Here is a 57,671-nt window from a genome sequence, read left to right on the forward strand (position 1 = left end):
CGGGACAGTTTTAGTTTTAGCAATAACCAGAGCTTGGCCCGTTTTGTCCGCTCCATCTTTATTACCACCTTTACCATCGAAGGGGTGGGGGCCTTGCTCCTCATGACCCGCTTTATCCCTCGCTTTGGCTGGGGGCATGGGATCTTTAACTCCATCTTTGTTGCGGTCTCGGCCTTTTGTAATGCAGGCTTTGATAATTTTGGAGGCGATAGTATGATGAGCTTCCAGACCGATTGGTTGGTCAATCTGACCTTGTCTGCCCTTATTATTACTGGGGGCTTGGGCTTCATGGTCTGGTTTGACCTAGCCACCAAGGCCCGCAATCAATCGGGACGGCGAACTCTTCGCTTCCATACCAAGGTGGTTCTCTGGTTAACAGCTGCGATCCTTCTCTTTGGGACAGTAACCAGTCTCTTGACCGAGTTTAATAATCCAGCAACGATTGGGTCCCTTCCATTAGGAGAGAAGATCTTGGTCAGCTTCTTCCAAACTGTCAGTATGCGGACAGCTGGTTTTGCATCCTTAGATTATACAGCAGTCCGGCCAGTGACGCTCTTCGTCTATCTCTTGCAGATGTTTTTAGGTGGAGCACCGGGTGGGACAGCAGGGGGCATGAAGATCACCACCTTCCTGGTCCTCTTGCTCCTGGCTCGGAAGGAACTATTGGGGCTACCACATACCAATTTAGGAAAACGTACCATTTCACCAGACATTGTTCAACGTTCCTTTGGGACGGCGGTGATTTTCCAGTTGACCTTCTTAGTGGGTCTATTAGGAATCTGTTTGGTGACGCCGGATGGCCAACGCTTTATTTATTTGGTCTTTGAGGTGGTATCCGCTCTAGCGACAGTAGGCGTGACAGCCAATGTGACCTCGACCTTAAATGGGGCGGGACTAGCCATTATTATGGTCCTCATGTTTATCGGACGGATTGGTCCTTTGACCCTTATGGTCAGTTTGAACAATTACCAAGCCAAGAAAGCAGATACCTTGCAGTATGCCAAGGCAGACATCATTATCGGATAGGAGAAACTCATGGCGAATCGAACCATTGGAATTTTAGGATTGGGAATTTTTGGACAGAGTGTCCTGAAAACCTTACAGGATCAGGATGTGGATATTATTGCAATTGACGATCACGCAGATGTGATCAACCAATATGAATCCATGATTACGACTGGAATTGTTGGAGACATTACAGAAATGGACCTCTTGGATGCGGCTGATATCGGTACCTGTGACACAGTCGTGATCGCGACGGGTGAAAACCTGGAGTCCAGTGTGCTGGCGGTCATGCACTGTAAGGCCCTTGGAGTCGAGCACGTCATTGCCAAGGTTAAAAATGAAGTGACCAAGGAAGTCCTTGAGAGGATTGGGGCTGATTTGGTCATCCTACCAGAGGTAGAAGCGGGCATGTCTCTAGCTAAGATGATCCTCTTCCAACATGGGATTGAAGTTTTCCAGTTGGATGAAGCAGTAGTGGTGGTCGAGTTTACGGTTCCAGCTAGCTGGGTAGGAAAAAGCATCCGAGACTTGGAAATCAGAGACCAATTTCAACTCAATATTATTGGCTATCGAGATGCGGAAGACCAGCCTTTGCGAAGTCAGATTGGTCCCGACTTTATCTGGCCAGAAGGGGTGCGCGTGATGGCGGTGACAGACAACCAGTATCTGGATAGAATCCAAGACCTCTTAGAGGAAACAAACTGAGAGAGAGTGGGACAGAAATCGGGAATTCGTTAGAATTCGATTTCGTCGTCCCACCTCCGCATAGTTGAGTAGGGCTGTAAAAGCTGATGAAATCAGCGTAGTAGAGCCCACTCAACCACTGCGTCTTGCTCAACAGTACAAAAACAATTAAGAGGCTAGGACTTTTGTCCCAGCCTCAGAATGTTGATAACCTATTTTTTAACTAAAATAGGTGAAATGATTCTGCAGAAATATGATTTTTAATTTTTACTCCGCAGATGCCCTCTGTATCTTAATTTAGTCATGGAACTTCCTGAATTGCTGAAATCATCCACTGGATAATTTCACCTAACGTCCGTCCTCAAGGTCGTCAAGAATCTCTTGCCATTTTTCCTCGTGCATGTCTTGGCAGATATGTTTGGATCGAGTCTCATGTATCTCTTGATCCATTGGGGAAGTTGATCTTATAATATTTTAGGAAAGGTTCTGTCAGGTGTTGACAGGCCTTTTTTTGAGTGCTATAGTAAAATCGTAAGCGCTTACACGGTGAGGTGAAGCAGATAAAAAGCGGGCAGTCAGATGCTCCATAAAAAGAGGAGGAAAGACAAATGGCAGGATCAGTGATACAGGGAGAGAACTACCGAATCTCCGTATTAACGGAATCTTTGGTGCGCTTGGAATATTCAGAGGGTGGTGTTTTTGAAGATGGTCAGACGCAAGTTGTGCAAAATCGTGATTTTGGACCTGTTGCCTGTGAGGTCGTAGAGACAGAAGAGGTCCTCGATCTGCATACGGAGCATCTCCACCTTCATTTTGAAAAGGGACCTTTTACACCGGATCGGCTTTTTATCGAGCTCAAGGGTCAGTATGCAGTCTATGGTAGCCGGTGGCACTATGGTGATCAGCCTGAGACCTTGAAAGGGACCAGTCGGACGCTTGACGAGGTCGATGGAGCTATGGAGTTGGAAGATGGGATCTTGAGCAAGGCCGGTTATGCTCTTTTAGACGATTCCAGCTCCTACTTGTATGATGTCGAAAGCGGATTTAGAGCACGGCCATGTCCAGAAGTGGATCTGTATTTCTTCGGTTATGGGCGCGATTATCTAGGGGCCTTGAAAGATTTTTACCATCTGACGGGACAACCCCCTCTCTTGCCACGTTATGCTCTGGGAAACTGGTGGAGTCGGTATTGGCCTTATACCAGTCAGGAGTACACAGATTTAATGGATCGTTTCAAGGCTGAAGGGGTGCCTTTGGCTGTCAGTGTGATCGATATGGACTGGCACAAGACAGCGATTCCTGCTCGCTTTGGAAGTGGTTGGACGGGCTATAGTTGGAACCGGGACTTGATTCCTGATCCAGCTGCCTTCTTACATGGTCTTCATGAGCGTGGTTTAAAGGTGACCTTAAATGTCCATCCAGCAGATGGCATTCGTGCCTTCGAGGATGCTTACCCCATGGTCGCAAAACGCTTGGGATTAGATGCGGAAAAAGAAGAAGCGGCTAGCTTTGACTTTTACAGTCCAGCCTTTCGCGAAGCTTATTTCGAAGATGTCCATCATCCCTTGGAAGATCAAGGAGTCGACTTTTGGTGGATTGATTGGCAACAGGGAAGTCATGGCAAGATGGATCCCCTTTGGTTGTTAAATCATTATCATTATCTAGACAATTGTCGTACAGGTCAAGCTGGTCTTATTTTATCGCGTTATGGAGGTCCTGGCAGCCACCGGTATCCGATCGGTTTTTCAGGGGATACCATTGTGACTTGGGAATCCCTAGCCTTTCAACCCTATTTTACCAGCACAGCTTCAAATATCGGTTATACGTGGTGGAGTCACGATATTGGTGGCCATATGCGGGGTTACTATGATGAAGACTTGGCTCTTCGCTGGTTGCAATTTGGGGTCTTTAGCCCGATCAATCGTCTCCATAGTTCTTGTAATGCTTTTAACAGCAAGGAACCGTGGTTTTACTCGTCTGAGACCTGTCGCTGGATGAAGCGATATTTACGCCTGCGTCACAGCTTACTACCTTATCTTTACACCATGAATGTGGCGACGCATGAACAAGGACTGCCTTTGGTTCAGCCCCTCTATTACCACTATCCAAACGAAGAAGATGCTTATGAGGGTAAAAATCAATATTTCTTTGGTAGTGAACTCATGGTGGCCCCAATTTCAGAGGCTCTGGATCCTGTCTATCATAGTGCTTCTGTGAGTGTTTGGTTCCCAGACGGAGTTTGGTATGATTTCTTCCATGATTGGAAGTACGAAGGAAAAGGCAAGCTTACAGTCTTTAGAGCTAGCCAGGATATTCCGGTCTTTGCGCGTGCAGGAGCCGTCATCCCTATGGATGCACACCCGCAGACAGGGGTAGAGCTCCCAGAAATGCTGGACTGGCATCTTTTCCCAGGTGACAATCGTTCCTTCGTGCTCCTTGAAGGAGAAGGAGATAACAGGGTTGAAACCCGCCTAACTGTCAATTGGGATGAAAGAAAGATTAGGTTGGATTTAACAGGTGATCGAACGCTGCTTCCTGAAAAGAGACAGCACCGGTTCTTCCTCCATACCTTTGAGACAGCCCCTATCTTAGTGGACAATCACAGTCAGGAGATTGCGATGGGTGAGCTGCAATCGCGTCCTACTGCAAAAGAAGATCGGATGTTTGAGCTCTTGAAATCTGCCAACCTGGCCTACGATAGAAAGAATGAATTATTTGCGGCTTGTTCAACAGCCAAGAATTGGAAACAGTTGATGAAGGTCATTACGCCTTTAGAGGAAGGTTTGCGCCAACGTCTCTTTGAAGTGATTTATTCAAGTGAAGAGAATGAAGACTTGTAAATTCTTGCAATTTCATCCCTATTTTTGTATGATGAAAGTGATTTCACAATCATAAAGGAGAAGAAAAAATGGAACAAAAATGGTGGCATAATGCCGTAATTTACCAAGTTTATCCAAAGAGTTTCAAGGATAGTAATGGCGATGGCATCGGGGATCTCAAGGGGATCACGAGCAAGCTAGACTACTTGGAAAAATTAGGGATTACAGCGATCTGGCTCTCACCAGTCTACAAGAGTCCCATGGATGATAACGGCTATGACATCTCGGATTACGAGGATATTGCCTCCATCTTTGGGACTATGGAAGATATGGAAGAATTGATCGCAGAAGGCCATAAACGCAAGATCAAAATCATCATGGACTTGGTGGTCAACCATACCTCTGATGAGCATGCTTGGTTTATCGAAGCACGTGAAAATCCAGATAGTCCAAAGCGGGATTTCTATATTTGGCGCGATGAGCCCAATGGTATTATTTCTGCTTTTAGTGGCTCTGCTTGGGAATTGGATGAAGCATCAGGCCAATACTACCTGCATAACTTCAGTAAGAAGCAACCAGACCTCAACTGGGAAAACGAGGAGCTTCGTCATCAGATCTATGACATGATGAATTTCTGGATTGACAAGGGGATTGGTGGCTTCCGTATGGATGTCATCGATATGATCGGTAAGATCCCAGATCAGGAAATCATCAGCAATGGTCCCATGCTCCATCCTTATTTGAAGGAAATGAATCAAGCTACCTTTGGCGATAAGGATCTGCTCACCGTGGGAGAAACTTGGGGAGCGACTCCAGAGATTGCTAAGCAATATTCCAATCCAAAAAATCAAGAATTGTCCATGGTCTTCCAATTTGAACACATTGGTCTTCAATACCAACCGGGTCAACCAAAATGGCACTACGCTAAGGAATTGGATGTGCCAAAATTGAAAGAAATTTTCACCAAGTGGCAGACGGAATTAGGAAAAGACGAAGGCTGGAATTCCCTCTTTTGGAACAACCACGATCTCCCACGGATTGTGTCAACTTGGGGGGATGATGGCGACTACCGTGTCAAATCTGCCAAGGCTTTAGCGATTCTGCTTCACTTGATGGAGGGAACTCCTTATATCTATCAAGGGGAAGAAATCGGGATGACCAATTATCCATTTAAGAGCCTTGAGGACGTAGAAGATATTGAGTCGATCAACTATGCTCATGAAGCCTTAGAAAAAGGGGTTCCGCTCGAAGTGATCATGGATCAAATCCGCCATATTGGTCGGGACAATGCCCGGACACCGATGCAGTGGAATGATGAAGCAGAAGCTGGCTTTACGACAGGTCATCCATGGCTTGCGGTCAACCCAAACTACAAAGAGATCAATGTGGAGGCTGCCCTAGCAGATCCAGACTCTATTTTCTATACCTACCAAGCCCTCATTGCTTTGAGAAAAGAGTACCCTTGGCTTGTGACTGCTGATTATGAATTGGTGGACGCAGCAGACAAGATTTTTGCTTACAAGCGGGTAGAAAGAGAGCAAGCCTACCTCGTCGTTGTCAATCTCTCAAGTCAAGAGCAAGACTTACCGCTTGTCAATGGAGTTGAAGAGGTTCTCATTGCCAATACCAAGGTGGAGCAAGTCCTCGAATCGGGCAAGTTAGCCCCTTGGGATGCCTTCTGTGTCAAATTAGCCTAATGAAGCAAATAAAAAAATTAAGGAACGAACTTCCTTATAAAAGCAGGTCTTTCTCAATAGAGAAGGCCTGTTTTGCTTTTTAGGGGTTGTTCTTCTAGCAGAATCCGCTCAAAAATGGTTCGGTGATGCATGGGCTATAGGAAATATTTATAAGGAGTCCTAGTTTTTGCTTTTGATAGCGGGTCCCAAGGCCTATTAAATCTGTGTTATAGTTTTTGCCTATATCAAAATTCGTGTAAAAGCAATTATACAAGACGGCTATCTTCTGATATGATAGTGTCAATTAGAATTTTTGGAGGACACAACATGTCAACTACAATTATCGGTTTCCCACGTTTGGGTGAATTCCGTGAATTAAAATTTACAACTGAAAAATACTTTAGAAAAGAAATCTCAGCAGATGAGCTCTTGGCAGCCGCCAAAGACTTGCGTGCAAAACACTGGAACATTGTCAAAGAGCAAGGCATCTCAGAGATTCCTTCAAATGACTTCTCACATTACGACAATTTCCTTGATGCAGCCTTCCTTTTCAACGTTGTGCCTGCATCTGTTCAAAACTTGGATTTGACAGACCTTGAACAATACTTTGCTTTGGCGCGTGGTTACCAAGGTGAAAAAGGGGATGTGCGTGCCCTTCCAATGAAAAAATGGTTCAATACGAACTACCATTACATCGTTCCTAAATTTGAAAAAACAACAGAAGTGAAATTGGCTGGTCACAAGATTTTTGATGAGTACCAAGAAGCTAAAGAATTGGGCCTTAACACACGACCAGTTGTCGTTGGACCATTCACATTCCTTCAATTATCTGACTTTGAAGATGGTGTGAAAGCGGAAGACTTCGTCGACAGCCTGGCTGCTGCTTACCAAGAAGTCTTTGCAAAATTGGCAGAGCTTGGCGCTACTCGTATCCAACTCGATGAGCCAGCTCTTGTCAAAGATTTGTCAGCTGAAGAAAAAGCTCTCTTCTTGAACCTCTACAACAAACTCTTGGCGGACAAGAAAGGCCTTGAAGTCTTGATTCAAACCTACTTTGGTGATGTTCGTGATGTCTACAATGACCTTGTGAACTTGCCAGTAGATGGTATTGGTCTTGACTTTGTTGAAGGAAAGAAAACACTTGAATTGGTTAAAGGTGGCTTCCCAGCTGATAAGACCCTTTATGCTGGTATTGTGAATGGGAAAAACATCTGGCGCAACAACTATGAAAAGAGCTTAGAAATCTTGGATCAAGTTCCAGCTGAAAAGGTTGTCTTGACGACTTCTTGCTCCCTTCTTCATGTGCCATTTACAACTGCTAATGAAGAATTTGAACCAGCTATTTTGGACCACTTCGCCTTTGCGGTTGAAAAATTGGGTGAATTGCGTGACTTGGATGCCATCCGCAATGGTCAAGGTGCAGAAGCTCTTGCTGCCAACAAAGAACTCTTTGCAACCGAACGTGTCGGAGAAAATGCTGAACTTCATGCTCGTATCGCAGCGTTGACAGAAGCAGACTACACTCGTTTGCCAGCTTTCGCAGAACGCGAAGAAATCCAAAAAGAATCCTTCAAACTTCCAGCGCTTCCAACAACAACCATCGGTTCATTCCCTCAAACGAAAGAAGTTCGTGCTAAACGTTTGGCCTTCCGTAAGGGTGAATTGACTCAAGAAGAATACGATGCCTTCCTTGCTGAAACAATTGATGAATGGATCAAATGGCAAGAAGAAGTTGGATTTGATGTGCTTGTACACGGTGAATTTGAACGGAACGACATGGTTGAGTACTTCGGTCAAAACTTGTCTGGTTACCTCTTCTCTAAAAACGGTTGGGTACAATCATACGGTATGCGTGGGGTGAAACCACCAATCATCTGGGGAGATGTTACTCGTCTTAACCCAATCACTGTGAAATGGTCTAGCTACGCACAAAGCCGTACAGATAAACCTGTTAAAGGGATGTTGACTGGACCTGTTACCATTCTTAACTGGTCATTCCCACGTGAAGACATCTCTATCAAGGATTCTACTCTTCAAATCGCTCTTGCTATCAAGGATGAAGTTCTTGACCTTGAAGCTGCAGGCGTGAAAATCATCCAAATCGACGAAGCTGCTCTTCGTGAGAAATTGCCACTTCGTCGTAGCGACTGGTACGAAGATTACCTTGACTGGGCGATTCCAGCCTTCCGTTTGGTACACTCAACTGTAGCGCCAGATACACAAATCCACACGCACATGTGTTACTCAGAATTTACAGATATCATCCCAGCGATCGATAACTTGGATGCGGACGTCATCTCATTTGAAGCTAGCCGTTCAAACCTTGAAATCTTGGATGAGTTGAAAGCCAAAAACTTCCAAACAGAAGTTGGACCTGGGGTTTACGATATCCACTCACCACGTGTCCCACAAGACGGTGAAATTGATCACACTATCGAAGCGATCTTGGCCAAAGTACCAAGTGGCAAAGTTTGGATCAACCCTGACTGTGGTTTGAAGACTCGCGGAATTAAAGAAACAAAAGAAAGCTTGATCAAACTAGTTAATGCTGCTAAAGAAGCGCGTGAACACTTGTAAGAAAATGTTTCGAGGACCTTCTATCATCGTGTAGAGGGTTTTCGAATCATCCCTTATCCTAGAAACAGTGGCTCAGAGTTCTTGATCAACGAAACAAAAGAAAAGGATAGAATATGTCACAACACACACCGTCTCTGTCATTTGAAGTTTTTCCTCCAAATCCTGAAGTAGGCAATGCCAAGCTCCTCCGGGCCTTGGCAAATATGCAGGAGCTAGCCCCTCACTTCATTAGTGTGACCGCTAGCAATAATAAATACAATATCAAAGAGACGACAGTTGCTTTAGCCAATCATATTCAGAATGAATTGTCTATTCCGACCATTGCCCACTTACCGGCTATCTATCTCAGTAAGGAAAAGGTAGCAGATACCCTTCATGAATTGGATCAAGTAGGAGTTCACCGGATCTTGGCCCTTCGTGGAGATATTATCCCTGGTGTGGAACCTTTAAAAGACTTTCGTTATGCAACGGACTTGATTGAATTTATTAAAACAGAAGCTCCTCACTTTGATGTGATTGGTGCTTGTTACCCAGAAGGTCACCCAGATTCTCCAAACCAAATTTCAGATATTCAAAATCTGAAAAAGAAAGTGGATGCTGGATGTTCGAGCCTAGTGACTCAACTTTTCTTTGACAATGAGCGTTTCTATGATTTTCAAGATAAGTGTACTTTAGCTGGGATCAATGTTCCTATTCATGCAGGAGTGATGCCGATTCTTAACAGAAACCAGGCCCTTCGTCTCCTCAAAACTTGTGAAAATGTTCATATCCCACGGAAGTTTAAAGCCATTTTAGACAAGTATGAGCATGATCCAGAATCTCTTCGCGCAGCTGGCTTAGCTTATGCAGTCGATCAAATCGTTGATTTGGTTACTCAAGATGTGGCAGGTGTCCATCTTTACACCATGAACAATGAAGATGTCGCTTACCACGTCTACCAAGCAACAAAGGCTTTATTTGCTCATCAACCGAATTTTGAAGTGAATTAATCAACACTTTTAGTAGGAAGTGTAGAGATTGAGAAAGAATAGTTCTCAGTCTCTTTTTATTCGGGTCAATCACTTGCTAAAAACCAACTTTTTTTTTATAGTATTAATATGAAGTTTTTGGAGGCGCTTGCAATGAAAAAAGAGCTCAAGCTGAAATTATTTGGACCCCCTAAGGTTGTTTTCAATCAGAAAACTATTCGGTTTTCTTTTTCGAAGATGGAGGCCTTACTTTATTACTTAGCAGTTATGGGCCAGGTCAACCGTGATGAAATCGCCGGTATTCTTTGGGGAGCTAAGGAAAACCAAGTAGCCCGCAAAAACTTACGGAATACGGTTTACCAAGCCAATAAAATCTTTGAGGGAGATATCATTGTCTCTCCAAGCCGGAGCAGTTTGGCTCTTAATCCTGATTTGAGTCTTTCTTTGGATGTCCAGCTCTTTGAAAGAGATCCACTAAGTGCCTTGGATCTTTATCGGGGAGACTTTTTAGAGGGCTTCTATGTCAAGGATGATGAAGACTTTGATCAGTGGGCTTCTCGCAAACGGGATGCTTATAGGAAGCTCTACGTCGAAAGCTGCTATCAAAAAATTAAAAAGATCGGTTTCGGAGATCCTAGTATAGAACTCTTGCTCCATCATTTGGTAGAGCTGGATGAATTTGAAGAGAAAAACTACCAGCTCTTGATGGAGTATTATAGCTTCCATCATCAGCTAGGAAAATTTTTTGAAACCTATTATAAGCTAGTCGATTTATTGGATCGCGAGCTCAGTGTGCGTCCCAGTCGAGCAATTGAGGAACTTTATCACTCGGTTTTGGAAGCCAAACGAACTCATAAACTGAGTCATCGCTTAAATATCCATGAACTTCCCTTTTTTGGTCGGAAACAAGAACTCTCACAACTCGAGGAATACCTCTCTTTAGTCGAGACGGGTGAAGCGGTTGGTCCTTTTCTCGTGATGGGGCAATCTGGAACAGGCAAGAAACGTCTCTTACGGCAGTTGGTCTTGATGTCCAATCGCAGTTTTAATTTTATTAAGGTAGAAGGAAGAGCTACTAGTCAACGCTACGAAGAAAGCAGCTGGAATGATCTCAGACAAGCGCTAGAGAAACTGGGGGATGAGATGGGGATTTCCCTTCTGGAAGAGGAGGATGATCTCATTTCGGTATGGAATCAGCTTCAGGTCCTGAGCAAAGAAAAACCGCTCCTGATTCTGCTTGAAAATGCCCAGTGGATCGATGCAGTGTCTCTAGAAAAAGTGAAACAACTAGAGGAGAGAAGAAACCAGGAGAAATGGCAACTGATTTTTACAGCGGAAGAGCCTCTGCCAGCTTCCTTCGTCAACTTCTTGGGGAGCTTGAAGGTAGAGAAACGGTTGTCTCAACTAGAGTTGACCAATTTTGATCCAAGTGAAAGTCGTGCTCTCTTGAAAGGGGAACTGGGAGCAATAGAGCCGGCAGTGATGGAGCAGATGGTCGAATGGAGTGAAGGCAGTCCGTTCTTGCTGTCCAGCTATATCGAAGAGTGGAAAGAAAATGAAAATTTAGAACCCTTGCCTGATATCATTCAAGCCTATCTTTCTCAGGAGCTTGGGGATATGAGCAGTGAGGAAGAGGCTCTTCTACACTACCTATCTTGTTTTCATAAGCCAATTTCTCTGTCTATCTTGGCGGAATTGACGGCTACAGAGCTTCCTGTTTTGACAGAATTAATCGAGCCTTTATCTGAAAGAGCGATCGTCTCAATCGTAGAAGAAGGCGAGGCTCTCTTGGTTCAATTTTGCAAGCAATTGGTAGCCATGTACTTTTACCATCTTCTTTCGCCAGCTAGACGGCGGCTCTTCCACCAACAAATTGCGCAAAAATTGGAAGAAAGCTTAGAAGATTCGACGGACCTTCTTCTTTATAAGGAAATTGCCTACCAATACAAGCAATCCCAATATCTTTTGCGTTCCATATCTTTTGAGTTGACCTATTTAGAAGAAATCCTTCAGCTGGAGCATGAGCTGTTTCCGATTTATTCCAAGGCAGATGAGGGCATCCTATCAGATGGTACAAATAGCCGTTTGGACATTTTTGGGGAGTTATCTCGTCTACGCCTAGAATTAGATAACCTCTTTTCAAGGCACCAAAGAGATAGAGAATACAAGCATTTACAACTGCGTTACTTGTACCTAGAAGGTCGCTATTTTATTCGGAGTGGGGAGTATCAAAAGGGGATTCATGATATCCAAAAAGTCATCTCCTATGCGCGGGAACTCAAGCAATCCGACTTCCTCTTAGAGGGTTACCGGCAAATCATTTATTATTGCATTCAAACGGAAAATATCTCTGAGATGGCCTATTATACAGATTTGGCTTTGGAAGATGCCATCCAAGCTAATAATCATGAGGTCATCGCGATCCAGTTGCGTTTGAAGGGCTTGTATCACCTGATGGTTGGGGATGAGGAGCAGGCAACCCGGCATCTGTATCGCTCCATTGATTGCTTTAGTTTGACCAATAGCATGCAGGCCAAGTATGCCATTCAAATTGCGGCTTCTTTGGCCTACCTCGCTGAAATCGAGCAAATTAGGGGCCATTTCCAAGTAGCTGTCACCCACTTAGAAGAGGTTCTGCGTTTGGTGGGAGATCAAGCTGTTGATTCCGTCCGTGTCGTCTTTGATATTGATCTTGGGATCGCCTATTATTGGAAGGGAGATTTGATCCAAGCTCGCCTCTGTTTTGACAGAGCTCAGAAGATTTTGTCCAGTGTTCGCTTCCCTTGGAAGGAAGAATTGCTCGAATTTTACCAATCCTTGATTGCTTGTCAGCAAGGGGATCAGGAGAAGGTTGCGGCTTATCTGGCTCGAAAAGAAAGGACGATGAAACCATCTGCTAATTCACGGGATAAGGGGATGGTTCATTATCTATTAGCTTTCTTATCTGATCAAAAGGAGAAAGGAGAAGAGCTCGCTCCTGCCCTGAGCACCTTCTTGAAAGAAGATAAGAATTACTACAAGAAGGTGGCAGAGCAACACTTGAATCCCTACAGAGATCGTCATTTTCTTAAAAAATTAAAAGACCTGTAGAGGCTCTTGCCTAAATCATAAGAGAGGGCTAAGTGGCCTGTTCTCCTTTCAGGCAAAGATCATTGTGCCTGAAAACGAAGAAAAAGCATAGAAATACCCTAGTAATGGGTGTTTCTATGCTTTTTATGTGTGTAGAAATCTTCTTAGTTCAGTTTTTGTTGCGCCAATATTTGGGTCAAGTAAAAGATAAAGGTCGCAGCAAGGTTTGAAGTATGGTTGTCAATATCATGAGGAGGAGAAACTTCCACGACATCAAATCCGATTAGCTTACCACTAGCAGCAATGTGTTGGAGAAGCAGGAGGGCTAGTTTAGGATCGACACCAAGCGATTGGATGGCGCTAACACCAGGAGCAGAGCCGACCGCAAAGCAATCCATATCAATAGACAGATAGATCGCGGTTTGGTTTTCTAAAAATTGATCGATTCGATCCAGAATGGCTTGGTGGCTCATCTGGAAGAGATCTTGGCCAGTTAAAAAATCAATGCTTGGTGTTTTAGCAACGTAATTAAAGAGGAAGAGGTTATTATTGTGCTCTTGGATCCCCAGGATGAGGTAAGGGAAGTCCTGACCTTTTTCTTTCGCATGATCAGCCATTTGACGAAAACCTGTTCCAGAGTTGGGACCGGTTTGGTCGTAAGGTCGCAAATCAAAGTGGGCATCCAGATTGATCACAGCCAGTTGTTCATCTTTTTCTAAACTGGATTGAATCCCTAGATAGTGGCCGTAAGCAGTTCCGTGACCGCCTCCTAGGACAATGGGTTGGATCCCTAGTTGGTACATGCGCTGGATCGCTTGTGAGAGACTTTCTTGGAGTTCTTCTAGTGAATGGTTAGGCCCGTCAATATTTCCCACATCATACACTGTCACATTGGTTCCCCAGTGCCATGGAAGTTTAGCGATTTGAGAACGGATGGCTGTAGGACCCTCGACTGCTCCTACACGCCCATTATTGATATAGACTCCTTTGTCGCTCTTAAAGCCGATGATCCCAAAGGTCATACCCTCAAATGGAGTGAGGGTCTCGTCGTTTAGGTCTAAAAATTTGGTGACCATTCCCCATTTGGCCGTGTAGGGATTGTCCTCGATGCTACCTTGGTAGTAGCTGTAGGTCATTGGATAGTAGTTTGTGAGCAAGCTTGTCGCCTCCCTTATTTTTCTGAAAGCAGGCAGAGGCTGAGAAGATCGCCAGCCTCTGTTTTGCTTTATTCTTACTGTATCAGTATTGAATGCTTAAGTCAACTGCTTTTTCGATGGTTGCTAAGAATTCTTCGCTTTCGACAACAGCAGATGCTTTATTAAGTTCTTCAAAGATTTCGATATCTTTGTCAAATTCAATGAAGTTCAGTTTTTGACGAATCAGCTCATAAGCTGGTTTTGTACCTTTACCAAGTTCATGATTTTCTGGCTTGAGATCCAAGGCTTGGCAAGCTGCCATGATTTCAGTAGCAACGATGCGACGTGAGTTTTTAAGAATTTCTGCTGCTTTACGAGCGGCAGTCGTTCCCATGCTGACGAAATCTTCTTGGTTTTCACAAGATGGAATAGAATCGACACTAGCAGGGTGTGCCAAAATTTTATTTTCCGATGCAAGGGATGCACAAGCATACTGGGTAATCATGAAGCCTGAGTTGAGTCCAGGGTGTTTAACCAAGAAGGATGGTAATTTACTGAGTTGGCTGTTGACCAAGCGTTCCACCCGACGTTCAGATACGTTCCCAATTTCAGAAAGGGCAATGCCTAAGAAGTCAAATGGTTGCGCCATTGGTTCACCGTGGAAGTTACCTCCTGAGATGACGTGTCCTTCTTTGGTAATGATTGGGTTATCTGTGACAGAGTTGATTTCGATTTCAACTTTTTCTTTTACGTAAGCAATAGAATCCTTGCTGGCTCCATGTATTTGAGGGATACAGCGAAGTGTATAAGGATCTTGTACCCGTTGTTGAGTCGCAACAGTGGTATTCTTGCTTCCTTCAAGAAGGTTACGGATGTTGCGAGCAGTTGCCAATTGTCCACTTTGTGGGCGGATGGAATGAAGGTCTTCTTCGAATGGACTGGTAATTCCATTGTGAACTTCCATTGAGAGAGCACCAGCGATATCAGAGAGTTTGAGCAATTGGATACCATCATAAGTCGCAAGAGCACCGATACCGGTTAGGACAGTCGTACCATTGATCAAGGCAAGTCCTTCTTTGGCAGCCAATTGGATCTTTTCAATTCCAGCACGATCTAAGGCTTCTTGACCACTGAGAAGTTCTCCTTTGTAGTAGGCGCGTCCAAGACCCAACATTGGTAAAACCATATGAGCAAGTGGTGCTAAGTCTCCAGAAGCTCCGAGAGAGCCTTTTTCAGGGATATAAGGAGTGACTCCTTTGTTGAGCAATTCTAACAGTTTTTCAACAGTTGACAGACGAATGCCAGAATAACCTTTCAAGAGTGAGTTGATACGGATCAGCATGATGGCACGAACGGCATCTTCAGGAAGTGGATCACCGAAGCCAGATGAGTGAGTTCGGATCAGGTTTTCTTGCAGTTGAACAGTATCTTCTGGAGAGATGCTGACATTACAGAGGGAACCAAAGCCAGTGGTTACACCATAGACGACTCGTTTTTCCCGGACAATGTCATCAACGATTTTACGGGATGCGATAACGGCTTCTTTGGCTTGTTCATCAAGCTCACATTGGGCACCGTGCCGAGCGACAGCGATGACTTCTTCGAGTGTTAAGCTATTACCATCTAAATGAATCAATTGAGTCATATAAAACCTCCGATTATGAATAGTTGTTCTGTGGAAGTAGTGTTGTTTACTTCGGTTTGAATACCAAACATGGGCCCATTGTCTATTGATCTAAAAAAATTGAAAGGAGTCATAGAGAAAAGGGCTCAGGTTTGACATTCGTGGAGTCCTAGATGGGTTAGGGAGCAAAACCGAGCTTCACTCCCGTCTCTGTTCCCATCTAGTGTGTAAAGAAAATTAGTGAGGAAGGGTTTTCGATTTATGTAGTTTATCGCCGTGGAAAACAAAGTAGAGTCCACTTGCGATCACGAGACCGATGGCACCCCAAACAAAGTTCATCATGTTGTCCCCTGCAATCATCAAGATACTGATCACAACAGCTAGAACTGGGATAACAGGACCAAATGGTACTCGGAAGGTAACCTTTTTGTCTGGGTACATTTTTCTGAGTTTGATGGCTGCCAAAGCAGTTGGAATGTATTGGAAGAAACGGAAGACAACACTGAAGGTTGCTAATGTTTCGAAAGAGCCAGATAACAAGAGTAAGAAGGCGAAGATACCAGAAATGATAATGGCAATGACAGGGGCATTCTTAGAGTTTGTTTTTCCAAGCCCTTCTGGCAAGAGTTTTTCAGTTGCTAATGCGGCACCAAAACGAGGGACCATGATGGATTCACCGATGTTTAGACCGGCGATTGAAATGAGGGCTCCGTAAGAAACGAGTGGAGCTCCGATAGGGCCAATCATTTCGACAAATGCGTCTTGTACTGGTGCACCAGTTTGCATAATGCGACCACCAAGCATGGCGATTGTTCCTGCGATGATCAACATGTAGAGAACAGATACAATACTGATAGAACCTAGAATAGCGCGGGGAACGTTCTTTTCAGGGTTGCGCATTTCCCCTGCAACGATAGACATGGTTTCAAATCCGATGAAACCGTAGAAGATGTAGACGGCTGTACTAGAAATAGAACTGAAGAGGTTTGTTCCACTTTCCAATTGAAGGAAAGGTGTGAAGTTGCCCTTGCTCACGCCACCGGGAATGAAGAAGATGGCAAAGAGTGAGAAGAGGACAATTGGAATTAATTTTGCAACAGTAGCTGTCAGAGTAAACATCTTAGAGGTTTTCAGACCGGCAATGTTCATCAGACTCAAGAGAATCAGCATACCGATACTGATCGGAAGGTTGTAGCCTTCAAATGCTGGGAAGGTGATGATGAAGATCTTAGCAAATCCGGCTAACATGGCAGCCCAAGCGATAACAGTAACGGCCCAACCGAGAATCCCAACGTTAAAGCCAACGAAGTCTCCGAAAGCGGCTTTTGAGTATTGCATGGCTCCACCGTTTTTGTCGAAGTAGCCAGCTGTTTCAGCCAGACAGGCTGATAGTAGCATGACGAGAATGGCAACCCCGAACATGACAGCTAGAGAAGCTGGTCCGAGGCCAGAATAAATTTTTTGAGGAAGGAGGAAGATACCAGATCCGATTACGGCGTTGATACCGTAAAGAGTGGCACCGCTAAAGCTGAATTTCGCTTTTTCTTGTTCCTCAATCGACTGTTTATGTGCTCCGTTCATAATGTTTCTCCTTTGTGAACATTATTGTAGTCCAGTCCAGATAGCAATCGGTTGCTCCCCAGACTGATGGGGTAAAAACGTGATTGTCATCTCTTGAAGAGGAGATGCTTGTTCGATCACCAGGAGCTCGTGAGTTTGGAGAGTTTGAGAATGATTGTTTCCCCATTCGAGTGTTAGTGGACAGAGAGCGTAGATCAATTGATAGCGACTCTGACTTTTGACACTCTCTTTTGGGGATATAGCACTCATATGCCCCTGATAAGAAGGTTTGTAAATCAAATTAAAGTCTTGACAAGTCCCTTGGCTAGATACAGGATCTCCCCCATCAAAGAAGTAGCTTTGAAAGGGGTTCAAAACCACTTCTTTATGGTGATGGGTGAGCCTAATGGAGGCATTCAAGGGCATCAAGATTCGGTGGTAGCCCGTGAGATCGGTAAAGTTACTTTTTTCAACCTCTACCGTTGCAGTAGAGAGGCGGAAGTCAAAGGTCCGATCTGGATAGCTTCCTCCCTCTGGGGAGAGAAAGAGTTGGGTGGTTTGGCCACCGGACCAGGTAGAAATTTGATAATCTGCGGGGGTAAGATGAAGGAGAGTCACCATAGGACGCCTTCTTTCTTAAAAGAGACCAGTGATATTGCCGTGGGCATCGATATCAATCTTTTCACTGGCAGGAACTTTAGGTAGGCCAGGCATGGTCATAATGGTACCAGTGAGAGCTACGATGAAGCCAGCTCCGGCAGCCACCTTAAGGTTACTGATTTTAACTGTGAAATCTTTTGGTGCTCCCATCTTCTTCGCATCGTCTGAGAAGGAATATTGGGTTTTGGCCATACAGATTGGGTAGTTTGAGAAGCCAAGAACTTCCAATTCTTTGAGTTCGCGTTTGGCCGCTGGTGTTAAGCTGATGCCTTTACCACCATAGACTTTTGTGACGATCTTAGTCAATTTTGTTTCAATGCTGTCTTCTTCGTCATAGACATAAGAGAAGTGGTTTTCTTCTTGAGCCAGTTGAATGACTTTTTCAGCCAAGTCACGACCACCAGCTCCACCATGTGCCCAGACATCTGAAATGACCACATCTACATGGCGTTTCTTACAAGATTCATAGACAGCTTCTAGCTCTGCTTCTGTATCCAGTGGGAATTTGTTAATGGCAACGACCACTGGTAGACCATAGACTTCTTGAATGTTGGCCAAGTGTTTGTCTAGGTTTGGTAGTCCATCGATAACGGCTTGGACATTTTCGGTAGCCAAGTCTGCTTTGGCAACTCCACCATGCATCTTGAGAGCACGGATGGTTGCGACGAGGACAACGGCAGCAGGTTTGAGCCCGGCCATGCGGCACTTAATATCGATGAATTTTTCAGCACCGAGGTCTGCTCCAAAACCAGCTTCTGTCACGACATAGTCTGCATATTTGAGGGCTAGTTTAGTAGCCAGCACACTGTTACAGCCATGGGCGATATTGGCAAATGGTCCACCGTGGATGATGGCAGGAGTATGTTCCAAGGTTTGCACCAAATTTGGATGGATGGCATCTTTGAGGACAGCTGCCATGGCACCTCCAGCCTTGAGATCTTTGGCTGTGACCGGTTGTCCTTGGTAGTTGTACCCAATAATGATGCGATCAAGACGTTCTTTGAGATCAAGGATATTTTCAGAGAGACAGAGAATGGCCATGATTTCAGAAGCCACGGTGATGTCAAAGCCATCTTCACGAGGAACTCCGTTTGTTTTTCCTTGAAGGCCATCGACAATATGACGGAGTTGACGGTCGTTCATATCGACCACCCGTTTCCAGGTGATGCGACGAGAATCGATGCCCAACTCATTGCCGTGATGGATATGGTTGTCAATCAAGGCTGCAAGGAGGTTGTTGGCAATCCCAATGGCATGGAAGTCTCCGGTAAAGTGAAGGTTGATATCTTCCATTGGAACCACTTGGGCGTACCCGCCACCGGCAGCTCCACCCTTGATCCCAAAAACAGGGCCAAGAGAAGGTTCGCGCAGGGCAATGACGGCTTTTTCACCAATAGCTGAAAGAGCATCGACCAAGCCAACAGAGGTGGTTGTCTTTCCTTCTCCAGCAGGTGTCGGAGAGATGGCTGTCACGAGGATCAGCTTTCCATCTTCCTTATCCTTGAGTTGTTCCAGTTGGTTGCTATCAATTTTTGCCTTGTATTTTCCGTAGAGCGAAATATCGTCTTCGGTCAATCCAAGTTCAGCAGCGATATCGGTGATGGGCTTCATTTGGACAGAATTGGCAATTTCAATATCCGATAAAACCATAGAATCCCTTCTTTCTTTATTTTTATTTGCTAGGTTTAAGATAGACTTTCTAAAATGGTTTGGTAAATGTTATCTGCAAGATCAGAACCGGTTTGGAGGAGCTTAAGTCCCTTGCCGTGGTATTCTTGGACGAAGTCTTGGTCCTTGATTCCTGAAATGTTGATCAGGACATTGAGCCAAGCCCCCTGAAGTCCAGCCTTGAGATTGAGAGCAGCCACTCCTAAGTCACTCGCCGCATTGGTGTTGGACTTACCAACAGCTTCTTTTGTTGTTTCAAGCGCTTCAACGATGAGCTCCATCATAGAGAAAGGAGATACTGTTGCATGTTTCAAAGCTTTTTGCATGGCTTCACGACGAGCGGCTTTCTCTTCTTCCGTTTCTTTTGGAAGATCAAAGACAGCTGATACGACGTTGAAAGCTTCTGTATCTTTATCGATGGCTTCTAGTAACTGGTCTTGGAGTTGAGCGCTTTTTTCATAAACCCCTTTGATGTGGTCTTCAAATTCTGCGTATTTTTTCTTTCCAATGGTCAGTTCACAGACCATTTTTGTAAGGGAAATCCCATTTGCAGCGGATAGGGCAGCAGCAGAACCACCACCTGGAGCTGGAGCATCTGAACCAAGGATCTTGGCAAACTCCGTAATACTTAAGTCAACTAGTTTCATAGATCCCCTTTCTAACCCAACAAGTGATTTTCCAAGACTTGTTTGCTGTAGTCAAAGTCTTCTAATTGCAAGTAGTATTCAGCAGAGTCGATCAAAGCCTTAGCAGGAGCAAGTCCGATAAGTTCTGTTCCGATGATGCGAACACCATAGCGTTGCGCTTCGAAACGAACGGTTTCAACGACACGATACAATGGGAATTGTTCCAAGTTGACCATGTTGATAGAGACTTGGGCGATGTTGCGATCTTCTAGCATGACACCGATCGCTTTACAGTACTTGTATCCACCGCTTGATCCACGAATGATTTTAGAAATTTTATTGGCAATCTCTAGGTCGTCTGTATCAAGGTTGATATTGAAGGCAACGAGTGGCATACGGACACCGACAGCTGTAACCCCTGCAGTTGGGTGAATCTTGCGTTCACCGTAGTCTGGCTTCCAGTCTTCTTCCAACAATTTTTCTGGCATTCCTTCAAATTGTCCTTTACGTACTTTAGCCAAGTTCTTTCGTTCTGGGCGAGTTGCAGCATCTTCGTAAAGGAAGATTGGAATACCTAATTCACGATTGATGCGTTCAGCTACTTTATTAGCGATCTCAACGCATTCAGCTGTAGTGATATCTTTAACCGGAACGAATGGACAAACGTCTGTTGCTCCCATACGAGGGTGTTCGCCTTCGTGCTTGGTCATATCAATGTTTTCAGAAGCGTATTTCACCAATTGGAAAGCCACTTCTTGAATGCTTTCTTCATCCCCAACGAGTGTAAAGACGCTACGGTTGTGACTGGCATCAGACGAGTAGTCTAGTAAAGTGACACCTGGAATACTTTTTGCTGTAGCTGCTAACCCGTCGATCACAGCCTGATTGCGTCCTTCAGAGAAGTTTGGAATACACTCAACAATTTTTGCCATATGATTACCTCTTTTTATAGGAGAAGTTGGGGAGGAGGAGTCTTTGTATTTTCCTCCCCTTTCTCAGTTTTTATTTTTTGATGTTAAAACAATTTTTGAACGGCTTCTTTGACCAAATCTTCATCTGCCAGATACGGAATGGTGATGTGGTCTGTTCCTGCATGGAGACGGTTGTACTCGATCGCTGTTTCAATGGCATGGTTATTCCGTGCCCAGTTCCGACGAGCAACCCCGCCCATGGTATCCCAGGCAATGGCAGACTTGATGATTTCGTCGATCCGGTGGCTACCGTCTAGGACGAGACCAAATCCACCGTTGATAGCTTTACCGATACCAGTACCACCACCGTTGTGGAGAGCGACGAGACTCATACCGCGAGCAGCGTTACCAGCGTAACATTGAACCGCCATATCGCAAGTAACGTTCGATCCATCCTTGATATTGGAGGTTTCACGGAATGGAGCATCTGTACCAGATACGTCATGGTGGTCACGTCCAATCATGACAGGTCCGATCTTGCCTTGGCGAATGAGTTCATTGAATTTCAAAGCAATGTTGACACGGCCCATGCAATCTTGATAGAGGATACGAGCTTGTGTACCAACTACCAGTTGGTTCTTTTCAGCATCGCGGATCCAGTTGTAATTGTCGCGGTCTTGGTAGCGACGAGTTGGATCGATCGCTTCCATAGCTGCATGGTCAGTTGCAATCAAGTCTTCGTGTTTACCGCTGAGGCAGACCCAACGGAATGGACCATAACCATAGTCAAAGAGCATAGGTCCCATGATATCTTCTACATAAGATGGCCAAATGAAGCCGTCCTTGTCATCGAGACCATTCTTAGAAATTTCCTTGATGCCAGAGTCGTAAACAGATTTCATGAAGGCATTACCATAGTCGAAGAAGTAGGTGCCCTTAGCCGTCAAGGCTTTGATCACTGCGAAGTGACGAGCCAAGGTTTCATCGACCAAACGATGGAAGGTTTCTTTGTCTTCGGCCAGCAAACGTGTCCGTTCTTCAAAGCTGATTCCAACTGGGCAATAGCCACCATCATAAACGTTGTGACAAGAGGTTTGGTCAGACAAGAGATGAACGTGAACTTGATGTTCATTGACATATTCGAGCAAATCTACGATATTACCATGGTAGGCAATCGAAGTTGATTCACCAGCTTCCAGTGCTGCTTGAGCCAATTTCACAGCTTCTTCGGCACTGTCTGTCACTTGGCTAATCCAGCCTTGAGAGTGACGAGTTTCGATCCGAGAGCGGTCCACTTCTGCAACGATGGCAACCGCTTTTGCGATTTCAGCTGCTTTCCCTTGTGCGCCACTCATTCCACCAAGACCAGATGAAATAAAGAGTTTACCGGTCAAGTCGCCATCATCAGGCACACCGAGTTTGAGACGACCGGCATTGAGAAGGGTGTTGAAAGTACCGTGAACGATCCCTTGTGGACCGATGTACATCCAGCCACCGGCTGTCATCTGACCGTAGTTGGTAACGCCCATTTCTTCAGCAATTTCCCAGTCGCGCATGTTATCATACTCACCGATCAAGAGACCGTTGGTAATGACGACACGAGGAGCTTCTGGTTTTGATTTGAAGAGGCCAAGAGGGTGACCCGATTCAACCACCAAGGTTTGGTCTTCTGTCATGACTTCCAAGTATTTCTTGATCAAGTTGTATTGCATCCAGTTGGCACAGACAGATCCTGTTTCCCCATAAGTGACCAATTCATATGGATAAAGAGCAATTTCAAAGCTCAAGTTGTTGTCGATCATGACCTGCATAGCCTTAGCAGCAGTGCATTTTCCTTTGTACTCATCGATTGGTTTTCCATAGATGCGATCTTTTGGACGGAAGCGATAGCCATAGATCCGACCGCGCGTTCTCAGTTCTTCCAGAAATTCTGGGATCAACTCTTGGTGGAATTTTTTAGGAATGTAACGCAAAGCGTTTTTAAGGGCAATTTCAGTCTGAGCTTGCGTTAAGCGGAAGCCTCTATCAGGTGCACGACGGATGCCTTCTTGAAAAGTCGCCTTTTCAGGTAGGACATCAAAGTCAAGTTTGACAGACATAGCAGCTGCAATTTCTTTCTCGTCTATAAATGACATAGCAGAACCCTCCTTATAGTTGGACTGTGAATTTATATTTTCTTTATTGTATCCAAGAAACGTCAATAGAGAGTCAAAAAAAAATATAATTTTTAATAAAGCAAAAAAAAATGAGGGAAAAACTTTTTGACTTTTTTTTGACGCTTTTCCTGTAGAATTGTAAAATGAATAACAATGGAAATAGAAAGGAATGTTTCATATGTCTGCTGATATCCTATTAACCCACTTTAACCAATTGTTTTGTCCGAATGATCTGGGTCATCCTCTCTATGGCAAGGAGATGGCAGAGGCAAAAATTCTTTCCGATGCTTATATCGCCATTAAAGATGGAAAGATTCTTGCAGTTGGGACAGGTCAACCAGACCCTGAACTGATCGATGACCATACGGAAGTGAAATCCTGTGAAGGAAAAGTTGCGACTCCTGGCCTGATTGACTGCCACACCCACTTGGTCTATGGAGGTAGTCGGGAACATGAATTTGCGAAAAAATTAGCGGGTGTTTCTTACTTAGACATCCTCGCCCAAGGCGGTGGAATTCTGAGCACGGTTCGGGCGACACGGGAAGCTTCTTTTGAAAATCTCTATGACAAGTCCAAACGACTGTTGGATTACATGTTGCGTCATGGGGTGACTACTGTTGAAGCCAAGAGTGGTTATGGTTTGGATTGGGAAACGGAAAAACGCCAGTTGGATGTTGTGGCTGCCTTGGACCGTGACCATGAAATTGATCTGGTTTCGACCTTTATGGCAGCCCATGCGATTCCCATAGAATACAAGGGCCGTTCCCAAGAATATTTAGATCTCATTGTGGAGCAAATGCTTCCCAAAGTGAAGGAAGAAAAGCTAGCTGAGTTCTGTGATATCTTCTGTGAAAAAGGTGTCTTTACAGCAGATGAATCTCGCTATCTTCTTTCAAAAGCTAAGGAGATGGGCTTCAAGCTGCGGATCCATGCCGATGAAATCGAATCCATTGGTGGCGTGGATGTGGCGGCGGAATTGGAATCTACTAGTGCAGAACACTTGATGGTGATTACCGATGAAGGCATTCAAAAATTAGCTGCAGCAAAAGTGATTGGAAATCTTTTGCCAGCTACAACCTTCAGCCTCATGGAAGATACCTATGCACCGGCTCGTAAGATGTTGGACGCTGGCATGGCCATCACCCTGACAACAGATAGCAACCCAGGGTCTTGTCCAACAGCCAATCTCCAGTTTGCCATGCATCTGGGTTGCTTCATGATGCGCCTAACTCCAGTAGAAATTCTCAATGCGGTGACCATCAATGCGGCCTATTCAGTTGATCGTGCTAAAACAATCGGCTCTTTCGATGTTGGCAAACAGGCCGACATCACGATTTACGATGCACCTAATCTAGATTATCTCTTCTATTTCTTTGCGACAAATCTCGTGACAGATGTCTACAAGAAAGGTCAAAAAGTCATTTAACCTCCTCCATTTCATTTGGGACTTTGCTCGTTTGCAAAAATCAGCAAAGTCTTTTTTTAAAACCTATCCCTGTAGGGAATGGAACCACTTTAGTGGGAAATTAAAATTTGACGTTCAAAGAATATTTTTCTTACTTTCTGATGTACAAAAAGGGAAATTCTTGATAGAATAGAAGTAATATTGAATATTTTCTTCAATATCATCTGTTTGTCGTGAAAACAGATTGTTTAAACTATTGATCAAACGAACAGGTTGTTCAACAGACCTGTCTAGAAATTGTGAGGAGACAAGATGACTGTCGATTATAACAGCAAAGCTTACTTGGATAAAGTAGACGCTTGGTGGCGTGCAGCCAACTACATTTCAGCTGCTCAAATGTACTTGAAAGATAACCCATTGTTGAAGCGCGAAGTCGTTGAAAATGACTTGAAGGCTCACCCAATCGGACACTGGGGAACTGTACCAGGGCAAAACTTTATCTATGCTCACTTGAACCGTGCCATCAACAAATACGACTTGGATATGTTCTACATTGAAGGACCAGGTCACGGTGGACAAGTAATGGTATCGAACTCTTACTTAGATGGTTCTTATACTGAATTGAATCCAAACATCCCACAAAATGAAGAAGGTTTCAAACACTTGTGTAAGATCTTCTCATTCCCAGGAGGAATCGCTTCTCACGCAGCGCCTGAAACACCAGGATCTATCCACGAAGGTGGAGAACTTGGATATGCCCTTTCTCACGCTGCAGGTGCTGTATTGGATAATCCGGATGTGATTGCTGCCACAGTTATCGGTGATGGTGAAGGTGAAACAGGTCCATTGATGGCTGGTTGGTTGTCAAATACCTTCTTGAACCCAGTCAACGATGGGGCGATCCTTCCAATCTTCTACCTCAATGGTGGGAAGATCCACAACCCAACGATCTTCGAACGCAAAACAGACGAAGAATTGGCCCTCTTCTTTGAAGGTCTTGGTTGGAAACCAATCTTTGCGAATGTCACTGCAATTTCAGAAGACCATGAAGCTGCACACGCTTTGTTCGCTGAAAAATTGGACGAAGCAATTGAAGAAATCAAGAAAGTCCAAGCAGAAGCTCGTAAAGGTTCTGCTGAAGAAGCAACTCAACCAGTTTACCCTGTCTTGATTGCTCGTATTCCTAAAGGTTGGACTGGTCCAAAAGCATGGGAAGGAACACCTATCGAGGGTGGATTCCGTGCGCACCAAGTTCCAATCCCAGTAGATGCTCACCACATGGAGCATGTCGATGCTCTTCTTTCATGGTTGGAATCTTACCGCCCAGCTGAATTGTTCGACGAAACTGGTAAACTAGTTCCTGAAATTGCGGAAATTGCACCAAAAGGTGACCGTCGCATGGCGATGAACCCAATCACAAATGCTGGTGTGATCAAACCAATGAACACAGCTGATTGGAAGAAACATGCCCTTCAATTCAACACACCAGGTGAAATCATGGCTCAAGACATGATCGAATTTGGTAAGTATGCGGCAGACTTGGTAGATGCGAACCCAGATAACTTCCGTATCTTCGGTCCAGACGAAACCAAATCAAACCGTCTTCAAGAAGTCTTCACTCGTACAAGCCGTCAATGGTTAGGACGTATGAAACCAGACTACGATGAAGCCTTGAGCCCTGCTGGTCGTGTCATTGACTCTCAATTGTCAGAGCACCAAGCAGAAGGTATGCTTGAAGGATATGTCTTGACAGGTCGTCATGGATTCTTCGCCTCTTACGAATCCTTCCTTCGTGTTGTGGATTCTATGATCACTCAACACTTCAAATGGTTGCGTAAGTCTAAGACACATACAACATGGCGTAAAAACTACCCAGCCTTGAACTTGATTGCAACTTCAACTGTCTTCCAACAAGACCACAATGGTTACACTCACCAAGATCCAGGTATCTTGACTCACTTGGCTGAGAAAACTCCTGAATATATCCGTGAGTACTTGCCAGCAGATACCAATAGCTTGCTTGCGGTAATGGATGAAGCCTTCAAGGGAGAAGATGTGATCAACTTGATTGTTTCTTCTAAACACCCACGTCCTCAATTCTACTCAGCAGCTGAAGCAGAAGAATTGGTTCGTGAAGGATACAAGGTGATCGATTGGGCATCAACTGTTTCAGCAGATGAAGAGCCAGATCTTGTTATTGCAGCTGCAGGTACAGAGCCAAACTTAGAAGCTCTTGCAGCCATCACAATCTTGCACAAAGCCTTCCCAGAATTGAAGATCCGCTTTGTCAACGTTGTGGATATCTTGAAATTGCGTCACCCATCCGTTGATGCGCGTGGACTTTCAGATGAAGAATTTAACAAAGTCTTCACAACGGATAAACCAGTCATCTTTGCTTTCCATGGTTACGAAGGCATGATCCGTGATATCTTCTTCAACCGTCACAACCATAACCTTCGTGTACATGGTTACCGTGAAAACGGGGATATCACCACACCATTTGATATGCGTGTGATGTCTGAGTTGGATCGCTTCCACTTGGCACAAGATGCAGCTAATGCAGCTCTTGGAGATGCAGCAAGCGCATTTGCAGCGAAGATGGATGAAACAATCGCCTTCCACCATGACTACATCCGTGAAAACGGAGACGACATTCCAGAAGTTCAAAACTGGAAATGGGAAAACGTGAATAAATAAGAAAAGAGAGTGGGACAGAAATCGGTAATTCGTTAGAATTCGATTTCGTCGTCCCACCTCCGCACAGTTGAGTAGGGCTGTAAAAGCTGATGAAATCAGCGTAGTAGAGCCCACTCAACCACTGCGTCTTGCTCGACAATCCAAAAATAATTGAGAGGCTAGGACTTTTGTCCCAGCCTCTTTTGTGATGAACAGCAAGTAACAAAAGTAAGAGGATGAGAATAGATGTTCGGAAATCAAGCGTTTTCAAATAAAATTGCAAGAGTTTCCAGGAAAATATTGAAGTAAAACCGAAAAAATAGTAAAATGGAAGAGCTGATTGCAGCAATTCAACTGTTCTGCGTTCTCCTTTTAGGAGAAGTGTTCTACATTAGAAAATGGAGTATTCTATGAAGAAAAAAATTATCTTGAAAAGCAGTATCCTAGCGGTCGCTGCAGGTCTTAGTGTTTTTGCGATCAATAGCGTTTTTGCAGACGAATTGCCTGTGCAGTTCATGGGCGTCAATGACTTCCACGGTGCCTTGGAACAAACAGGGACAGCTCGTTTAGAAGGCGAAACTGTGAAAAATGCAGGAACAGCCCCACTTTTGGCAACCTATTTGAACGATTCGCAAAAAGACTTTGAAACGGAGAATGCCGGAACGCCAAATGCCAGCATCCGTGTGCAAGCGGGAGATATGGTCGGCGCTAGTCCAGCCAACTCTGCCCTCCTTCAAGATGAACCAACTGTAAAAGTCTTCAATGAAATGAACTTTGAATATGGCACTCTTGGAAATCACGAGTTTGACGAAGGACTTGGTGAATTCAACCGGATCATGAAGGGAGAAGCCCCAACACCTGGTCAATTCAATAAGATCGTCGATGAGTATCCTCATGAAGCTTCTAAACAAGAAGTTGTAATTGCCAACTTGGTTGACAAAGATACTAACAAAATCCCATTTGACTGGAAACCTTATACCATCAAAGAAATCCCAGTCAATGACAAGACCGTTAAGGTCGGATTTATCGGGGTTGTTACGACAGAATTCCCAAATCTTGTTTTGCGTAAAAATCATGAACAATACCGTGTTTTGGATGAAGCAGAATCCATTGCCAAATATGCGCGTGAACTGAATGACCAAGGCGTTCATGCTATCGCTGTCTTGGCCCACGTTGCTGCAACAAGTAAAAATGGGGTAGCAGAAGGTCCTGCTGCAGACATGATCAAAAAATTAAACCAAATCTATCCTGAAAACTCAGTGGATATCGTCTTTGCAGGTCATAACCACCAATATACAAACGGGATGGTTGGAAATACCTTGATTGTTCAAGGTACGTCTCAAGGGAAAGCTTACTCGGATGTCCGTGGGGTCCTAGATACGGATACAGCTGACTTTGTCAAAGCTCCAACTGCTAAGATTATTGCGGTAGATCCATCGAAAGGCAAAGCAAAAGATGCCAAGGTTCAAGCGATCATCGATGATGCCAATGCGACGGTTAAAAAAGTAACAGAAGCAAAAATCGGTACAGCAGACAAAGCTGAAAATATTACCCGTGAATTGAATGCGCAAAAAGAAAGTGCTGTTGGAGATTTGGTCACAGCAGCGCAACTAGATATTGCCAAAAAATCAGGTTATCCAGATGTTGACTTTGCCTTCACCAATAATGGAGGAATTCGTGCAGACCTCGTGGTGAAACCAGACGGAACAGTCACTTGGGGTGCAGCTCAAGCAGTGCAACCATTTGGAAATATCCTCCAAGTAGTAGAAATCACTGGGGACCAAATCTACAAAGCTTTGGATCAACAATATGATGAGAAAGAGCTTTACTTCTTGCAAATGGCAGGGATCAAGTACACCTATACGAAACCAGCCGATGCAACGGAAGAAAATCCTTATAAGGTCGTGAAAGCTTACAAGGCAGACGGAACTGAAATTGATCGCAACAAGACCTACAAGGCGATTATCAACGACTTCTTGTATGGTGGTGGTGATGGCTTCTCAGTCTTCCGCGATACAAAATTGATCGGTGCTATTAATCCAGATACAGAAGTCTTTATCCAATACATCGAAGATGTGAATAAGGCAGGGAAGAAGTTATCTGCTTCAATCTTGGGTAACAAGACATTTGTGGAAAAAGTGGAAGAAGAAAAACCAACTCCAGAACCTCAACCACAACAGGAACCACAGCCATCGCCAGTTGATCCAGTAAGTCCTGTAAATCCAGTCCATCCTGTAGCTCCAGTGACTCCTACTACCCCAACATCTCAACCTGAAAACCCAGTAACTCCAGCTCAACCAGCTGCAAGCGAAACAAAAGAAGTGGCAAGTGTCAAACCAGTCGCTGTCACTTATCATACGGGTGGCCAAGCAGAAGTAGCTGCTACACCAGCAACGGGTCTTCCAAAAACAGGTCAAGAAGAATTGGCTTCCACAGTCCTTAGCCTCTTTGGCATGACCTCACTAGCTTTAGCAGGCTTTGTAGTCAGCAAAAAACGTGAAGGTTAAGTTCTTCATCCGTTAACTTACCCTAAAAAACGTCCGTTTTTTTAAGAAACGGACGTTTTTCATGTCTTAGGCTGTTTTTTCCACCCAGACACTGCGGACAAAGAAGAGGCTGATCAGAGCTAGTGCTAGAAAGGCAACTCCAAGGTAATAATAGGGTTGATCCATTGTAGTAGATCGACCAGAGAGGTTAACAATCCCTCGGTAGAGGGCTCCGGCTGTGAGCGTAGCCACTCCAGAATTCCAAAGATTGAGACTCAGGCGAGAGAAGCCTTTCACCATCAACTGTAGAAGCACTAGTAGGGTGCCACCGATCAAAGGAATAAAGAAGAGGTAGTGCATGAAGGCAGAGGTTTCGCCAAAACTAAAGTGTTCATAGATGCGACTTCCAACGAAGAAGAAAGCTGAAATAAGAGGATACCAGAGAATCGTTTTTTTCAATCGTTGTTTGATAGGATTAGTAACCGATGTAGACAATGTCGCTCACCGCCCTTTCTGAAATAGTACCATTTGTAGTTGGTTTGTTAATAACTTGGCCATTGAAATAAAGGGTAGAAGATCCACCACCATCCAAGTTGTAGGCTGTTTTAACGCCATAAGACTTCATCACTTCCGCTAATTGGTAGAGAGACAGTCCTTCACTTTCTGAAGTCCGTCCATCTGACACGACGATAATGTAGTGGTTTTCATCGATGATCCCAATCGCTGTACGTGGGTTGGATGCCATGGATTGTCCAACTTCTGAGTTGGTATCGACGGTAATTTCTCCATTTTCAACTAAGGAAGGACCGAAAGCGAGGAGATTGACGACCCCGTCCTTGACCAATTGATCTGCAGAGATCTCATCTTCGTAGATAATTTTGAAGGATCCATCCTTGTAAATGGCTAGGTCACCATTGCTTGAATCTTCCCGAACGGTATCGCGGTAGACCACTCCATTTCGGATGACGTATCCTGTACTGTTAGCCCCGTAATAGTCACCATTCACTGCCAGAATGGCACTGTTGTTGGCAGCTGTGACAGAGGTCTTAGCTGTCACGTTGGTTCCGTATGTGTTTTGTGCAAAGGCTGTTTTGAGGTAGTCAGATGAGCTGACTGTGATATCTGCAATGTAAACCTGGGTATTTTCAACCGTTTTTTCTGTTAAAGTCACCTGGATATTGTCATCTGAATAGCTGGTATCGGTCGTTGTTGCCGATGCAGCTGCTTTTTTTGCTGCTTTAGTATCCGTAGTCGTAGCTTTTACGGTTTGGATGGCATCGGATAAGACAAAGGTCTTGAGCATCGAGTAGCTAAAACTGCTGGTCAAAAGAAGGCCAAAGCAGGCAGCATAGGTGTAGGATTTTTTAAAGAATTTCATGGTGGGGAGCAGTCCTTTCTTTGAAGATCACTTTTTTCTGGATCACCCATGAGACCAGAAAGAGGAGGAAGCCAACGACAATCTTACTGATCAGGAGATTGAGCCCGAAAGCAGTATAGAAGAGTCGAATCAAGAGCGTATCGAGAATAAAGAGGCCGAGGGCTAGGCCAAAGTAGCCACTTCCAGTTTTAGCGACGCTGTCTTTGTTCTTAAAGACTAGGTGCTTATTGGTCGAGTAGTTAAAGATGGAACTCGTTACACGAGCGATCCCATTGGCTAGGAGAATACGTAGACTAATGGGCACGGCCATCATCACGAAAAGGAAGAAGGCGTAGACCAGATAGTCAACGATAAAACTACTCAGAGAGGAGAGGGCAAATTTGAACATGTCCTTGTAGATCATGAGGCCATCTCGAATAGGTCGGAAATGGGAGCCTTCGTTGTCATTGATGTAGGCCGTCTCGATGGGAACTTCCACGATGGGGAAGGATTTGCTTGCTGCGAGGAGTACATTCATTTCATATTCATAGCGCTGTCCGTCAACCTCAAGCATGAAAGGCAAGAGATTCGTAGTGAAAGCCCGTAGGCCCGTTTGGGTATCGCTGACCGCCACTCCGGTTTGTTGCTTAAATAAGAAGCGGGTCAATTTATTTCCGAAGGCGGAACGCAAAGGAACTTTTCCAGAGAAGGCGCGGGCTCCTAGAATAAGTGTTCCAGCATGCTCTTGAGATTGGTTAACAACCCTGAAAATATCCCAAATTTTGTGCTGACCGTCTGCATCAGCTGTAACAATGCTTCCATAGGTGCCTCTTTCTAGGATGTAGGCATAAGCAGTCTTGAGTGCTTGCCCTTTTCCTTGATTGTGCTCATGAGTCAGAACTGTCGCAAGACCGTCCAATTTGTCAAAAATCACTTTCTTGTCAGCGTCACTCCCATCGTCGACCACGATGATGTTGAGATCGCTCTTAGCGTGGACCAGGCGAACCAGTTTGACAAGATTCAGATCCGGTTGATAGGCGGGGATGATAAGATAATTCATAATCGTTCCTCGTTTCTTGAGATTTGTTGTAGCTAGTATAAAGACTCAAGCTTAAAGCTAACTGATATCAGTTTTCTTTAAGGAAAAGGGACAGGAAAGGAGTCTCTTTCCTTCTATAATTTCCATTTTAAAGGGGAAGTTTTCCTTTAATATCGTAGGGTATGTAAAAAATGATGTTTCAAATCCTAAAGATAATCCTTGCCTTTGTTCGAAAAGTCTGGTATAATAGTTTCTTGTGAGTAAACCTCACTTACCCCTTGCAAAGACTTGGGGTCATTAGTCCAAAAGGAGGAACATTATCAATGGCTAAATACGAAATTCTTTATATTATTCGTCCAAACATTGAAGAAGAAGCTAAAAATGCTTTGGTAGCACGTTTCGATTCTATCTTGACTGACAACGGTGCAACTGTTGTTGAATCAAAAGATTGGGAAAAACGTCGTCTTGCATACGAAATCCAAGATTTCCGTGAAGGACTTTACCACATCGTAAACGTTGAAGCGAACGACGCTGTAGCTCTTAACGAGTTCGACCGTCTTTCAAAAATCAACGGTGACATTCTTCGTCACATGATCGTAAAAGTTGACGCGTAAGAAATCATCAGAGGTGACTTATGATTAACAATGTTGTACTTGTCGGTCGTATGACCCGTGATGCTGAACTTCGTTACACTCCAAGCAATCAAGCAGTTGCTACTTTCAGCCTAGCTGTCAACCGCAACTTCAAGAGTCAGAATGGAGAGCGCGAAGCCGATTTCATCAACTGTGTGATCTGGCGTCAGCAAGCAGAAAACTTAGCCAACTGGGCTAAGAAAGGTGCTTTGATTGGGATTACCGGTCGCATTCAAACACGTAATTACGAAAACCAGCAAGGTCAACGTGTTTATGTCACTGAAGTCGTAGCAGACAGCTTCCAACTATTGGAAAGCCGTGCAGCACGCGAAGGGCATGCGGCTGGTGGCTATTCATCAGGTAATGGTGGTTTTGCTGGAAATGCAGGCCCAAGCTTTGGTGGATCTGAACCAAGCAATGCAGCGCCAAACTTTGGTCGTGAAGAAAATCCATTTGGTGCCAATCCAATGGACATCTCAGACGACGATCTTCCATTCTAAGAATGGGTTTAACGAATTAAAACTATAAAGGAGAATTAAACATGGCTCAACAACGTCGTGGCGGATTCAAACGCCGTAAAAAAGTTGATTACATCGCAGCAAACAAAATCGAATATGTCGATTACAAAGATACTGAGCTTCTTAGCCGTTTCGTTTCAGAACGTGGGAAAATCCTTCCTCGTCGTGTAACTGGAACTTCAGCGAAGAACCAACGTAAAGTAACAACAGCTATCAAACGCGCTCGCGTAATGGCTTTGATGCCTTTCGTAAACGAAGATTAAAAAAAAGACCCTAACGGGTCTTTTTTTTCAGGTCCGGTGGACCTCTTTTTCAGACCCTTTGGATCTTTTTTTGCGAGCATAGAAATGTGATAGTGTGTTAGGTCCGTGTGAAGCTCTTTGACCTTTCCCAAGCTCTGATTATGCTATAATGAGGGGAGAAAGGTATCAAGGAGGGAACTATGAAGGAAGGTGTAATCATCAGGAGGATGATAAAGGCAGATATTGAGCACATATCTCAAGCTTTTATCCACCAAGGGTGGCCGGGTAGAGAGGATATCTTGACTAGCTATTTGCAGGAGCATGAGAATAGAGAGAGGGACGTATTAGTAGCTGAGTCGGATGGATTTGTGGCAGGCTATATCACTATATTGCCTGCTGCCAAGCACGGCCCTTTCGTGGGAGTCTATCCTGAACTATCTGATTTTAATGTTTTTGAACCATTTAGAAATCGAGGGATTGGGAATCAACTCTTAGAGGAGGCAGAAAAAAGAGTCCGGCTACTATCAGAGATTGTTACTTTAGGGGTTGGTTTACACTCGGGTTATGGCCCAGCTCAAAGACTGTATGTCAAACGGGGCTATATCCCAGATGGATCTGGAGTTTGGTTTAGGGATCAGCCCTTGGCCCCTTACAGTTCTTGTGAAAACAATGATGACTTAGTCCTCTATTTTTCAAAAAGGTTGAACAGGGAAATACAGTAAAACAAAAACGGATGAAAACTTCATCCGTTTCTTTTTAGCGTCGAGTTGCGGGTGCTGTGCTCGAACTTTTAATATTAAAGCGTTTCTTGAGGTAGAAGCGAAGGACAAGTGCTAAAGCTCCTAAAACGATGGCGAAGACATCTGGAATAGTTGGGTTGAGAACCTGTGGGAGTAAGGAAGTAAAGGACAAGACAATGACCCAAAGGAACATGACTCCAACAAGAATCGGCATGGATTTCCAAAGAGAAGGACGCTCGCTGCGATCTTTGGTGCCATCCATATACTGATAGAAGAAGTAGTACATGAGATATAAGAGCAAAGCCCCTGTCAAACTTCCAAGGATCAAGGTGATCAAACCATAGCCAGTACGACGCGGTGCAACCAAGTTCATAAAGGCGCTAATCGCAGCAAAAACACCAAAGATAAAGAGGAAGGAATCCAAAATCATGAGAGAGGGAGCATCGTTTAATTTCGGATGCTCTTTTTCATAGCGTTCTTTCTCGCTGAAAGAATTCGCCCAAACAGTTGGAGCTCCAAAAAGAGTCCGTGCCGGAATCCCTTTTCCTTGGTTTTCATGGATAGCTGGAAGGATTTCTTGGATGAGGCTTTCTGCTTCTTCCTCTGATTTCCCGTTTTCAAGCAATTGGTGTTTGGCGATGCGGATAAATTCTTGGTTTTTCTTGCTGAGTTGATTCAAATCAAATTGAGACATAAATACTCCTTAGTGTTATTAGTAGGTGTTAGAACCATTTTTTATGGATGAGGTAGACGACGAGAGACCCGGTCAGGGCAAAAGCGATGAAAATGATGAGCCAGAAGGCGTTTGGTTCTCCATTGAGCGGTAATTCATTGTCTTTGAAGTTCATCCCATAGGCAGAGAAAATCATGGTTGGGATGGACATGACGATGGTCACCATGGCCAAGGTCTTCATGATGTTATTCTGGTTGTTGGAGATGATCGATGCGAAGGTATCGGTCATGGAGTGCAGGATATTTCCATAAATATCTGCCATCTCGATGGCCTGCTGGGTTTCGATCAAGGTATCTTCCAACAGATCCTCGTCTTCTAGGTATTTCTTGATGTTGCTAGTGGCACTGGTCAATTTCTTGATCACGCGCTCATTGGTTTTCAGAGAGGCCTTAAAGTAGACGATGGTTTTTTCCAACTCCATCAACTCAATCAGCTCTTCATTACGCGTTGATTTGTGCAATTGACTTTCAATCTGCTCGCTTTTGCGATCCAAGGTACGAAGCGCTGACAAGTAGAGTTCGGCGTTACGGTAGAGGATCTGAAAGATAAAGCGTGACCGCATAAAGGTATAGAAATTCCGCAAGCGTCGGTTGATAAAGATATCTAGAAGCGGCAATTTCTCCAAGCAAGTCGTGATAATAGCCTCTTCTGTTAGGATAATCCCTAGAGGAATCGTCACGTAGTAGGTCTGATTGTTCCGCTCTTCCTTGATGGGAACGTCGACGATGATCAAGGTATACTCATCTTCGATGGTCATACGGGACATTTCTTCCGCATCGAGTGGTGCCCGTAAGTCTGCAATATCGATATTAAAAGCAGAGGCGATTTCCATCGATTCACTTTGGGAAGGGTTCACAAGGTTGATCCAGCTACCGGGTTCCAGCGTCTCTATTTCTTTAAATTCAGTCGTTGTCGATAAAAAGACCTGTTTCATGGTGCCTCCCCTTGTTTTTTTACACCTTAACATTATATCAGAAAAAGGACGGTTTTGGATAAAAGAATACTAAAAAATTTGTTATAATGGAGGTTAACAAAAAGGTGATTAGAGTAAGAATATGCAAGATAAAATTGTCATTCATGGGGCACGCGCCCATAATTTAAAAAATATAGACGTGGAAATTCCACGGGACAAATTAGTCGTGGTGACGGGTTTGTCTGGTTCTGGAAAGTCCAGTCTGGCCTTTGATACTCTCTATGCAGAAGGTCAGCGCCGCTATGTGGAGAGCTTATCGGCCTATGCTCGGCAATTCTTGGGAAATATGGAAAAACCAGATGTCGACTCTATTGACGGCTTGAGTCCAGCCATTTCCATCGACCAAAAAACGACCAGTAAAAACCCACGTTCTACAGTGGGGACGGCAACAGAGATCAATGACTACCTGCGCCTGCTCTATGCGCGTGTAGGGACGCCTTATTGTATCAATGGACATGGGGCTATTACCGCTTCTTCGGTTGAGCAAATTGTCGATCAAGTCTTGGAATTACCAGAGCGCCAACGCCTGCAAATTCTAGCTCCCATTATCCGCAAGAAAAAAGGCCAGCACAAGAATATAATTGAAAAAGTCCAAAAAGACGGCTATGTTCGGGTTCGAGTTGACGGTGAGATCTATGATGTGACAGAGGTTCCAGAACTGTCTAAAAGCAAACAGCACACGATTGAAGTGGTGGTGGACCGAATCGTGATCAAAGAGGGCATCCGCTCGCGTCTCTTTGATTCGATTGAGGCAGCCCTTCGGATAGCGGACGGTTATGTGGTGATTGATACCATGGATGGAAAGGAACTGCTCTTTTCGGAGCATTATGCTTGTCCAGTCTGTGGCTTTACCGTTCCTGAATTAGAGCCCCGTCTCTTTTCTTTCAATGCGCCTTTTGGATCTTGTCCAGACTGTGATGGGCTGGGTATTAAGCTAGAGGTGGACTTGGATTTGGTGGTGCCAGATGATCGCTTAAGCCTTCGTGAAGGAGCACTTGCTCCTTGGAATCCGATCTCTTCTAACTACTATCCTCAGATGTTGGAGCAGGCCATGATCCATTTTGGTATTGATATGGACCGACCTTTTTCCGATCTTTCTCAAGAAGAAAAGGACTTGGTCCTCTATGGGTCAAATGGCAAGGAATTCCACTTCCACTATGAAAATGAGTTTGGTGGGGTTCGGGATATCGAAATTCCTTTTGAAGGGGTCGTAAATAACATTCACCGTCGTTTTCGTGAGACCAATAGTGATTTCACCCGCAACCAAATGCGCTCTTATATGAACGAATTGACCTGTGCAACCTGCCATGGCTACCGTCTCAATGACCAAGCACTTTCTGTTCGTGTTGGTGGGGAGAAGGGGATGCATATCGGGGAAGTGTCAGATCTATCGATTGCGGACCACTTAAAAGCCGTGGACCAACTGGTCTTAACGGACAATGAAGCTACGATTGCAAGACCGATCCTAAAAGAGATTAAGGATCGCTTGACCTTCTTAAACAATGTGGGGCTCAATTACTTGACCCTGTCACGATCGGCTGGGACCTTATCAGGTGGAGAAAGCCAGCGTATTCGTTTGGCAACCCAGATCGGTTCCAACCTCTCTGGTGTCCTTTATATCTTGGATGAGCCGTCTATTGGCCTCCATCAAAGGGACAATGACCGCCTGATTGCCAGTCTCAAGAAGATGCGTGATTTAGGCAACACCTTGATCGTCGTCGAACATGATGAAGATACCATGAGAGAGGCAGACTACCTGATCGACGTCGGCCCAGGTGCCGGTGTCTTTGGGGGAGAGATCGTTGCAGCAGGAACTCCAAAGCAGGTGGCTCGCAACAGCAAATCCATCACAGGTCAGTACTTGTCCGGCAAGCGCAAGATTCCGGTTCCAACGGAACGCCGTTCAGGGAATGGCCACTATATTGAAATAACAGGAGCCAGTGAGAATAACTTACAAGACATCACAGCGCGCTTTCCTCTGGGCAAATTTATCGCAGTCACTGGAGTTTCCGGTTCTGGAAAATCGACATTGATCAATGGCATCTTGAAAAAAGCCATCGCTCAAAAGCTCAACCGCAATTCGGAAAAACCAGGGAAATACAAGACGATTCAGGGGATTGAGCATATCGATCGCTTGATCGACATTGACCAAAGCCCGATTGGCCGGACTCCTCGTTCCAATCCAGCGACCTATACAGGCGTCTTCGATGACATTCGCGATCTCTTTGCTCAGACCAATGAAGCCAAAATTCGGGGCTATAAAAAAGGCCGCTTTAGTTTCAATGTCAAGGGCGGGCGTTGTGAAGCCTGCTCAGGAGATGGGATCATCAAGATTGAAATGCACTTCTTGCCGGATGTCTTTGTTCCTTGTGAGGTCTGCCATGGACGTCGTTACAATAGTGAGACCCTCGAAGTCCACTACAAGGAAAAAAATATTGCAGAAGTGCTGGATATGACGGTCAATAAGGCGGTTGAATTCTTCAAGCACATTCCAAAAATTGAACGCAAACTCAAGACCATCCAAGATGTGGGCTTGGGCTATGTAACGCTGGGGCAACCAGCGACCACCCTTTCAGGTGGGGAAGCGCAGCGAATGAAGTTGGCTTCTGAATTGCACAAGCGCTCTACAGGAAAATCCTTCTATATCTTGGATGAACCAACGACCGGACTCCATACCGAAGACATTTCTCGCTTGATCAAAGTCTTAGAGCGTTTTGTGGATGATGGCAATACAGTACTTGTGATTGAGCACAATTTAGATGTTATTAAGACAGCAGACCATATCATCGATTTAGGACCAGAAGGTGGTGTCGGTGGTGGAACCATTATTGCGACCGGAACACCAGAAGAAGTAGCAGCAAATCCTGCTAGCTACACAGGACAATATTTGAAAGGAAAATTACAATGAATCAACGGATCAGCAACTTAAGAAACAAAATGAAAGCCCAAAACCTCAAAGCAGTATTGATTAACAATTTGAAAAATGTTTATTATTTGACCAATTTCTGGGGTTCAAACGGAACTGCTTTGGTGACAGAAGAACGTGTGGTACTCTTTACAGATTCGCGCTACACCATCCATGCCCATGCGACTTGTTTTCATTTTGTAGAGATTGTGGAAACCCGCGATGAGTTGACTGCAGCTGCAGAGATCGTTAAGAACCTTGGAATCAAAGAACTTGGTTTTGAGGACGAAGTGACGGTAGCCTACCATGCCCGTATGGCTTCTGTTTTCAGTGGCATTACCCTTCAATCCCTAGCGAATTTTGTCATGGAATTGCGCTTGATTAAGGATGAAACGGAGATTGCGGCCATTAAAAAAGCTTGTAGTATCTCTGACCAAGCCTTCCGTGATATTTTGGATTATATCAAGGTAGGGAAAACGACAGAGTTGGAAGCAGCAACTTTCCTCGATTTTAGAATGCGGGAGTTGGGAGCTTCTGGTGTATCTTTTGATATTATCTCGGCAGCTGGTGAACGCTCTGCCATGCCTCACGCGACTCCAAGTGATCGGGTGATTTCAGCAGGAGATGCCTTGACCCTTGATTTTGGTTGCTTGTATGACCACTATGTCAGCGATATGACACGGACTATCTATGCAGGACATGTCAGCGACAAGGAAAGAGAAATTTACGAAACCGTTTTGAAAGCCAATCAAGCCTTGATTGATGCGGCTAAAGATGGACTTGGCTTCCGTGATTTTGATAAAATTCCACGTGATGTGATCGAAGCGGCCGGCTATGGTCAATACTTTACTCATGGAATCGGTCATGGAATTGGGCTAGATATCCACGAAGAACCATACTTCAGCCAAACGTCTAAAGAAGCGATTCAAGCAGGGATGGTCTTAACAGATGAGCCAGGTATTTATATCGAAGGTCTCTCTGGTGTGCGGATCGAAGATGACCTCTTGATCACAGAAACTGGCTGTGAAGTCTTGACTCTTGCTCCTAAAGAATTGATTGTCCTTTAAAATATACGTTTCTCTTAACTTCTGTTTAGACAGAGATGTGAAGAGAAGACTATGAAATGAATTGTAGAGGAGTTCTTCTCCCTGACATCTTATTTGGAGCCCTATCCATTTTGGTATAGGAACTAACAGAACAAAACACGAAAGAAGCAAAGGGTAATTTGGATGTGGATGGATCAGGGGCGGTCCATAGCAATCCTTTCTTCTCCAAAAGAGGTAATTGCTGTTTGAGAAAAATCAAATAGTGTGTTACAATAAAGAGTAATCTATTTTTAAAAAAGAGGTAATAAAACATGATCGAAGCAAGTAAATTGAAAGCTGGTATGACTTTTGAAACAGCTGACGGAAAATTGATCCGCGTTTTGGAAGCTAGCCACCACAAACCAGGTAAAGGAAATACTATCATGCGTATGAAATTGCGTGATGTCCGTACTGGTTCAACATTTGATACAAGCTACCGTCCAGAAGAAAAATTTGAACAAGCGATTATCGAAACTGTTCCAGCTCAATACTTGTACAAAATGGATGATACAGCCTACTTCATGAACACTGAAACATATGACCAATATGAAATTCCAGTTGTGAATGTAGAACAAGAATTGCTTTATATCCTTGAAAACTCAGAAGTAAAAATTCAATTCTACGGAAGCGAAGTCATCGGTGTAACAGTTCCTACAACTGTTGAATTGACTGTTGCAGAAACTCAACCATCTATCAAAGGTGCTACAGTGACTGGTTCTGGTAAACCTGCTACAATGGAAACTGGTTTGGTCGTAAACGTTCCTGACTTCATCGAAGCTGGACAAAAATTGGTCATTAACACTACTGAAGGAACTTACGTTTCTCGTGCATAAGAGACATCTCAGGGTGTCAAATAGAAAGGAACTTCTATGGCAACTGAACAATTTGGTGACATCGTTATTGCACCACGTGTATTAGAAAAAATTATTGCGATTGCGACAGCAAAAGTAGAGGGTGTCTATTCGCTTGAAAACAAGAGTGTTTCAGATAGCTTATCCAAACGCTCCCTTGGACGTGGCGTCTACCTTCATACAGAAGAAGATGGTCAAGTTTCAGTAGACATCTATCTCTATTTAGAATATGGAGTGGCTGTACCATCTGTCGCTGTAGCCATTCAAAAAGCGGTCAAGTCTGCAGTTTATGATATGGCAGATGTAACCTTGGATGCTGTCAACATTCACGTTGTTGGTATCGCAACGGAAAAATCTCCAAAACCAGACTTGAAAGATTTGTTTAATGAGGACTTCCTCAATGACTGATGAAATTTTATTAGAATCACGTCGAGATTTGCGTGAGCGCGCCTTCCAAGCCTTGATGGCCTTGGAATACGATGGAGACATTGTTGAAGCTTGTCGTTTTGCTTATCTACATGATAAGGACCTAGCAGAAGACAAAGAAGTCGATCTTCCTGCCTTTCTCATGAATCTCGTGACGGGTGTCTACCAATCCAAAGATCAACTGGACCAGCAAATCGGTCAACATTTGAAAACCGGCTGGACTGTTGAGCGCTTGACCTTGGTAGAGAAAAACATCCTTCGTCTGGGAATTTACGAAATGACAGAGTTTGATACACCACAGATCGTCGCAGTCAATGAAGCGGTGGAATTGGCCAAGGCCTTTTCAGATGAAACCTCTTCACGATTTGTCAACGGTGTCCTCAGTCAATTTGTGACAGAAGAATAATTAAAAAAGAGCCGATGGCTCTTTTTTTGTGAAAAATATCCCCACAGTTTCTACTGAGGGGATACTGCTTTTAGACACTTTTTCCAGAGTGGAGACTAACGGGCAAGAAATAACCGGTAGTCGCTACTTTTTTTCCTTCGATCTTTTGGAGTAAAAGATCCACCATGAGGATAGCAATGTCTTCGAGGGGTTGTTGGATGGTTGTCAGTTCAGGTGTATAGGTCTCAATGAACTGGGTTCCATCATAACCAATCACTTTCAAATCCTGGGGAATCTGAATATCTAATTCTCTAGCGACTTTCATGATCAAGATCGCCGTCAAATCATCGGAGGCGAAAATGGCATCTGGTTTGTGGTGGGTTAAAATCTGTTTGATTTCCATTTCTTTGCGAATAGGGGAGAAATCACTGGAAACATTAATGATCATGGACTCAGGTAGAACCGATGCAAACCCCGCATGACGCAAGCCTGTTGGGGAGTTGGAGTTGTCATTCCCTGTGATCATGATAATCTTTCGGGCTCCGGTTTTTACTAAAGTTTCTGCTGCAAGCACCCCGCCAGCGTAGTTGTCTGAAGAGACAACCGGAATTTCTGGGGAGAGGTTGCGGTCAAAAGCAATGATAGGAGCAGTTACCCGGTTGTAATCTTCAATGCCCAAATTATGACTTCCTGAAATGATGCCATCTACCTGGTTAGCCTCCAACATCTCAATATATTCGCGCTCTTTTTCGGAGTCGTGTTCACTATTGCAGATGATGGTTTTATAGCCGTGTTTGAAGAGTTGGTGTTCTAGTTTGTCGATTAATTCAGCATAGAAAACATTGCTGATGTTGGGAAAGATCAAGCCGACTAACTTGGCTGATTTTCCTTGGAGGCTACGAGCAACATTGTTAGGTTTATAGCCCAATTCTCGCATGGCTTCTTGGACTTTTTGGATCGTTTTTTCAGACAGGTATCCTTTTTTATTGATGACCCGTGAGACAGTAGTAGGGCTGACACCGGCGAGTTTGGCGACATCAGTTAGCTTTGCGACCATAATCAAGTTCGTAGTAAGTTCCAGTAGGGTTTCCAGACTTGATCAAGATTCCATTTTGATCCGCATGTGGGTAGACCCGACCAGAAAATACTTTTTCTCCTTTATTGATAAAGATTTCAAAAATTGAATTGTCAATGAAAATATTAGCGGTTGTGGCTTGGTTAGCGATTGGGCAGCTACGGCTCGTACCGAATTCTTGGGCATATTGCTCACCTGCCTGGCTACGATCGACTGTGACTAATCCCTTAGAGAGATCGAATGAGAGAGCTAAGCCCTTTCCTTCTGCATCTGCAAAGAGGACGATTTCGTTTTGGCTATCTTTTTCAAACTGCAATTCCAATTCATAGCAGTTCTTGGTTTGTGCCTTGTTGGCAAATGCCTCACCCTCAGCGCGCAAGTCCTTGATGGCTTCGACTGGGTATTGGTAGAGTTTTCCGTCTTTGATGGTTAATTCTTTGACCAGTGAGAGAGCTCCTTGATAGTCATAGGAATCTGTTGGATAAGAAACATCAGGAAGACCTAGCCAGCTGACAGCATAGGCACGTCCATCGGGGGCATTGAATCCTTGAGTTGCATAGGCTTCAAAACCATAGTCGAGATTATGCAATTCAGATACATCCACCATTTTGGCCTTTTCTGGGTCAAAGCTTGCCCCGATCTTGTACATATTTGGATAGATATTGTCATAATCGAGAACTGATTTATCTAAGCCTTGAGGGCAGTAGAGGAGAATGGGTTGGTCTCCAACAAAGACGAGGTTGGGACATTCCATCATATAAGCTGTCCGGTCATTTGCAAAATCCAAGTCACCGACTGCAACCCAGTTGGTATAGTCGTTATCTACAGCCTTATAGAGACGGATGAATCCTTTCTTCTCAAGGTCTTGACCGCCAACGATAGCGTAGAATTGACCCTTGAAATTAAAAATCTGTGGGTCACGGAAGTGATCCGTAGAGTCAGCCGGTTGATCAATCAAGATTTTGTCAATTTTTTCAATCTTTCCGTCCTTGTCCATCAAAGCACCGACTTGGTAAGGATGACGAACCCATTCTGCATCACGAACATTTCCGGTGTAGAATAAGAATAGTTTGTCACCAAACTGCATGGCTGATCCGGAATAAGCGCCATGGCTATCCAGTTCAGTGTCTGGAAAAAGCGTTACCCCAGTTTCTTTGAAATGAACCAAGTCTTCACTTTCTGTTTGTACCCATGATTTTAACCCATGGGCGGCACCAAATGGGAAATTTTGGTAAAACAAGATCCATTTTCCATCAAAGTAGGAAAAACCGTTAGGATCATTTAAGAGACCTGCTTTTGGCTCAACATGATAGTGTGTATGCCAAGGAGATTTGGCCATATGATCTTGGATGGCTTGCTTTTCCTCTGTTGTCCAGTCTTCGTAACGTCTGTAACGACGTTCAGTTGTCCATTCCATTTTATTCCTCCGAATTTTTTCTTACTTCCATAGTAACGATTTCCTATTAAAAATGCAAGCAATAAATGAAAAAAATGGCAAAAAATGTCAAACGATTGACAGCTATTTTGCAGCCTGAAGAAAAGAGGAGAAGTTGAAAATTTATGAAAATATGAAAGAAAATGAAAATAAAAGTCTGATTTAAAGTGCTAAAAAGCGTAGTACAGGCCTGTTTTAAAATGAAAATAGTTTCATACTGTCAAAAGGTGTCAAAAAGTCCAAAAAAGTTTCAAAAAAATCCTGCAAAACGCTTGACATATTTTCAATACGTGGTACAATTAAAAACGTAGAAACGATTTAACCGTTTACATTACAAAAAATAAGGAGATTTTTGCAAAATGTCAAATACAGAAATTGCAAAGCAGGTCATCGATGCAATCGGTGGGGTTGAGAACGTTAGCAGTGTTGCTCACTGTGCGACTCGTCTTCGCGTGATGGTAAAAGATGAATCAAAAATCAACAAAGATGTTGTTGAGAACATTGAAAAAGTACAAGGTGCTTTCTTTAACTCAGGTCAATACCAAATCATCTTTGGTACTGGTACTGTAAACAAGATCTATGATGAAGTAGTAGCTCTTGGCTTACCAACATCATCAAAAGATGAAATGAAAGCAGAAGCCGCTAAACAAGGAAACTGGTTCCAACGCGCGATCCGTACCTTTGGAGACGTTTTTGTTCCAATTCTACCAGCAATTGTTGCGACTGGATTGTTTATGGGGATTCGTGGTGCCATTGCTCAAGACCAGGTTTTGGCTTTGTTTGGCACAACAGCAGATGCATTTAAATCTACTGATTTTTATACCTATTCAACAATTTTAACTGATACCGCGTTTGCCTTCTTCCCAGCCTTGATTTCATGGTCTGCATTCCGAGTATTCGGAGGAAATCCTGTTCTTGGGATTGTAATTGGTTTGATGATGGTTAGTCCGACACTTCCAAATGCGTGGGTTGTAGCGGAAGATCCTTCTAAAGCAGCAACATACTTTGGTATCTTCCATCATGTGGTTGGATTCCAGAACTCAGTTCTTCCCGCTTTCTTCGTTGGTCTAATTGGTGCGAAACTTGAAAAGTGGCTCCATAAGAAAATTCCAGATGTCTTAGATTTGTTATTGGTTCCATTATTCACATTGACAATCATGTCATTCCTCGCTTTGTTTATTATTGGTCCATTCTTCCACAGTATCGAAGAATATGTACTAAATGTAACTAAGTTTATTTTGAATTTACCATTTGGTCTTGCAGGTCTTCTTATTGGTGGCGTTCATCAGTTGATTGTCGTTACCGGCGTCCATCATATCTTTAATCTTCTTGAATCACAATTAATTACTGCAGATAAAAAAGATCCATTTAATGCAATTATTACAGCGGCTATGACTGCACAAGCTGGAGCTACTTTAGCAGTGGCAGTGAAATCTAAATCTCAAAAAGTGAAAGCTCTAGCATTTCCTGCAACTATCTCTGCCTTGTTAGGTATTACTGAGCCTGCAATCTTTGGTGTAAACTTGCGTTATGTGAAACCATTCGTTATTGCTTTGGGAGCAGGTGCAGTAGGTGGTTGGATTGCATCTATGTTAAATCTTGCTGGTACAGGATTTGGTATTACAATTATTCCAGGAACGCTTCTCTATCTAAACGGTCAATTATTGAAATATGTATTTATGGTTGTATTTACAACTGCCCTAAGTTTCGGTTTGACTTATATGTTTGGTTATGAAGATGAAGCTTCATCAGTTCCTGCAGAGGACAAAGAAGCAGAAGCTATTATTGAAGAAGAAACAACTGGAGCTCTTCCAGCATCTCTTCAAGACGAAACCATTATCTCTCCGATCGTTGGTCAAGCTGTTGCTTTGTCTGATGTGAATGATCCTGTCTTCTCAAGTGGAGCGATGGGACAAGGGATTGCTATCAAACCAACTGAAGGCGTTGTCTATGCACCAGCAGATGCGGAAGTAACTATTGCTTTTGCGACTGGACATGCTTACGGTTTGAAAACAGCTAATGGTGCTGAAATCTTGATCCACGTTGGGATTGATACAGTATCAATGAATGGTGAAGGATTTGATCAAAAAGTAGCTCAAGGCGATAAAGTCAAAGCTGGTGAAGTCCTTGGTACATTTGATGCAGCGAAAATTGCCGCAGCTGGTCTTGAAGACACAACTATGGTGATCGTCACTAACACAGCTGACTTTGCTTCTGTCACACCTGTTGCAACTGGATCTGTTGCGAAGGGTGATGCGATCATCGAAGTCAAAGCTTAATCGAAAAATAAGTTCTCAAGGACTGGTCTATCATCTCCAGTCCTTGAATTTTATTTCTCAAAAAAAGTGTGTTTTTTCTTTAGAGAAGAGAAAAAGATTGACTACAAAATATGCTATAATAAATACAGGATATTTTTCATAATAAAAAAGGAGCCAACATGACAAAATTATATGGAAGTTTGGAAGCTGGCGGTACAAAATTTGTTTGTGCAGTTGGTGATGAAAACTATAATGTTGTGGAAAAAGTACAATTTCCAACAACCAAGCCAATTGAGACGATTGATAAGTGTATTGAATTTTTCTCAAAATTTGAGGATCTAGTTGGGCTTGCGATTGGATCATTTGGACCAATTGATATCGATCCAAATTCAAACACTTATGGTTTCATCACAACGACTCCAAAACCAAATTGGGCCAATGTAGATATCGTTGGGGCTTTCCGACGTGCCTTGAATGTACCTATCTATTTCACGACAGATGTGAATAGTTCTGCCTATGGAGAAGTGGTCGCACGCAATAACGCGGGTGGTCATATCGAAAACTTGGTTTACTATACAATCGGAACAGGAATCGGAGCTGGTGTCATCCAACGTGGTGAGTTTATCGGGGGAGCTGGACACCCAGAAATGGGGCACTACTATGTGGCCCAACACCCAATGGATGTAGAAAAAGAATTCAAGGGTGTTTGTCCTTTCCACAATGGCTGTTTGGAAGGCTTTGCGGCTGGTCCTAGTCTGGAAGCTCGTACAGGTATTCGTGGGGAAAACATTGAACTCAACAGCAATGTATGGGATATTCAAGCCTACTACATCGCACAAGCAGCGGTGAATGCGACAGTTACCTTCCGCCCAGACGTCATTGTCTTTGGAGGAGGAGTCATGGCTCAACAACATATGTTAGATCGTGTTCGCACGAAATTTACTGCCCTCTTGAACGGTTACCTCCCTGTACCTGATGTGAGAGATTATATTGTGACACCTGCAGTTGCCGGCAATGGTTCAGCGACCTTGGGGAACTTTGTCCTTGCAAAAGAAGTGAGCGAAAAGCTTAAAAAATAAGCAGCAATTGTCTCTTAGAGGTTAGAAACAAGAGCGAGGAGGCTGGGACAAAAGTCCTAGCCTCTCAATTATTTTTGGATTGTCGAGCAAGACGCAGTGGTTGAGTGGGCTCTACTACGCCGATTTCATCAGCTTTTACAGCCCTACTCAACTGTGCGGAGGTGGGACGATGAAATCCAATTCTAACGAATTACCGATTTCTGTCCCACTCTCTTCTTTCGTCTATCTATCAAGAAGTGAGGAAGGAATGAAAAAGAATATTGTAAAAGATGTCTTATTCTTGGGTCAAAAGTCAGAAGAAGCGACACCTGAGGATCGCACCTTGGCTTTGGATTTGCAGGACACCTTAAATGCTCATCTCCTTGAGTGTGTCGGTTTAGCAGCCAATATGATCGGGGTGAAAAAGCGAGCGATTATCATCCGAATGGGAAGTGAAAATTTGGTCCTGTTTAATCCGGTTCTCCTTGAAAAGAAAAAGCCTTACCAAACAGAGGAAGGATGCTTGTCCTTGGTGGGGAGTCGGCCGACCACTCGTTATGAGGAGATTTCAGTGGCCTATCGAGATATGAATTGGAAAGCAAAAACAATTCATTTGTCAGGCTTTCCGGCCCAGATCTGTCAGCATGAAATGGATCATCTAGAAGGCATTATTATCTAAAGATGAAGGATGGAGTCGATTCGGCTCCTTTTTTTAGTTCTTATGGAAACTTTTTTCTTGACAGGGATCTTTTTTGTGTTAAAATAGTTCTCATAGTAACTTTAAAGTTCTTAAGAGAACTATTTGGAGGAAATGATGGACAAACCTTTACTAGAATTTAAAAAAATCGGTCATCTCATTCACCTCATGGTAGAAAGAGAGGCCAAGAAGAGAGGGCTTGAATTTAGCGCAGGACCCCAAGGTCAGGTATTGGGCTTTTTATCTCATCGTGAAAAGGAGGGGAAAGTGACCTTGATTCGGGATGTTGAGCAGGAACTTCATATCTCAAAATCCGTGACGAGTAACCTGATCAAGCGCATGGAGAAAAATGGCTTTATTTATCTAGAGCCTAGTCCAACCGATAAACGGGCCAAGTATGTCTACCTAACAGACAGTGTAAAAGATAAATTGAATGACATGAAACAATTCTTTGAAGAAGTGGACCAGGATATGATGGCTGGTGTATCAGAAGAAGAATTGGCCATCTTTTTCAGGGTCATGCATCAATTTTATGAGAATATGAAAAAAAGGAGCGAGGAATGATCAATATATTTCGGCGGTTAACTGCCAAAGAATGGGGCATGATTGCCCTTAGTACGGTCTTTATCTGTCTGGCTGTTTGGATGGATTTAAAGACTCCTGAATACTTATCCGATATCACGACCCTCTTAGCCAAGGATGGGACCAAGGTTTCTGATATTATGGATCCGGGAAGCAAGATGTTGCTCTTCTCTTTTGGAAGCTTTTTGATGGCAGTTTTTGTGGGCTTTTTGGCTTCAAGAGTCGCTGCCAGCTTTACGACGCGACTTCGAGGAGAGATTTTCCATCAAGTGATGGATTACTCTGATGCCGAGATCAAGAAATTCTCCGTTCCCTCTCTCTTGACTCGTACAACCAATGATTTGACCCAGTTACAAATCATGATTGTCATGGGGATGCAAGTTGTGACGCGTGGTCCCATTATGGCGATTTGGGCTCTGACCAAGATTTGGGGGAAGAGCAGTGCCTGGACAACGTCTGTTGGGATTGCGGTCTTGATGGTCTTGATTCTTCTCTCTGTTCTGGTTCTTATTGCCTTTCCGCGCCAGCAAAAGGTTCAAGGTTTGACCGATGCTTTGAATGCGACGACACGGGAGAGTTTGACTGGGGTGCGAGTGGTTCGCGCCTACAATGCAGAAGCTTATCAAAATGAGAAATTCCAGGCTGAAAACAAGGGCTTAACCCGTCTAAATCTCTTTGTTTATCGTTTGATGTCTTTGATGAACCCTGTCATGACAGTGGTATCAAGTGGGTTGACCCTTGCTATCTACTGGATTGGGGCGCACTTGATCAATGATATCGCCATGCCAAAAGATCCTACAAAGATCTTCACCAGTCCTGCATTAGCGGATCGGACCAAGGTCTTCTCCGATATGATTACTTTCTCTTCTTACGCCATGCAGGTTGTCGTTGGCTTTATGATGATGGTGGCCATCTTGATTATTCTTCCTCGTGCCTTGGTATCCGCAAAACGGATTAATCAGGTCTTGGCTCTAGAGCCGTCTGTTGATTTTCCATCTGAGTCCAAGACTGAGTCTGGAGAAAAAGGAAGTGTAGAATTTCAAGATGTTTCCTTCCGATATGGAAGGACTTCCCGTGCTGTGATTGAGCATGTTACCTTTTCAGCTCAGAAGGGACAAACCGTTGCCTTCATTGGATCAACCGGCTCTGGTAAATCCACTTTGGTCAATTTAATTCCACGTTTTTACGATGCGACAGAAGGAAAGATCTTAGTGGATGGGGTGAATGTCAAGGATTATAGCCACCAAGAATTGAACAATAAAGTCGGCTACATTCCCCAAAAAGCAGTGCTCTTTAGCGGCACGATTCGCTCCAATATGGAATTTGGAGAAAGTAGTCAAGGAAAATTAGAGGATGAAGCCATCTGGAAAGCTCTTGAATTGGCCCAAGCCAAAGAGTTTGTTGCCACAAAAGAGAAGGGCTTGGATACAGAAGTAGCGCAAGGAGGAAGCAACTTCTCTGGAGGACAACGTCAACGTTTGGCCATTGCGCGTGCCCTTGCACGTAAGCCCGAGATCCTCATCTTTGATGATTCCTTCTCAGCCCTGGATTACAAAACGGATCGGATCCTGCGCCAAGCCCTGAAAGAAGAGCTGGCAGATACGACCAAATTGATCGTTGCCCAACGGATTTCGACCATTATGGATGCGGATTTGATTTTGGTCTTGGATCAAGGGAAGGTCGTCGGTCAAGGCACCCACAAAGAATTGCTTGCGACCAATGAAGTCTATCAAGAAATTGCCTATTCACAATTGTCTAAGGAGGAGTTGGAACATGCATAAAACAAAACAAGAATCGTCCCTTTGGAGACAACTTTCTCCCTATTTGAAGGGCTTCCACCTATTTTTCCAAGTTGCTATCCTCTTTTCGATCGTATCGAGTATTATCACGGTTATTGGACCGGATAAGTTAAAAGAAATCACGGATACCATCACAAAAGGGATGGGAGGAGCCATTGATATTGACAAAATCACTTCGATTGCCCTGACTTTAGCCATCCTTTATGGAGTTGGAGCACTGGTGTCCTACAGCAGTAGTTTCATTATCTCAACCATGATTCAGCGCTTCGCAGAACGCTTGCGCAATGCCATTGCTGAGAAGATCAATCGTGTACCCCTCCAATATTTTGATAGCCATGAACAAGGAGATACCTTGTCTCGTGTGACCAATGACGTGGATTTGATGACCCAATCCTTTAACCAAAGCTTGGTTCAAATGGTCTCTTCTGTTGTCTTATTGATTGGCTCCATCTTTATGATGTTTAAGACGGACTGGCACTTGGCGGTGACAGCGATTGTGTCCATCTTTGCAGGTTTTGCTCTTTCCGGCATTATTATGGTCAAGAGCCAACCTCTCTTTAAGCAACAACAAGATAATCTTGCTAAAGTTTCAGGCTATGTTGAAGAAATCTATAGTGGACATAATGTTGTTATTTCCTACAATGGCCGTCATCAAGCCAAAGATCATTTTGATGCCATCAATCAAGATTTGTATCAAAGCATGTGGAAATCCCAATTCTTCTCTGGGATTATGATGCCCTTGATGCAGTTTGTAGGGAATTTTGGTTATGTCATGGTCTGTATCGTAGGGGCTGCCCTCACCATTAATGGAGATATTACCATTGGGACCATTGTGGCCTTTATGACCTATGTCCGCATCTTTACCCAACCAATTGGTCAAATGGCCCAAGGAATTACCCAATTGCAATCAGCTAGTGCTGCTATGAGGCGTGTCTTTGAATTCTTAGACGAAGAAGAAATGGAAGACGAATCCCAAAAAATACGTCAATTGGAAACAACAAAAGGTCATGTCAAATTTGAGCATGTTCGTTTTGGCTATTCACCAGACAAGACTATTATCCATGACTTTACAGCTGAAGCCAAACCGGGGCAAAAAGTAGCCATTGTTGGTCCAACAGGTGCTGGTAAGACCACCATGGTCAATCTCTTGATGCGTTTTTACGACATTCAAGCTGGTAAAATTACCATCGATGGTGTGGATACTAAGGCCATGAGTCGCGAAGAAGTTCATGATGCTTTTTCGATGGTCTTACAAGATACCTGGCTCTTTGAAGGGACCATTCGGGAAAACTTAGTCTTTAATCAAACCGATATTTCAGATGAAGCAGTCGAAGCGGCAACCCGAGCGGTTGGGGTCCATCACTTTATTCGGACCTTGCCGAATGGCTATGATACTGTATTAGATGATTCAGTGACCTTGTCCGTTGGTCAAAAGCAACTTTTGACCATTGCGCGTGCCCTCTTGAAGGATGCTCCGCTCCTTATCTTGGATGAAGCAACCTCATCTGTCGATACCCGTACAGAAGAGTTGATTCAAAAAGCCATGGACAAACTCATGGAAGGCCGGACCTCCTTTGTCATCGCCCATCGCTTGTCCACTATCCGTAATGCGGATCTGATTCTTGTGATGAAAGATGGAAATATTATCGAGCAAGGCAACCACCAAGAACTCATGAGCCAAAATGGATTTTATGCCGACCTCTACAATAGCCAATTCACAGAAGAAGTAGCGTAACAACAAGATACAAAGGGCGTGAAATGCAAAGTGAAAATAGGAAATTCTTGCAGTGAGCGATGCTCACAAGAGAATTTATCTTTTTCACACAGCATTTAGGGCGTGTTCAATTCGTGTAACGGCAAGCACAATGGTGCCTTGCCGACACGACTCACTAACTCCTCAGGTGGATAATATCGATCCACCTTCGTCCTGTCGCAATTCCAATAAGATACAAAGGGCGTAACATACAAAGTGAAAAAATGAGAGTGGGACAGAAATCGGTAATTCGTTAGAATTCGATTTCGTCGTCCCACCTCCGCACAGTTGAGTAGGGCTGTAAAAGCTGATGAAATCAGCGTAGTAGAGACCACTCAACCACTGCATCTTGCTCGACAATCCAAAAACAATTAAGAGTCTAGGACTTTTGTCCCAGCCTCATTTTTTTATCGATAATAGTAATGGGAAAGACGATTCTTAGGTACAGAAAAATGACAAAGCGTCAAAAATAGATCGCTTCTAATGTGAAAAAGAAGAAAGAAAGGATAAAAAAAGAGCCTGGCTTGACAGGCTTTCTTAGGATCGCGTATACTAGTAGTATAAAATAAGATGAAAGACAGGAGTGCCGACATGAAGCCCAATCTTCAAGATTATCCGAAATTTTATCGTTGGCTAACCCTGCCTTTTACGAGAAAGCCACATCGTGTGCAGGTTCTTCAAAGGATGAATCGAATCTTGACGTTCGTGATGCCAGGCATCTACGGCCTGGTCTTTTGTTGGCTGTTTTTTAAGAAAACTTCAATGGGAGAAATCTGGCCTTTTATCTGGATCCCTGCTTCGGGTTTTGTCTTGTTTAGCCTCTTTCGTCATTGGGTCAATGTTCCGAGACCTTATGAGAAATGGGAGATTCAACCCTTATTAGAAAAGAATTCATCCGGACATTCCTTTCCTAGCCGACATGTTTTTTCGGCGACCATTATCTCGATGTGTGTCTGCCAGTTGTCGCTTCCGCTAGGAATGTGCTCGATGCTCCTATCTCTTCTATTAGCCCTTGTCCGAGTTCTTGGAGGGGTTCATTATCCCAAGGATGTCCTCGTCGCTTGGGGGCTGGGACTCGTCTGGGGAGGACTCTTTTTGCTGGCTTGAATGAACAAATTGCTGAAAATTGACCTTTGTCTAACAGCGTATCATAGTGTATACTGGAAAGTGGACTTAGAATAGGAGAGAAGATGAAGTACAGAAAAGCAGAAAAAGCAGATCTGGATCAGGTGGTTCGAGTAGCCAGTACAGCCTTTGAGGACTATCTATTTTTAAAAGTTATCAAGGATTTGGTTCGGGATCCCAAGCAATACCCATCCTTTGTTGAGGCAATGATGCGCATCCTGGTAAAGGTTTTTCTTAAGCACCATATTTGCCTTGTGGCAGAAAAAAATGATGAAATTTATGCAGTTGCCTTGTTGCAAAAGGAACCGATCCCTTTTCGGGCCTATCTCTTAAATGGGGGATTCGGTTTGCTCAAGTTTATTTCCTTGAAGAATATGTTGTCCTACTTTAAATTTATGGAGGACACGGATAAGGAATTGGAGCAAAATGTAGATTTTGATTGGTATTTGATGCTTCTTGCAGTCGCCCCTAAACACCAACGGCAGGGCTATGGCAGTCGCTTTATGATAGAAGGAATTGAGCCTTTCTTGGAAGAGATCCAAGGAAAAAAACTAGCCTTTTATACCAATACCAAAGGAAATGTCTATTTTTACACGAAAAATGGTTACAAGGAAGTCTATTCAAGTGAGATTTGCTTTAACCAAGTAGAGATGGGTAGTTGGTATTTCTTGAAAGAACTAAAAAAACACTAAGGATACAACCTTAGTGTCAGATTGATGACAAAGTCATTTTAGAAACTTTCCTTAGGTGACTACGGACGTCAGCGAACTTCGAAGAAGTTCCATGACTTAGTTTTGAGCCTAAGGTCTCAAAACTCCCGAGCTCTTGAAACTATTAAGTTTCAAGAGCTTTTCTCACGTCGGAAAGTTTCAGTTGATGATTGAATAATTCTAACGAATAAATTTTTTTATTTTTACAGAAGTTAATAGATTTGTATAAAATAGCAATTTGTATACGCCTTCACACTAAGGTGACAACCTTAGTGTTTTTTCATTGTAGCTGTGAATCTGCTTGAATGCCGAATTTTTCAAAGAAAGCAGTTCGTTCTTCTATGATAGCATCGGTCGGATGTTTGATATTCCGTAAGAGCTCAACAAGGTCCGGCGTGACTTCACGAAGCAGTTGCCCTAAGGACCAGATAGCCGTTGCAATATGAATCTGATTTTGTGAAGTTTCGATGATGTTCAGGAGCTTAGGGATGGCCGAACGGTCATTGGCATTGGCTAATGCAATGATGGCATTGCGCTGGAGGATGTTCTTGCCTCGCCAACTTCCAGCAACATGTCCGAATTTTTCCTTAAATTGTCCGTTGGACAGCTCGATAAAAGGAATCAACTCTGGATGAGCCAGATCAGGATCGATTTCTGTTGCTAAGGGATTATCTAGCCCTTTGTTATAAGGGCAGCAAATCTGACAGATGTCACATCCATAGATGACCGTTTTAATTTTCTTGCGAAATTCTAGGTCCATCATGCCCTTGTCTTGGGTTTGGAAGGACAAACAACGCTTGGCATTCATAGAGCCATCTCCGATTAAACAGGAGGTTGGGCATGCATCTAAACAACGTCGACAGTCTCCACAACCATAGTCGACTGGCTGATCCGGTTCGATTTCGAGGTTGGTAATCAATTCGCCCAGAAACATGTAAGAACCGTATTCTTTTGAAATGACCAAGCCATTTTTTCCGATAAAGCCAATACCAGCTCGTTGGGCGACAGCCGTATCAACCAGTGCTCCAGTATCGACCATGCCCTTGTATTCAAAATCTTGCGTCATTTCTTCAATCCCAGCAGCTAAGCGGTTGAGCTTGTCTTGAAGGACATAATGGTAGTCTAATCCCCAGCTGTTGGGCGTGAATTTTCCTCTTTTATAGGCTGTTTTTTGAGGTTGCTGCTTGAGTTTGTGGGGGTAGGCGACAGCGATTGAGATGATGGTCTTAGCGGAGGAGAGACTTAATTTGGGTTGGATGCGCTCTTCAATATTCTTATGCTCGAATCCAGAATTCCGTCCTTCCTCAACGGCCAAGCGGAGCGATTTTTCCAAATAAGCGAAGTCATCAGCGGTTGTAAAGCCAATTTTTGAAATCCCAATAGAATGCGCCAGTTGGATAATGTTTTCTTTTAGTGTCATCCCTTTCATTATACACAAAAATGAAGTTTCTGGCGAGAGAGGAAAATGATGGAAAGGGCTTTCAAAAACTTTCTTTTTTTTGTATAATAGAAACATGAAATGCGAGGAGGATATTATGGGACAACCATTATTTTTACATTCAGTCATGCAGGAAAAAATTTGGGGAGGAACTCGTCTGAAAGAAGAATTTGGTTACGAAATTCCGAGCGACCATGTCGGTGAATTTTGGGCGATTTCAGCCCATCCACATGGGGTTTCTAAAGTAGCCAATGGTCCATACGAAGGAATGGGATTGGATCAGCTCTATCAAGAGCATCGGGAATTATTCGGTAATCGTAAAGAACCTGTCTTTCCTTTATTAACAAAGATTTTGGATGCCAACGATTGGCTCAGTGTACAGGTGCACCCAGATGATACCTATGCAATGGAGCATGAAGGAGAACTTGGAAAAACTGAGTGTTGGTATGTGATTGCGGCTGATGAAGGATCTGAGATTATCTATGGGCACAATGCCAAGTCAAAAGAAGAACTCCGCCAGCAAATTGAGGACAAGAACTGGGATGCCTTGCTGACAAAAGTTCCTGTCAAGGCTGGAGATTTCTTCTATGTGCCAAGTGGGACCATGCACGCCATTGGATCTGGAATATTGATTCTTGAAACCCAACAGTCGAGTGACACCACCTACCGGGTTTATGATTTTGACCGTAAGGATGCTCAAGGAAACTTGCGTGAACTTCACTTGGAAAAATCAATTGATGTGTTAAACATCGGTGAGCCTGCCAATAGCCATCCAGATACAGTTGTAATCGATGATCTTCGAATGACCACCTTGGTTGCCAGTGATTTCTTCACCGTTTATAAGTGGGAACTGACTGGAAAAGCTGATTTTGAAAAGACTGCTGATTACAGCTTGTTAAGCGTCTTAGCCGGAGAAGGGAAATTGACGGTAGATGGAAAGGATTATCCTATTCAAAAAGGAAGCCACTTTATCTTACCGAGCGATGTTGAATCTTGGACTTTGGAAGGACAAGGTTTAGAATTGATCGTGAGTCATCCATAAAAAAGAAAGGGTTTGAGTTAAAAGCTGTGAAACAACTCAAGCCTTTTTTATCTGAAAACTTTTTTTATGTTAAGCCTTGACACTGACCTAAGGGGAGGGATTATACTATCCATGTAATACTCTTCGAAAATCAAATTCAAACCACGTCAGCATCGCCTTACCGTATATATGTTACTTACTTCGTCAGTTCTATCTACAACCTCAAAGCAGTGCTTTGAGCAACCTGCGGCTAGCTTCCTAGTTTGCTCTTTGATTTTCATTGAGTATAAGGAGGAAATCATGTACCATATCAAAGAAGCTGCAGAGCTGTCAGGTGTCTCTGTCAAGACCTTGCACCACTATGACAAGATAGGACTTCTCGTCCCTGTGAAATCTGAAAATGGCTATCGGACATACAGTCAAGAAGATTTAGAACGATTACAGGTGATTCTCTACTACAAGTATCTAGGATTTTCCTTAGACCAAATAGCAGAACTCTTAGCTGAAGAAAAATCTAACTTATTGCCCCATTTGACCAAACAGTTGGACTATTTGATTCAAGAAAGACAACGTCTGGATACCTTGATTTCTACCTTGCACAAAACCATTCAAGAACAAAAAGGAGAAAGAAAAATGACCATTGAGGAAAAATTTACTGGATTTAGCTATCAGGACACTCAAAAATACCAGCAAGAGGCGGTAGAGAAGTACGGTCAAGAAGTCATGGATCAAGCGCTTGAACGCCAAAAAGGTCGAGAAGATGAGGCTACGGAAGCCTTCAACCAAGTTTTTCAAACTTTGGCGCAAAATCTCAAAGATGGTCTACCCGTATCAGCAAATGAAAACCAAGATCAAGCAGCCAAACTTTTAGACGCGATTCGAACGTATGGATTTGACTGCTCTATAGAGGTTTTTGGCCATATCGGCAAAGGCTATGTTTATAATCCAGAATTCAAGGAAAATATCGACAAGTTTGGAGCTGGCACAGCCCAGTACACTTCGAATATCATTGCCTTTTATGTCGAAAATCAAGCAAAATAAAAAAGTGAGAGTGGGACAGAAATCGGAATTCGTTAGAATTCGATTTCGTCGTCCCACCTCCGCACAGTTGAGTAGGGCTGTAAAAGC

The 57,671-nt window shown here is 43.8% G+C and carries 45 protein-coding genes and 1 pseudogene (1 of these 46 running past the window's edge); 30 read left to right on the top strand and 16 right to left on the bottom strand.

The features are described 5' to 3' along the window. The 8 genes and pseudogenes from SM122_RS09510 to SM122_RS09545 form a co-directional block, all read left to right on the top strand. Positions 1–1,026, top strand: partial view of a TrkH family potassium uptake protein gene (locus SM122_RS09510; RefSeq protein WP_195326703.1) — the 3' portion only. It extends 357 nt beyond the left edge of the window; only the last 1,026 of its 1,383 coding nucleotides appear in the window; its start codon lies beyond the left edge, outside the window; its stop codon occupies positions 1,024–1,026. Positions 1,027–1,035: 9 nt separating this feature from the next. Next, positions 1,036–1,710 (top strand): potassium channel family protein, encoded by a 675-nt coding sequence (locus SM122_RS09515; protein WP_009731618.1) that lies wholly within the window; start codon positions 1,036–1,038, stop codon positions 1,708–1,710. Between the two features lie 345 nt (positions 1,711–2,055). Further along, a pseudogene (locus SM122_RS09520) lies at positions 2,056–2,151 on the top strand (CPBP family intramembrane glutamate endopeptidase); the annotation flags it as partial. A gap of 146 nt (positions 2,152–2,297) precedes the next feature. After that, on the top strand, positions 2,298–4,529 hold the full coding sequence (locus SM122_RS09525) for a glycoside hydrolase family 31 protein (RefSeq protein ID WP_195326704.1): 2,232 nt from the start codon (positions 2,298–2,300) through the stop codon (positions 4,527–4,529). Positions 4,530–4,597: 68 nt separating this feature from the next. Further along, positions 4,598–6,205 (top strand): alpha-glucosidase, encoded by a 1,608-nt coding sequence (locus SM122_RS09530; RefSeq protein WP_195326705.1) that lies wholly within the window; start codon positions 4,598–4,600, stop codon positions 6,203–6,205. A 306-nt stretch (positions 6,206–6,511) separates the two neighbouring features. Beyond that, positions 6,512–8,761, top strand: a complete 2,250-nt coding sequence (gene metE, locus SM122_RS09535) for a 5-methyltetrahydropteroyltriglutamate--homocysteine S-methyltransferase (RefSeq protein ID WP_195326706.1) — start codon at positions 6,512–6,514, stop codon at positions 8,759–8,761. 113 nt (positions 8,762–8,874) lie between these two features. Beyond that, positions 8,875–9,750, top strand: a complete 876-nt coding sequence (gene metF / locus SM122_RS09540; protein WP_049490369.1) for a methylenetetrahydrofolate reductase [NAD(P)H] — start codon at positions 8,875–8,877, stop codon at positions 9,748–9,750. 132 nt (positions 9,751–9,882) lie between these two features. Beyond that, positions 9,883–12,819 carry an AAA family ATPase gene (locus SM122_RS09545; RefSeq protein WP_195326707.1) on the top strand — a complete coding sequence of 979 codons (2,937 nt, stop codon included), beginning with the start codon at positions 9,883–9,885 and terminating at the stop codon, positions 12,817–12,819. A 143-nt stretch (positions 12,820–12,962) separates the two neighbouring features. Here SM122_RS09545 and hutG read toward each other — a convergent pair whose 3' ends face one another. The 8 genes from hutG to SM122_RS09585 all read right to left on the bottom strand — a co-directional run bounded on the left by hutG (position 12,963) and on the right by SM122_RS09585 (position 23,118). After that, positions 12,963–13,955 carry a formimidoylglutamase gene (gene hutG, locus SM122_RS09550; RefSeq protein WP_024054987.1) on the bottom strand — a complete coding sequence of 331 codons (993 nt, stop codon included), beginning with the start codon at positions 13,953–13,955 and terminating at the stop codon, positions 12,963–12,965. Between the two features lie 82 nt (positions 13,956–14,037). After that, complete coding sequence (gene hutH / locus SM122_RS09555) at positions 14,038–15,579, bottom strand: histidine ammonia-lyase (RefSeq protein ID WP_003008651.1); 1,542 nt, start codon at positions 15,577–15,579, stop codon at positions 14,038–14,040. A 216-nt stretch (positions 15,580–15,795) separates the two neighbouring features. Then, positions 15,796–17,139 carry an APC family permease gene (locus SM122_RS09560; protein ID WP_031576513.1) on the bottom strand — a complete coding sequence of 448 codons (1,344 nt, stop codon included), beginning with the start codon at positions 17,137–17,139 and terminating at the stop codon, positions 15,796–15,798. A 21-nt stretch (positions 17,140–17,160) separates the two neighbouring features. Further along, entirely contained in the window at positions 17,161–17,739 is a 579-nt protein-coding gene (locus SM122_RS09565; protein ID WP_003008647.1) for a HutD/Ves family protein, read from the bottom strand. A 15-nt stretch (positions 17,740–17,754) separates the two neighbouring features. Next, the gene (locus SM122_RS09570; RefSeq protein ID WP_155170173.1) at positions 17,755–19,428 is read right to left on the bottom strand and encodes a formate--tetrahydrofolate ligase; all 1,674 of its coding nucleotides are present in this window, start codon (positions 19,426–19,428) and stop codon (positions 17,755–17,757) included. Between the two features lie 35 nt (positions 19,429–19,463). Then, positions 19,464–20,093, bottom strand: coding sequence for a cyclodeaminase/cyclohydrolase family protein (locus SM122_RS09575; RefSeq protein ID WP_155170171.1), 630 nt, complete (start codon positions 20,091–20,093; stop codon positions 19,464–19,466). 11 nt (positions 20,094–20,104) lie between these two features. After that, positions 20,105–21,004, bottom strand: a complete 900-nt coding sequence (gene ftcD / locus SM122_RS09580; protein ID WP_003008641.1) for a glutamate formimidoyltransferase — start codon at positions 21,002–21,004, stop codon at positions 20,105–20,107. Positions 21,005–21,087: 83 nt separating this feature from the next. Then, a complete protein-coding gene (locus SM122_RS09585) occupies positions 21,088–23,118 on the bottom strand; it encodes a urocanate hydratase (RefSeq protein WP_070662732.1) in 2,031 nt (676 codons plus the stop codon). 199 nt (positions 23,119–23,317) lie between these two features. Between SM122_RS09585 and hutI the strand changes: the two genes are divergently transcribed. From hutI to SM122_RS09600, 3 genes are all read left to right on the top strand, one after another. Next, a complete protein-coding gene (gene hutI / locus SM122_RS09590) occupies positions 23,318–24,565 on the top strand; it encodes an imidazolonepropionase (protein WP_049486240.1) in 1,248 nt (415 codons plus the stop codon). A gap of 291 nt (positions 24,566–24,856) precedes the next feature. Further along, positions 24,857–27,241: a phosphoketolase family protein gene (locus SM122_RS09595; protein WP_049497966.1), complete on the top strand. Its 2,385-nt coding sequence runs from the start codon at positions 24,857–24,859 to the stop codon at positions 27,239–27,241. 389 nt (positions 27,242–27,630) lie between these two features. Next, entirely contained in the window at positions 27,631–29,727 is a 2,097-nt protein-coding gene (locus SM122_RS09600; protein WP_031576923.1) for a surface-anchored 5'-nucleotidase, read from the top strand. Positions 29,728–29,793: 66 nt separating this feature from the next. On the opposite strand, the gene SM122_RS09605 is transcribed toward SM122_RS09600, so the two are convergent. From SM122_RS09605 to SM122_RS09615, 3 genes are read right to left on the bottom strand one after another with little or no spacing between them, the layout of a single operon-like run. Continuing rightward, positions 29,794–30,201, bottom strand: coding sequence for a hypothetical protein (locus SM122_RS09605; RefSeq protein ID WP_037585728.1), 408 nt, complete (start codon positions 30,199–30,201; stop codon positions 29,794–29,796). After that, positions 30,182–31,084, bottom strand: coding sequence for a phosphodiester glycosidase family protein (locus tag SM122_RS09610; RefSeq protein ID WP_031576920.1), 903 nt, complete (start codon positions 31,082–31,084; stop codon positions 30,182–30,184). Before SM122_RS09610 ends, SM122_RS09605 begins: the two co-directional genes overlap by 20 nt. Beyond that, the gene (locus SM122_RS09615; RefSeq protein WP_195326709.1) at positions 31,071–32,123 is read right to left on the bottom strand and encodes a bifunctional glycosyltransferase family 2/GtrA family protein; all 1,053 of its coding nucleotides are present in this window, start codon (positions 32,121–32,123) and stop codon (positions 31,071–31,073) included. Before SM122_RS09615 ends, SM122_RS09610 begins: the two co-directional genes overlap by 14 nt. Before the next feature lie 302 nt (positions 32,124–32,425). Between SM122_RS09615 and rpsF the strand changes: the two genes are divergently transcribed. From rpsF to SM122_RS09635, 4 genes are all read left to right on the top strand, one after another. Then, the gene (gene rpsF, locus SM122_RS09620) at positions 32,426–32,716 is read left to right on the top strand and encodes a 30S ribosomal protein S6 (protein WP_003005040.1); all 291 of its coding nucleotides are present in this window, start codon (positions 32,426–32,428) and stop codon (positions 32,714–32,716) included. Positions 32,717–32,736: 20 nt separating this feature from the next. After that, positions 32,737–33,234: a single-stranded DNA-binding protein gene (locus SM122_RS09625; RefSeq protein WP_195326710.1), complete on the top strand. Its 498-nt coding sequence runs from the start codon at positions 32,737–32,739 to the stop codon at positions 33,232–33,234. 41 nt (positions 33,235–33,275) lie between these two features. After that, positions 33,276–33,515 (top strand): 30S ribosomal protein S18, encoded by a 240-nt coding sequence (rpsR, locus tag SM122_RS09630; RefSeq protein ID WP_000068664.1) that lies wholly within the window; start codon positions 33,276–33,278, stop codon positions 33,513–33,515. Between the two features lie 179 nt (positions 33,516–33,694). Continuing rightward, positions 33,695–34,216, top strand: a complete 522-nt coding sequence (locus tag SM122_RS09635; RefSeq protein WP_118095515.1) for a GNAT family N-acetyltransferase — start codon at positions 33,695–33,697, stop codon at positions 34,214–34,216. A gap of 34 nt (positions 34,217–34,250) precedes the next feature. Here the strand turns inward: SM122_RS09635 and SM122_RS09640 are convergent, their stop codons facing one another. Together SM122_RS09640 and SM122_RS09645 are read right to left on the bottom strand one after the other, a co-directional pair. Continuing rightward, positions 34,251–34,928 (bottom strand): DUF1129 domain-containing protein, encoded by a 678-nt coding sequence (locus tag SM122_RS09640; protein ID WP_031576885.1) that lies wholly within the window; start codon positions 34,926–34,928, stop codon positions 34,251–34,253. A 28-nt stretch (positions 34,929–34,956) separates the two neighbouring features. After that, complete coding sequence (locus tag SM122_RS09645) at positions 34,957–35,901, bottom strand: magnesium transporter CorA family protein (RefSeq protein ID WP_031576884.1); 945 nt, start codon at positions 35,899–35,901, stop codon at positions 34,957–34,959. 121 nt (positions 35,902–36,022) lie between these two features. On the opposite strand from SM122_RS09645, the gene uvrA reads away from it, so the two are divergent. From uvrA to nusB, 5 genes are all read left to right on the top strand, one after another. Then, positions 36,023–38,848 carry an excinuclease ABC subunit UvrA gene (uvrA, locus tag SM122_RS09650; RefSeq protein ID WP_155170160.1) on the top strand — a complete coding sequence of 942 codons (2,826 nt, stop codon included), beginning with the start codon at positions 36,023–36,025 and terminating at the stop codon, positions 38,846–38,848. Beyond that, on the top strand, positions 38,845–39,912 hold the full coding sequence (locus SM122_RS09655; RefSeq protein WP_195326711.1) for a M24 family metallopeptidase: 1,068 nt from the start codon (positions 38,845–38,847) through the stop codon (positions 39,910–39,912). The genes uvrA and SM122_RS09655 overlap by 4 nt, the downstream gene beginning before the upstream one ends. A 290-nt stretch (positions 39,913–40,202) precedes the next feature. Then, a complete protein-coding gene (gene efp, locus SM122_RS09660) occupies positions 40,203–40,763 on the top strand; it encodes an elongation factor P (protein ID WP_003005479.1) in 561 nt (186 codons plus the stop codon). A gap of 36 nt (positions 40,764–40,799) precedes the next feature. Continuing rightward, the gene (locus SM122_RS09665) at positions 40,800–41,189 is read left to right on the top strand and encodes an Asp23/Gls24 family envelope stress response protein (protein ID WP_003005404.1); all 390 of its coding nucleotides are present in this window, start codon (positions 40,800–40,802) and stop codon (positions 41,187–41,189) included. Further along, positions 41,182–41,613, top strand: coding sequence for a transcription antitermination factor NusB (gene nusB, locus SM122_RS09670; protein WP_003008602.1), 432 nt, complete (start codon positions 41,182–41,184; stop codon positions 41,611–41,613). The genes SM122_RS09665 and nusB overlap by 8 nt, the downstream gene beginning before the upstream one ends. A 70-nt stretch (positions 41,614–41,683) precedes the next feature. Here the strand turns inward: nusB and SM122_RS09675 are convergent, their stop codons facing one another. Together SM122_RS09675 and SM122_RS09680 are read right to left on the bottom strand one after the other, a co-directional pair. Beyond that, entirely contained in the window at positions 41,684–42,649 is a 966-nt protein-coding gene (locus SM122_RS09675) for a LacI family DNA-binding transcriptional regulator (protein WP_024055083.1), read from the bottom strand. Next, positions 42,630–44,084, bottom strand: a complete 1,455-nt coding sequence (locus SM122_RS09680) for a sucrose-6-phosphate hydrolase (protein ID WP_049497749.1) — start codon at positions 44,082–44,084, stop codon at positions 42,630–42,632. The genes SM122_RS09675 and SM122_RS09680 overlap by 20 nt, the downstream gene beginning before the upstream one ends. 377 nt (positions 44,085–44,461) lie before the next feature. Here SM122_RS09680 and SM122_RS09685 point away from each other — a divergent pair, with 377 nt between their 5' ends. The 8 genes from SM122_RS09685 (at position 44,462) to SM122_RS09720 (ending at position 54,066) form a co-directional block, all read left to right on the top strand. Further along, the gene (locus tag SM122_RS09685; protein WP_049488561.1) at positions 44,462–46,381 is read left to right on the top strand and encodes a sucrose-specific PTS transporter subunit IIBC; all 1,920 of its coding nucleotides are present in this window, start codon (positions 44,462–44,464) and stop codon (positions 46,379–46,381) included. A gap of 158 nt (positions 46,382–46,539) precedes the next feature. Then, a complete protein-coding gene (scrK, locus tag SM122_RS09690) occupies positions 46,540–47,439 on the top strand; it encodes a fructokinase ScrK (RefSeq protein ID WP_003016958.1) in 900 nt (299 codons plus the stop codon). A gap of 247 nt (positions 47,440–47,686) precedes the next feature. After that, on the top strand, positions 47,687–48,097 hold the full coding sequence (locus tag SM122_RS09695; protein ID WP_024054812.1) for a peptide deformylase: 411 nt from the start codon (positions 47,687–47,689) through the stop codon (positions 48,095–48,097). A 135-nt stretch (positions 48,098–48,232) separates the two neighbouring features. After that, positions 48,233–48,679: a MarR family winged helix-turn-helix transcriptional regulator gene (locus tag SM122_RS09700; RefSeq protein WP_021153785.1), complete on the top strand. Its 447-nt coding sequence runs from the start codon at positions 48,233–48,235 to the stop codon at positions 48,677–48,679. Next, on the top strand, positions 48,676–50,478 hold the full coding sequence (locus tag SM122_RS09705; RefSeq protein ID WP_195326712.1) for an ABC transporter ATP-binding protein: 1,803 nt from the start codon (positions 48,676–48,678) through the stop codon (positions 50,476–50,478). Before SM122_RS09700 ends, SM122_RS09705 begins: the two co-directional genes overlap by 4 nt. Then, positions 50,471–52,231, top strand: a complete 1,761-nt coding sequence (locus tag SM122_RS09710) for an ABC transporter ATP-binding protein (protein ID WP_070665529.1) — start codon at positions 50,471–50,473, stop codon at positions 52,229–52,231. Before SM122_RS09705 ends, SM122_RS09710 begins: the two co-directional genes overlap by 8 nt. A 609-nt stretch (positions 52,232–52,840) precedes the next feature. Beyond that, on the top strand, positions 52,841–53,356 hold the full coding sequence (locus tag SM122_RS09715) for a phosphatase PAP2 family protein (RefSeq protein WP_195326713.1): 516 nt from the start codon (positions 52,841–52,843) through the stop codon (positions 53,354–53,356). An 83-nt stretch (positions 53,357–53,439) separates the two neighbouring features. Beyond that, complete coding sequence (locus SM122_RS09720; RefSeq protein WP_049487923.1) at positions 53,440–54,066, top strand: GNAT family N-acetyltransferase; 627 nt, start codon at positions 53,440–53,442, stop codon at positions 54,064–54,066. Positions 54,067–54,364: 298 nt separating this feature from the next. On the opposite strand, the gene queG is transcribed toward SM122_RS09720, so the two are convergent. Further along, positions 54,365–55,504 carry a tRNA epoxyqueuosine(34) reductase QueG gene (queG, locus tag SM122_RS09725; protein WP_070665525.1) on the bottom strand — a complete coding sequence of 380 codons (1,140 nt, stop codon included), beginning with the start codon at positions 55,502–55,504 and terminating at the stop codon, positions 54,365–54,367. Between the two features lie 115 nt (positions 55,505–55,619). Between queG and manA the strand changes: the two genes are divergently transcribed. Then, positions 55,620–56,564, top strand: a complete 945-nt coding sequence (gene manA / locus SM122_RS09730) for a mannose-6-phosphate isomerase, class I (RefSeq protein ID WP_003005297.1) — start codon at positions 55,620–55,622, stop codon at positions 56,562–56,564. Between the two features lie 279 nt (positions 56,565–56,843). Continuing rightward, on the top strand, positions 56,844–57,584 hold the full coding sequence (locus SM122_RS09735; RefSeq protein WP_154358838.1) for a MerR family transcriptional regulator: 741 nt from the start codon (positions 56,844–56,846) through the stop codon (positions 57,582–57,584). The last annotated feature ends 87 nt before the right edge of the window (positions 57,585–57,671 follow it).

Source organism: Streptococcus gingivalis (genome assembly GCF_035544715.1).
GTDB lineage: Bacteria > Bacillota > Bacilli > Lactobacillales > Streptococcaceae > Streptococcus > Streptococcus gingivalis.

What these genes read in the sequence shown, in the direction of transcription:
- SM122_RS09515 (WP_009731618.1), top strand. Translation starts at nt 1,036, where the DNA reads ATGGCGAATCGAACCATTGGAATTTTAGGATTGGGAATTTTTGGACAG.
- SM122_RS09525 (WP_195326704.1), top strand. Translation starts at nt 2,298, where the DNA reads ATGGCAGGATCAGTGATACAGGGAGAGAACTACCGAATCTCCGTATTA.
- SM122_RS09530 (WP_195326705.1), top strand. Translation starts at nt 4,598, where the DNA reads ATGGAACAAAAATGGTGGCATAATGCCGTAATTTACCAAGTTTATCCA.
- metE (WP_195326706.1), top strand. Translation starts at nt 6,512, where the DNA reads ATGTCAACTACAATTATCGGTTTCCCACGTTTGGGTGAATTCCGTGAA.
- metF (WP_049490369.1), top strand. Translation starts at nt 8,875, where the DNA reads ATGTCACAACACACACCGTCTCTGTCATTTGAAGTTTTTCCTCCAAAT.
- SM122_RS09545 (WP_195326707.1), top strand. Translation starts at nt 9,883, where the DNA reads ATGAAAAAAGAGCTCAAGCTGAAATTATTTGGACCCCCTAAGGTTGTT.
- hutH (WP_003008651.1), bottom strand. Translation starts at nt 15,579, where the DNA reads ATGACTCAATTGATTCATTTAGATGGTAATAGCTTAACACTCGAAGAA.
- SM122_RS09560 (WP_031576513.1), bottom strand. Translation starts at nt 17,139, where the DNA reads ATGAACGGAGCACATAAACAGTCGATTGAGGAACAAGAAAAAGCGAAA.
- SM122_RS09565 (WP_003008647.1), bottom strand. Translation starts at nt 17,739, where the DNA reads ATGGTGACTCTCCTTCATCTTACCCCCGCAGATTATCAAATTTCTACC.
- SM122_RS09570 (WP_155170173.1), bottom strand. Translation starts at nt 19,428, where the DNA reads ATGGTTTTATCGGATATTGAAATTGCCAATTCTGTCCAAATGAAGCCC.
- SM122_RS09575 (WP_155170171.1), bottom strand. Translation starts at nt 20,093, where the DNA reads ATGAAACTAGTTGACTTAAGTATTACGGAGTTTGCCAAGATCCTTGGT.
- ftcD (WP_003008641.1), bottom strand. Translation starts at nt 21,004, where the DNA reads ATGGCAAAAATTGTTGAGTGTATTCCAAACTTCTCTGAAGGACGCAAT.
- SM122_RS09585 (WP_070662732.1), bottom strand. Translation starts at nt 23,118, where the DNA reads ATGTCATTTATAGACGAGAAAGAAATTGCAGCTGCTATGTCTGTCAAA.
- hutI (WP_049486240.1), top strand. Translation starts at nt 23,318, where the DNA reads ATGTCTGCTGATATCCTATTAACCCACTTTAACCAATTGTTTTGTCCG.
- SM122_RS09595 (WP_049497966.1), top strand. Translation starts at nt 24,857, where the DNA reads ATGACTGTCGATTATAACAGCAAAGCTTACTTGGATAAAGTAGACGCT.
- SM122_RS09600 (WP_031576923.1), top strand. Translation starts at nt 27,631, where the DNA reads ATGAAGAAAAAAATTATCTTGAAAAGCAGTATCCTAGCGGTCGCTGCA.
- SM122_RS09610 (WP_031576920.1), bottom strand. Translation starts at nt 31,084, where the DNA reads ATGAAATTCTTTAAAAAATCCTACACCTATGCTGCCTGCTTTGGCCTT.
- SM122_RS09615 (WP_195326709.1), bottom strand. Translation starts at nt 32,123, where the DNA reads ATGAATTATCTTATCATCCCCGCCTATCAACCGGATCTGAATCTTGTC.
- rpsF (WP_003005040.1), top strand. Translation starts at nt 32,426, where the DNA reads ATGGCTAAATACGAAATTCTTTATATTATTCGTCCAAACATTGAAGAA.
- SM122_RS09625 (WP_195326710.1), top strand. Translation starts at nt 32,737, where the DNA reads ATGATTAACAATGTTGTACTTGTCGGTCGTATGACCCGTGATGCTGAA.
- rpsR (WP_000068664.1), top strand. Translation starts at nt 33,276, where the DNA reads ATGGCTCAACAACGTCGTGGCGGATTCAAACGCCGTAAAAAAGTTGAT.
- SM122_RS09635 (WP_118095515.1), top strand. Translation starts at nt 33,695, where the DNA reads ATGAAGGAAGGTGTAATCATCAGGAGGATGATAAAGGCAGATATTGAG.
- SM122_RS09640 (WP_031576885.1), bottom strand. Translation starts at nt 34,928, where the DNA reads ATGTCTCAATTTGATTTGAATCAACTCAGCAAGAAAAACCAAGAATTT.
- SM122_RS09645 (WP_031576884.1), bottom strand. Translation starts at nt 35,901, where the DNA reads ATGAAACAGGTCTTTTTATCGACAACGACTGAATTTAAAGAAATAGAG.
- uvrA (WP_155170160.1), top strand. Translation starts at nt 36,023, where the DNA reads ATGCAAGATAAAATTGTCATTCATGGGGCACGCGCCCATAATTTAAAA.
- SM122_RS09655 (WP_195326711.1), top strand. Translation starts at nt 38,845, where the DNA reads ATGAATCAACGGATCAGCAACTTAAGAAACAAAATGAAAGCCCAAAAC.
- efp (WP_003005479.1), top strand. Translation starts at nt 40,203, where the DNA reads ATGATCGAAGCAAGTAAATTGAAAGCTGGTATGACTTTTGAAACAGCT.
- SM122_RS09665 (WP_003005404.1), top strand. Translation starts at nt 40,800, where the DNA reads ATGGCAACTGAACAATTTGGTGACATCGTTATTGCACCACGTGTATTA.
- nusB (WP_003008602.1), top strand. Translation starts at nt 41,182, where the DNA reads ATGACTGATGAAATTTTATTAGAATCACGTCGAGATTTGCGTGAGCGC.
- SM122_RS09675 (WP_024055083.1), bottom strand. Translation starts at nt 42,649, where the DNA reads ATGGTCGCAAAGCTAACTGATGTCGCCAAACTCGCCGGTGTCAGCCCT.
- SM122_RS09680 (WP_049497749.1), bottom strand. Translation starts at nt 44,084, where the DNA reads ATGGAATGGACAACTGAACGTCGTTACAGACGTTACGAAGACTGGACA.
- SM122_RS09685 (WP_049488561.1), top strand. Translation starts at nt 44,462, where the DNA reads ATGTCAAATACAGAAATTGCAAAGCAGGTCATCGATGCAATCGGTGGG.
- scrK (WP_003016958.1), top strand. Translation starts at nt 46,540, where the DNA reads ATGACAAAATTATATGGAAGTTTGGAAGCTGGCGGTACAAAATTTGTT.
- SM122_RS09695 (WP_024054812.1), top strand. Translation starts at nt 47,687, where the DNA reads ATGAAAAAGAATATTGTAAAAGATGTCTTATTCTTGGGTCAAAAGTCA.
- SM122_RS09700 (WP_021153785.1), top strand. Translation starts at nt 48,233, where the DNA reads ATGGACAAACCTTTACTAGAATTTAAAAAAATCGGTCATCTCATTCAC.
- SM122_RS09705 (WP_195326712.1), top strand. Translation starts at nt 48,676, where the DNA reads ATGATCAATATATTTCGGCGGTTAACTGCCAAAGAATGGGGCATGATT.
- SM122_RS09710 (WP_070665529.1), top strand. Translation starts at nt 50,471, where the DNA reads ATGCATAAAACAAAACAAGAATCGTCCCTTTGGAGACAACTTTCTCCC.
- SM122_RS09715 (WP_195326713.1), top strand. Translation starts at nt 52,841, where the DNA reads ATGAAGCCCAATCTTCAAGATTATCCGAAATTTTATCGTTGGCTAACC.
- SM122_RS09720 (WP_049487923.1), top strand. Translation starts at nt 53,440, where the DNA reads ATGAAGTACAGAAAAGCAGAAAAAGCAGATCTGGATCAGGTGGTTCGA.
- queG (WP_070665525.1), bottom strand. Translation starts at nt 55,504, where the DNA reads ATGACACTAAAAGAAAACATTATCCAACTGGCGCATTCTATTGGGATT.
- manA (WP_003005297.1), top strand. Translation starts at nt 55,620, where the DNA reads ATGGGACAACCATTATTTTTACATTCAGTCATGCAGGAAAAAATTTGG.
- SM122_RS09735 (WP_154358838.1), top strand. Translation starts at nt 56,844, where the DNA reads ATGTACCATATCAAAGAAGCTGCAGAGCTGTCAGGTGTCTCTGTCAAG.